Below are 57,671 nucleotides of genomic sequence, written 5' to 3' on the forward strand. Positions count from 1 at the left end.
AGGCTCGAAAAGCGTCTCGACGATCTGAACAAAGGGGTTCCCTACGTCAGTCTGGATTTACCTATGATTGCCCCTGACTTGCTCGAGGCATACAAGCAGGCGTGCATCTCCCAAAACCTTACTCCGTATCGACCCAGCGACATGGCGAATTCCTATTTGCTGAACAAGCACACCCTGCGGGATCGGCAGGACGTCATCGAAGAACGGATGCGCCAGTTAAAGCACCGGCAGGCGCAACGCAACAGCCAAGCCACGTAAGCGATCACAACTGCCATTCAGCAAGCACAAAAAAGCCGATATTCCCACGCACTGCGGGAAGTATCGGCTTTTCATACTGCCAAAGCTGCACCCTCGCTTGATGGCTTACGACAACTTTAACGGTAGACCCACAAAATCACGCCAGCCACGAGCCCAACATCCGCCAGCATATGACTGAGCCATGTCGGATATACAGAAGGAAACAGCCCTTTCATCCAGGACCAGAGGACACCTACTCCAAAGACCAGCAGCGTCATCAGGCTGCCCCATAGAACACCAAACAGCACGGAAGTAATGATCAGATGGTAGAGAGAAAAAAAGAAGCTGGTTAAAAGAATTGCAGCCGGAAAAGTCATCACGTGCAGCAAACGCTGCAGGACAAATCCTCTCCACAGTAATTCCTCCAGCAGAGAGTTGATCACCACCAGATAGATGGAGAACCACCAAATCCACTGAGCATCCAGCCCCCAGTGTTCGAGAACCGACCGGATGTCTTCCGCTCTGCCCGGTGTTTGCAGTAAAAGCCAAATCCCCGCTAGCCCACCGATCATGAGCATAGCCCCTAGAACAAGTCCAAAGCGGGTGCCTCTTCGCTCATAATGCCCCCAAGCCTGCTGCCAGCTGGACCGCAAGCTCCCTTCCCACCAGCCATGTAACAGCGGTATTCCCAGACAGACCAACAAGTGAAAAGAGACAAATGTCACAAACAGGCTTTGCCGCTCCACCAAACCATAAAAAATTGCCAAGGTAGCAGCAAAGCCGTACCCGATCAGCAACAGTAACGACCGTTTTCGCGACATCTGGATGAACTCCTTTATAGCGTTATGGTCGTGAATGTATAAAGCTAGCTTGTCCAAACTCCAGAGAATATAAGCTACTTCCGACGAGTATATAACCATCTGCCATGAATATACAAAATTTTGGGCAAGTGCTATACTTTACTCTACCATCTAGCAAAAAAATTTTGATTAGGAGTGGCCCTCTATGTTGTGGCGAAACCGAACGTTTCTTCTGCTGATGACCGGAGAAGTCATTGCAGGGGCGGGCATGTGGATTTTTATCATTGCCAATCTGCAGTTTATGTCGGCTCTGATTCCTTCTGATACGTTAAAAGCCTTGGTTCTCATGAGCGGACTCTCCGTCAGCATCCTGCTTTCCCCAAAGGCAGGCGTTGTGATTGACACTTACGACAAGCGAAAGGTACTGATCTTCTCCAGCTTGGTGCGCTGTATCAGCCCAATTCTGATGATGCCTGCGATCGCTTATGATTCGCTGGTCTGGATGATCGTCGCCCTGATCGTCATGCAAGGCTCTGCGGCCTTTTACTTCCCCACCCTGCAAGCATCCCTGCCTGCGATCCTGTCCAAGGATGAATTGCTGAAAGCCAACAGTGCTTACCTGAATATTTCTACACTCTCACGCATTTTTGGTACGGCTGCTGGCGGTATTCTGGTCGCAGCGCTGTCTTTGTCCCAGCTCTACCTGTTCTCCTTTGCGGCTTATGCTGCACTGGCTATCGTCACCCTGTTTGTGCAGATTCCTCATGTACAGTTGCATCAAAATAGGGAAAAAATCGAATTCCGCGAAGTACTGACAGCAAGTCGCAGAGATCCTGCCATCTTTGTAGGATTGATAAACAATGGCTTAATTACGCTATTCCTGGGCGGGGTTAATCTGATGATCCTGAACTTTAGCACCATCCAAGGCGAGCCGCAGCTTATGGGATGGGTTTTCGCCGCAGAAGGAATTAGCATTCTGATTGGCGGACTGCTGGCCAAACGCTGGATTGGCGGCCGCAACCTAGTGGCCTCGTCGACACTGATGCTGTTTTTCTTTGCCATCTCGCAGTTCGGCATGACCTTTGTAGCGAGCAAACTCATGGTGCTGGGATCCTTCGCTCTCTTTGGCTTCATCGTCGCCTTTTTCTTCCCGGTGACCACGACCATTTTCCAGAAGCGACTGCCGCAAAATCAGCACGGCCGGTTCTTCTCTTTTAAAAGCATGCTCGACCGCAGCTTTTTCTTTATCGCGCTGGCGATTACCGGTGCCTCACTCGATCTATTGGGGTTAAGCAATTACTTGATATGTCTCGGCACCCTTACCTTGCTCTCAGGCATCTTTACGTACTCCTACAGCAAAAAGCACAAGCTGGACGTACGTGCCAGCGATGAAAGCCCTGCAGCAGCGTAGCCAGCAAGATGTTACAAAGTGTAGACAACTGCAACGATTTCCGTACAAACTTTGTCTACCTTCCCCGTGATGGTGTACACTAAAATCATCATGTTTGCCTACTGGAGGAACACATCATGGAGACTTTATCATCATCTACACTCGGCCTGCTCATACCGATCATTTTGGCCGTCTTCGTGATCTTCTTACGGATGAAAAGAGCAAAGAGGCCTGTCTCTGCAAAAAGCATTATTTTGCCACCGTTTTTTATGGCTACCGGCTTTGCCATGTTCTTATTTCCGGGAACCTTGACGTCACCGGCTATCGATCTCACCGCGTTCTTGGCTGGAATTGTGCTGTCCATCCCCCTGATCCTGACCTCCCGCTTTGAGATCGTGGGGGAAGATATTTATCTCAAGCCATCGAAAGCCCTGTTCTTTATTCTTGGGGGCTTGCTGGTGGTGCGGCTCATCGTCAAGCTATTGATCAACGACTCCTTCACAGCTCTGCAAACCGCTGGACTGTTTTTTCTGTTGGCTTTTGGCATGCTGGCTACATGGCGGGTTGCGATGCTCTACATGTACCGCCAAGTTACCAAGAAAGCCCTCCGCACGTAAAACAATGATCGAACTGAAAAAAAGCAGGAGCCTTCTCTCGCAAGATGGCCCTGCTTTTTTCGTATAAGTGTCTTTATGCTTTTTTTGCTTTATGGTGTCCTGCTTCATTAATAGTGAAATAGCTTCCTCCATACAGGTACAGAGCCATGTTGTCCTTCATTCCCGCCATTCTCGCAAAGAATGGCCGCTCCCCTTTCGTTTCCAGAGCTTGCTTGGTTAGGCCCATTCCCTTCGGCTGGCACAAGGTCACATTCCCGCCAGAGAGTGTGAACGTTTGGCAATCAGCTGCTATTTGCCCGTCGGCGTAGGAAGCGCCTGCCTTCCACCCAAACCAGCGCTCCCATAGCTGTACCGTTTCTTCCAGATGACGGACAGCGTACCCGACCTCCAACAGTCTTTCGGCACCATTGGAATGCTCCGCAATGATTCCTCTCGATTGCAAATCGTGTAGACGCTCCTCGTCGCTTTGTTCCCATTGGATAAAAAAAGGCAGACGCAATCGACTGTCAGGATCTTTTGCAAACAGCATGCGCCAGGCGATTCTGGTTCCGTCTTCTCTCATACGACTTCCCGGCAAGGGTCCAATGACCTCCAGCCCCAGCACGCGAAAACGGTCTGCCCATTGTTCTATTTCGCTCGTGCGTATCGCGATTTGTCCCATTCCTTCACCCAAGGCATTTTCTTGGACGAGTTGAACAATCAAGGGATTGTCACATTGAACGGCGATCTCAGCGTCCTGAACAGCCAAAAATTCCATATACGAGAGTCCAAAGTAACAGACACTGTTCCACGTCCCCCAATGCGTATGACGCCCACCCGGCATCGTGTGAAAGCCTGCCTGACGAAAAGCGGACGTCGCTTCTTCAGGTGCGCGATGTAGAAAATGTACCAAGTGATCAAATGCAGCATGCATCTTTTTGCACCTCTTTTACTATCATGTATAGGTTGACTGAACTGGCTCCACGCCCTGCACTTTTGTTATAATGAATGGATGTTTCCATATCAATCAGAGAGTTCAAGGGAGGGTGGAATGAATCAGACGCGGACACACCGGGTAAAAACACAGCGCAGAAAAAAACGGAAAATGTGGATCAGGGCAACTGTGCAAACGTTTCTTTTCTGTTTGTTAGCCGTACTTGCAATCGGCGTGTATCAGTTTGCAAACTCCTTTTCATCTGATTCAGGCTCAGACAGCAGATTTCCCCTGACGCAGCCTGACAACCAACATACAGAGCAGGAGCCGCACCAGGAGCCCCATATACATCTCACATTCGCCGGCGATGTCATCATGGCAGGAAATGTAGAGAAGATGTTGATCGAAAAAGGCTATGATTACCCTTATACGGAGCTAAAAGATCTGTTCTTGCAAGACGATTACACCATCGCGAATCTGGAAACTCCCGTAACCACTCGCGGAACCCCGCCAATCAACAAAGCGTTTGTCTACAAGTCGCCTCCCGCAGCACTTCCCGCTCTCAAGGCTGCCGGAATCGATGCAGTCAATCTTGCGAATAATCACTCGATGGATCAAGGCGTCGAAGGTCTGCTCGACACCTTTGCCTCATTGGATGAGAACCAGATCGAATACGTGGGAGCGGGAGTCGATAGCGCTCGCGCCTATGCTCCGGTATACGTTGAAAAAAACGGCATCCGAGTCGCGATCTTCGGATTTAGCCGCGTTATTCCGGAGGTCAGCTGGTATGCGGGCAAAAACAAACCAGGTGTCGCAGCTACTTACGATCCTACGCAGGCGATACAAGCGATCCAGGAAGCGCGTCCGAAGGCGGATCTGATCGTGGTCATCCCTCACTGGGGCGAGGAGAGAAAAGACTTTCCTCTCGATAATCAGAAAGAACTGGCACGTGCTTACATAGACGCTGGCGCCGACCTGATCGTAGGCGGTCACCCTCATGTCATTCAAGGACTGGAGCAGTACAAGGATAAATGGATCGCCTATAGCCTCGGCAATTTCATATTCACCCGCTCCACGGAACCCCGAACGTGGGAAAGCATTGCCCTTCAAGCGAGCTGTACCAAAACGGGCAAATGCGAGCTTAGGGCCATTCCGTTTCATGCCGAGCTTGCACGTGCCGTACCCATGAATGAAGCGGATGGAGCTGCTCTGTTAAACCGTCTGCAATCGATATCTACGGATGTGCAGATCGATGCTGATGGCAACATTTCCAATGTGAAATAAATCGAAAATCTCGCCAAACCCACTGAGATGCATAGAGGGTTTGGCTTTTTTATTCGGAAAAAGCCATAGCCGCCCGTACCGCTCTTTTCCATCCAGCATAGAGATTGTCGCGCTGCTCCTCATCCATTTCAACCGAGAAGGATTTGTCGACCCTCCAATTATCAGCGATCTCTTGCTTATTTTGCCAGAACCCAACGGCCAGACCTGCGAGGTACGCCGCACCCAAAGCCGTCGTCTCGTTGACTTGTGGCCGATCAACGGACACACCCAAGAGATCGCTTTGAAATTGCATCAAAAAGTTGTTGCTTACTGCACCACCATCCACTCGGAGCTTTTTCAGCCGGATACCGGAATCGGCTTCCATCGCGGTCAGGACATCTTTAGTCTGATAAGCGAGAGACTCCAGGGTAGCGCGGATAAAGTGCTCCTTGGTGGTTCCTCGCGTCAGTCCGAAAACAGCTCCGCGCACATCACTGTCCCAATAAGGAGTGCCTAACCCGACAAAGGCAGGAACCACGTACACGCCTTGCGTAGAGGCGACTCTCGCAGCATACTGCTCACTGTCTGCGGACGATTTCAGCATGCGTAATCCGTCTCGCAGCCATTGAATAGCAGAGCCTGCAACAAAAATGCTGCCCTCCAGCGCGTATTCCACCTGTCCGCCCACTCCCCAAGCGATAGTGGTTAAAAGCCCATGCTCAGACTGAACGGCCTCGGTGCCCGTATTCATTAGCATGAAGCAGCCTGTTCCATACGTATTCTTTGCCATCCCCTGTTCAAAGCAAGCCTGACCAAACAACGCAGCCTGCTGATCGCCCGCCACACCGCTGATTGGCACCTCCACTCCGAAGAACAGATTTTTATCAGTGTAGGCGTAGACTTCCGAGCTGGATTTCACTTCTGGCAGGATGGCTGAAGGGACTTCGAGGTGCATGAGCAGCTCTTCGTCCCAGCACAAATCGTGAATATTGTACATCAACGTACGTGATGCATTGGTGTAATCGGTGACGTGAACTGCTCCTCCAGAGAGCTTCCAGATCAGCCAGGTGTCGATGGTCCCAAACAACAGCTCCCCCCGCTGTGCACGCTGGCGTGCTTGCGGGACATGATCCAGGATCCACTTTACCTTTGTCCCGGAAAAATAAGCGTCTATCAACAAACCGGTTTTGCTGCGAAACCGATTAGTCAGGCCTTGTTGCTTCAAGTCCTCACAAATGTCTGCCGTCTGCCGGGATTGCCAGACAATCGCAGGGTAAATGGGTATGCCCGTTTTCTTGTCCCATACGACCGTCGTCTCACGCTGATTGGTGATCCCGATGGCAGCGACATCCTGGGCTGCGACATTTTGGCTCGTCAACACTTCACCGATGACACTGACCACCGAGGACCAGATTTCGAGCCCATCATGCTCGACCCAGCCCGGATGCGGGAAGTGCTGTTTAAATTCCTTCTGCGCCATTCCGACGATCTTCCCTGTTCGATTAAACAAAATGGCCCTTGAGCTAGTCGTACCCTGATCAATGGCCAAGACATATTGTTTTTGCATGGATCTGATCCCCTGCCTCTCCAGCATTCCATTCTAATGAACCCGTGTTGAAAAATACGGTTCTCTACCTACTTATTTGTGATCGGGTAATTGATCCCTCTTTTTTAAACATGCTCAATCAAGCAGAAAAGGCATCGCCAACAATCGTGTCAAGATCGTCAATCATGCCTTCTTACGTCCAGCGTCTGGCTGAACATCTATCTACGAATCAGTAACTGCCAAGCCTTCAAAGAGCAATACCCGTGCAGGAGCCGCATCTGTTCCCAGCAGCTTCAACGGTGCCGCCACCAGAAAATACTCGCCTTGCTCGACCTCCTGCAAGCGCAGTCCCTCAATCACGATGATCTCAGCAGCGAACAGCGTCTTATGTGTGGGATGCCCTTCCTGGCTGCGTTCAATTCCGAGCGCATCCGTACCTACCCCGCGAACACCCAAAGAAGCAAGGTACTCTGCACCGTCATGGGCTAAGTACACAAATTCGAACGAGAATTCCTCCGAGAACGAATTTTTCGTTTTGAATAGCAAAAAATCGCCCTTTTCAATAGCGAACCGCTCGAGATCAGCTTGAGTGATCCTGTCGTCAACGTCTGTCAAGTCCAGCACCTTGCAGGCGCCTACCAGCTTTTCCAGTGGAATCGTCTCAAATGTCTCCCCATCTACGACCATATGCAATGGAGCATCGACGTGAGTACCCGTATGTACATCCAGCTCGATCCGAGATTCGGTCACATACCCGTTCGTCTGCGGTCTGATCTTGGGCTGCTTCTCCGGTTTATTCTTATACACCGTCATGCCTTCAAAAATCGCACCAGTGACATCATACATTCTCACTTGCCATACCTCCTGTTATTCGTCGCTCTGTTCATGAATCACGTGACTGATCGGCAGGAAAGCAAAGACCGATCTGTTTTCGCGCTTCGTCCATGATCTCCATCGCAATCATGGAATGAAGGTGAGAATTCGTAGGTGATTCCCGTTTCCCTGCTTGGCACAGTTCCATGAAGGCACGGATTTCATAATGCATGATCTGAGGCGTTTGTGGCACGGACAGATCTTCAACACGTCCGTCCCGATAGCGGATCTCTACCTTTTGCGGACGGTTGATTTTATCGATGATCATGGTGGCGTCCTCGCCCTGGATTTCGGCAGGCAAATAGGAGGTGGTTATTTTGGAGAACATGACTTGCGCTTCACAATCAGGATATCGCAGCAAGATGCTCCCCTGCCCGTCGACACCAGACTCAAGCAGGATGGCTTCTGCCTGGATACGCTCGGGCTTTCCCATCAATACGACGAGCGGATAAATACAGTAGATGCCAATATCCATCAAGGCACCATTCGAAAACTGTGGATCGAAGGCATTCGACATTTGACCTTCCTTGTACGCATCATAGCGGGAGGAATACTGGCAATTGCTGGCGAAGTAGCGGCGAATCCTGCCCAGCTTGTGCATGTTCGCTTGGATGACACCAAAGTTAGGTGCAAAGGTGGATTTTACAGCCTCCATTAGCAAAACGTCATTTCTCTTGGCTGCTTCCAGCATTTGCTTGACTTCCTCCGCATGGGACGCGAACGGCTTTTCACACAGGACGTGCATGCCTTGATTCATGCAGGTAATCGCTTCGGTTATCCAATTGGTGCCGACTACGCCAAACCTCACACTCGCAGCCCCCTTTTCGCCAATACGTTCTGCCTTATTCTATTCTTTCTTTTCTACGGCATGTCCTCCAAATTCATTGCGCAGCGCAGCTACAACCTTTCCGGAAAAGGTGTCGGTCTCAAGGGAACGGTAGCGCATCAGCAGAGACATCGCGATGACAGGAGTAGCCACTTGCATGTCCAACGCTGTTTCCAGGGTCCATTTGCCCTCTCCGGATGAGTGCATGACTCCTTTGATCTCATCCAGATTGGCATCCTTGGAAAAAGCTCTTTCGGTCAGCTCCATCAGCCAGGAGCGGATGACGGAACCATTGTTCCACACTGCTGCTACCTTCTCAAAATCGTAATCAAATTCGCTTTTTTCAAGGACTTCAAAGCCCTCACCGATGGCTGCCATCATGCCGTACTCGATGCCGTTATGGATCATTTTCAAAAAGTGGCCACTGCCCGATTGGCCCGTATACAAGTATCCGTTTTCCACTGCTGTATCGCGAATGATCGGTTCCACAACGCGCCAAGCCTGGGGATCGCCCCCCACCATATAGCACGCGCCATGACGAGCGCCTTCCATTCCGCCTGAGGTGCCTGCATCCAGGTAGAGGATACCGTATTCCTTAAACCGGTTGGCCCTGCGTATCGATTCCTTGTAGTGGGAATTCCCTGCCTCTACGACGATATCGCCGCTAGCCAGAAGCGGCAGCAGCTCTTCTAAGACCGTATCCACGTGCGTATGCGGAACCATCAACCAGAGAACCCGTGGAGATTGTAGCATCGATACCAGCTCCACCAAGCTTTCAGCCTTCTTTGCACCACAGCCTGCAATCACCTCAATCGCGTCAGGGTTCACATCGTATGCAGTGACCTCGTGGCCTTTCTCCAGCATTTGCTGCCCCAGACTCAAACCCATTTTTCCCAGACCGATTAATCCAACCTTCATTTCTTCCGCCTTCCTTTCTCGTTCTCCCGATTTGGTTTATGAAATGGTCATTGGTGTTCTCTCTTCTGAAATGACGGGATCTAGCCACCATTGAAAGCCGTCTTGCTCCAGCAAGGCATCTGCTGCTTTTGGACCATTGGACCCTGCCTCGTACATGTGGAGTGGCACGGCATTTTGCTCAAAAGCCTGAATGATCGGCTCTACCCATTGCCAGGACAGCTCGACTTCCCTCCAATGAGCAAAGTGAGCCGCGTTGCCCTTCATGGCATCGGCCAGCAATAGCTCATACGCTTCCGGCAGCTTATTGGGATCAGGCATGTAGTGAAGACTGACAGCCTCCAGCTTGCCATCCTTCCCCGGACTCTTCTGATTGACCTGCCAGGTAATCCCCTCATCTGGGAAAATGCGAATGACCAGCAAATTCGGTTCCAGCGTATCTCCTTGTGAATCCTGTTGTTTCGGACTTTTACATTCCACGACGATTCGAGTGGATTTCTCCTTCATCCGCTTTCCCGTCCGAATGTAAAACGGTACTCCTTGCCAGCGCGGAGTATCAATGAAAAGACGTGCCGCAACAAAAGTATCCGTCGTAGCACCCTTCGCCACTCCAATCTCATCCCGATAGGCAGCTACTTCCTGACCATCCACATATCCGGTCTCGTACTGAGCGCGAATGACATGCTGCCCTACATCCTCCTGGCGCAAAGGGCGTATCGCTTCCATCACTTTTCGTTTCTCATCCCGTATTTCTTCGGGAGTCATGTGCCTTGGCAAATGCATGGCTGTCATCATGACCAGCTGCAGCAAGTGGTTTTGAATCATATCCCGAATCGCACCGGTATGGTCGTAATAGCCTGCCCGTTCCTCCACCCCGACCGTTTCACTGGCCGTAATCTGCACATTGGCGATATACTCGTTGTTCCAGATGGCCTGAATCATGGGATTGGCGTATTCGAGTGACTCCAGATTTTGCACCATTGGTTTCCCCAGGTAGTGGTCGATCCGGTAAATCTCTTCCTCCAAAAACGTTTCCGCAAGTGTCTGATTCAGTTCTCTCGCGGACTGCAGATCGCGTCCGAACGGTTTTTCGATCATCAGACGCTTCCAGCCAGTGCTATTGCACAATCCGCTTTTCTTCAGATTCACACTGATCCCTTCAAAAAACTCGGGTGCAACGGATAAATAAAAAAGGCGATTGCCACTAATCTGTAGCTCTTCTTCCTTCCTTTGCACATGGTGGTGTAATTCCGAGTAGGCTCGTCCATCCTTCAGATTCATTTCAAAGTAATCGATCATTTGCAGGAAAGGCTGCATGTGTTGAGATTGTGTAGTGCAATCCTGACCGTACATGTGTAAGGCATGGGCGACGTGATCCTGAAATTGGCGTGCCGACCACTTCCTCCTGCCCACCGCAATTATCGAAAAAGGCTGGGGCAATTGTTTATTCACATACATCCGAAACAAGGCGGGGAATATCTTTCGAGCAGCCAAGTCCCCAGTAGCTCCAAACAACAGCAATGTCATCGATTCCAACCGCTATTCCTCCCCCTGCCTGATAGTACGTTCATGCTAGACCGTTTTTTTGCGACAGGTACCATCGTTATTATTAGGCAAATGGTTGTTTTCATCAAGTAGTTACCCTTCCTTCCCTGATGGAAGTGATGTTTTTTTTCTTCAAGAAAGGAGAATGGTCTGTTCATCGTGAAACTATATAACCAGGGTAGAATATGTGAATGTGTCATTATCTGAAAAATCTGCATTTTAACACCTCAGAGCACTCCCTTTGTCATGAGACGCAATAGCTGTTTCATAACATAAGTTATGAAGGAAGCTACCCTGGAGAGGAGGTGACCCTTTTTCTCTCAACCCAAATCTGGAACATTGAAGGAGGTTTCCATTCATGAGACTTCGTCCTCGTGAACCAATTGACGCCGTACCGATCGTATCCACATGCTTTACCAATCAAGATTGGCATTTGCAAAAATGGCTGTTTCGAATGCGAAGATAGTTCGTACAATCAGGGAGGAGGACTCTATGCGAGTCGCGATATTAGGCGTTGGCGGAGTAGGACAAGTAAGTGCGTGTGAGCTGGTGAAATCCCAGTATTTGACCAAGCTGGTTTTGGCTGATATTTCCACCGGTCCAGCCGAGGAGCTGGCTGCGGAGCTAAGGCGTGAAACAGATGTAGAGATACAGGTAAAACGCGTGGATGCACGGGATGTCTTGAGCGTGCAAGCGATTTTGGATGACATCGATGTGTTGCTTCACATCGGTTTGCCAGAAAATAATTTTGAAGTGATGAAAGCTTGCCTGAATACCAAAACTCATTATATTGATACGGCTTCATCGGGGCCTCAATGGCTTCGCAAACAGCTTGCATGGAATGACAAGTTCCGTGCTGCCGGGATTCTTGGCATTATGGGCTTGGGCTGCGACCCTGGCTTTTCGAATATCGCTGCACGCTACGCCGTCGATCAACTGGACGAGGTAGACGCGATTCTGATCCGAGATGGTGATAATTCCATTGTTGATTACGATGGCTTCTGCTCTTATTTCAGCCCACAAACGGCTATTCAGGAGTGTCTGGCGAAGCCCAATTACTGGACGGCCGACAAAGGCGAGCAATATCTGCCCACTCCCTTTGCCAACAAGGAAGAGTTCGAATTCCCAGAGCCAATCGGCTGGCTGGACTGCTACAATGTCGAGCATGAGGAAGCGACCACACTGGGTGAAACCATCGGCAGGGCAAAAGGGTGCAAGTACGTCGATTTCAAATACGCGCTGCATCCCGATTTTGTCAATACGCTGAAGGTGCTGAGCTACCTGGGGCTTGACAGTGACGAGGAGATCGATGTTAAAGGCGTCAAAGTGGTGCCTCGCGATGTCGTGGTAACCACTATGCCCAAACCGGTAGATCTCGCGGGTAAAATTCACGGCTATTCCAGCGTGGGCGCACTCGTCAAGGGCAAACAAAATAACAAACGCAAGGAAGTTTACGTCTACACCATTGCAAATCATGACGAGGTTTTCTACAAAACCGAGTTTCAGGCAACGATCTGGCAGACAGGAATTCCGCCAGTCGTAGCCGTCGACATGATCGCAGAGGGGCTCTTGCAAACAACAGGATGCATTCCACCAGAGCTGATCGACCCGATCCCCTTTCTGGAAAGGCTGAAGGCTCGTGGTATGGCATGGGATGTAATCGAGAAGACATCCCCTCTCTTGCAAAGTACGTAGCACGTAAGTTGAGATAGATGCAAATGCAAAAAACCGTTCTCCCGAGATGAAGGGAACGGTTTTTTCGTGTTCATGGCTACAGGGTGCGCAAAACGGCTCGAACCGGGCTGCCGTCTGCCTCAGCAAGTGGCAAGGGCAGCGCCATCAACTCATAATCGCCTGGCTCTACATGGTCGAGCAGCAAGCCCTCCAAAATATGGATGTCTTGTTCATGCAAACTATGATGAGCAGCCAATTCCTTGCTCTCCAGCGGATCGACGGAAGGGACATCAACGCCGATTAAGCGAATGCCTTTTTCAGCGAGAAAGGGAGCCAGGTCTGCACGAAGAAAGCAAATCTCAGTGGGAAAGCTCCCTGGGTCTGTCCAAGAGCCGGTGCGGATCAAAAGTCTGGATACACCAGTCAAATCCAGCTCTTCCAGATCCGAAGCACCAATGCTTGGCCTGCTTGTCAGTTCTACGACTCTTGCCTTTCCAACATACAGGTTGATATCCAATTGCAGCATTTTCCGACCGTCGTCATCAAAGTGAAAGGGGGCATCTACGTGCGTGCCTGTGTGGATGCTCATGGTCAGCTTCCCCACATTGACGGAACCGCTCGCTGATTTGGGCCAGTTTACCTCATAGCAAAAAGGTGTATCCCCTGGCCATGTTGGCGTCCCCTGGGCGAGTGGACGGGAGATATCGAGCAATTTCGAACTCATCGCTTACTTTCCTCCTTTTCTTGGGCAAAACGAATCATGACGTGCTTTCCCAAAGATTACTGAAAAGTTGATAGCATGTCAATATTCGGTCTATTACGACTTTCTCTCGTGGATTACCTTCCCTTTTCCGCAATTTCCCTGTATTGTAGGTAGCAGAAGGGGGACGTGGCAAGTGGAACAGAGTCATTCAGTAACCGACGGACGCCATCTCAGAGCGCAGCAGACCCGGCAAAAGCTGCTGGAAGCTGCACGAGAAGTATTTCTAGAAGAAGGTTTTCACAAAGCAACCATTTCTCAAATCATCAAACGTGCCAAAACCGGGTACGGAACTGCATACGTTCATTTTACAGGCAAAGATGATTTTCTCATCGTCTTGATGGAAGATGTGATGGCTGCGTTCTATTCGATCGCGGAGCTGCCATTCCATCCCCAGTCTCGCGGGGACGCTGAACGGCTCATCCTCCATCAGACAACGTCATTCCTGAACATGGCGGAATCAGAGCGAGACATGCTCAAGCTGTTTTCCGAAGCGATCGGCGCGTTTCCCACGGTTCAGAAAAAATGGGAGGACATTCGCGAGCAGTTCGTCTTGCGGATCGCCCAGGACATCAAGTACTCTCAGGAGCAGGGGCTGGCGCGGAAAGAAGTAAACCCCGAGCTGGTCGCCCGGGGTTGGTTTTACTCACATGAAATGTATTTGTGGGACATTGTAAAGTGTCAGCATAAAGCTTCACTCGATGAGATCGCCAAAACGCTCGCATCCATTTATACGGGTGGTTTGTACGAATAAGCCCATTACTGCTTCGATGCTATTGAACACCGTAGCCAATCGCAAGTTGCTTGATGGCTTCCTTGGACTCATCACCCAATTTTTTAGCCGCTTCCAGCTTTTCTCTGGCAGCGGTTAGTTCCGCTTGGTCTTTGTTTTTGATTGCGGAGACAACCGTCTTGAACGCCTCTAGTTGAGCGAGGGCAGCTGTCACATGCTTTTCATGAGCCTGTTGCACTTCTTCGGTGGCTGGCTTGATCTTTTCGAGTTCCTGTACGAACGTCTCGTACTTGGACAAAACCTTGTCATTCAATTCTTTGTGCAAAGCCTCTGCATCAAGCTGGCGGTTTCCCGAAATCGCTGCAAATTGGGTGAGGATGTCTTGTTCCAGCGTTGACATCTTCGGCAGCTCATTTTTTAAATAGTTGTTGACGTCTTCTTCTACCGGATCGGAGCTGCACCCTGCCAAAAGAAAAGCAACAGACAGGAAGACGATCCATAGTGCGTGTAGTTTCTTCATCTTTTTCTCCTTCCACAACGGCTGTGTACAAGTTAGCGTAACATAACTTCCGCAAAAAAGAACTGGGAAGTTACAACCGTTTTTGACGGCGGAGATAACACTCCACATCGTCGTAGAGCCCATCCTCATTCGCGTATTTTATATAGCTTTTCATGGTGCGCAGCCATTCGATGGTCGTGGAGCGCGTCGCAGCGATCGACTCTCTCAGGTCACTCATTTGGATCGGCCGCTCTATGCCCTTCGTCAAAATGTCATGAAGAACCTGCTCGGTAGCCAATTCTACTACATATTCAATATCCGAAGCGGAATAGAGGTTGGTCCACGCAGCCAATTGGGAGAAGTCGAGTGGCTCCGATGGACGCCCAGCCAGCTTGGAACGAAAAATAGCTTCACGCGCTTCCTTATCAGGCGGACTTACGAAAATCATTTTGTCAAAACGGCCTGGCCGTTGGCAAGAAGGGTCGACATCCCAAGGCATGCTGGTCGCGCCAACGATCAAGATTTTATCTGCGTTTGCCTTGATTTGATCGATTTCCCAAAGAATCTGGTCGATGACCCTTCGCAGCATCAACGAAGACGATTTTCCTCGATTATTGCTAAGCGCATCGAGCTCATCGAAGAACAGCAAGGCGGGCATTTGTTCACGGGCGCTATCAAAAAGCTCCTTGATGTGTGCATCGTTGACACCCTGATACGGCGACAAGCTCTCTGTTATGGGCAAATGCAAAAAGCGAGCCTGGCACTCCCCTGCGATCGCCTTTGCAAATAAGGACTTTCCACAACCAGGCGGCCCGTACAGAAGCACACTGCTCCCGCCTCCTTTTTTGCGAAAAATACCAGAATGGCCCATCGTTTGGAAGGGCTGAATGATTTTGTTCTGGATCGCTTTCTTCACAGCATCCATACCACCTATATCTGATAAGTAAACAGGACTTACCTCCTGATCCTCCCCCTTTTCCTCAACGGAAGCACTGCTACCCTCAGTTACGAGCGTCGGGATCGATTCATAGGCAAGAAAAAAATCTGTATCTTCTATTGCTTTTTTGAGTGGAGTCTCTTCCAGAACTTGACTTCGTTCATTGACGATTTTTTGCCTGATTTCTTCGTCACCATGTGTCAATGCCTGTGTAAAAGCATGCAAGGCCTCGTTGCGCTTTCCTCTTTCCGCGTACTCCAAGCCTAAGAGGAACCAAGCAAGCGCATTGGTCTGGTCCCGGGCAATCATTGCTTTCAATATATCAATCTTCGTCATTTGATTCTCCCCTGCAATCGGTAATGAGCAATTAGCATTATCCTATTATAATGCATATGAACTACAAGAAGAATATGGAAATGGGAAGAAAGAATGAGGCGGTTCTGTGTAGAGGTAGAACAAGCCACCTCTCTCAATTGAGAGAAGGTGGCTTGCACAAGCATTTTCCATGGAACGCTCTAGTAGAACTTATTCTTTAGCCAGCACGCGTGCAATGAAGCCCTCCAGGTTGCTCACATCGGTGATCTGCTTATTGCACTGATGAGTATCCACACACATATAGTTACCTACTGCTTTGTAGTAATCAGGTGAAATGGAGGATTTCGCTTTGGAGATGGCGGATACGAGCGCGACTTCCTCATATCCGTGACAGAACGAGCAAAGATTTTTCTTGCTTCCAGGCGTAAATTTGCCTTCTACTCCCACGAACTTCCCTTGATCCTGATAGACGTAGTAAATCTTGTTCGTCGCGATGTCAAGCCAGCCAAGGTAGGTCAATTTGGATACATCCATCGCAGAGAGATTCGGCAGCTTCAGCTTTTTATTTTTCGGAAATAATCGCTTGATCTGCGCTTCCGAGATCGCTGGAAAATCAATCGTATGCTCGCAGACCTTTTGCAGGTAATCGCTGAAATCCTGGGCGCTCTTGCAGGTTGTAATCGGCTCCAGTACTTTTCTTTGATCCTCGTTCAGCTCAGGAAACAGTTCCATGATTTTTGCTTCGCTTTGGAAAATAACAGCTTGCAGTACTTTTGGATCAGACACTGTATGATGAGCACGCTGTACGTGATCAGATTGTTTTTTAATGAAATTAAACTGATGGTTGCGGATAAATCGCTCGGTCATATCGGACACACCTTTAACATGGGATTTGTCTGGGCACCAACAATCATTTGCCCCGGATAGAATGGTTTTGTCCATTCCTCCCATTCAGTATAGGTGCGAAATTACAACTGCTAAATAGACAGTTCTACCAAATCAGGGAGGACAATCCCGGCATTTGCCGCGGTCATGCGTTCCAAACATAGTGTCTGAACGGTTCTGATTCATTCTGGTCATGATCAGTGGTGACAAAAAGAAAGTGATTTTTTTCCAAGACTTTTTGAGAAGCCAGATTGTTCATTGTTGTTTTTGCGTACAAAAGGGTGATGTCGTACTCTTCGACGGCTTTTTGTACCAGCAACCGCACGGCGTCTGAAGCTATTCCCCTGCCCCTGTGAGATTCGCCGATTCGGTAGCCAATATGTCCCGACTTCACACTATCTATCACTTGAATGTCCACGATATTGATTCTTCCCAGAATGGTTCCATGCTCATCCCGGATGAGATGAAAATAATCCTTCCCCTCTGCTTGATCCTGCAGAAGGTTAGAAAGAATATGACAAAAAGAATCAAACTCGTAATACGCTTCACCACGGGTTGGTACCCATTTTTCAAAAAAGACTCGGTTTTGACATTCAAACTCAAACAATTTTGTAGCGTCATCCTGCGCTACAAGCTCTATCTTAATCTGCACACGCGCAACCACCCTCAATCGAGCAGGGAAATAATTACATACTTTACACTCCCTTTTACGATAATGCAAGATTCTTCGTTTCAATTTATTGCTGGAAAATGAAAAAGAGAGTGAAAGCGGCTTTTGTTCGCCACCTTCACTCTCGTATGTGCCTCAAGCAAAAAATGTCTTCGGAGCTTTGCGCCACTCAGCCAGCAGTGTTTCTTGTTCCGCGCTGATGACACCCTGCTCCTTCGCAGCTTCCAGCAATGCCGTGTAGTTGGAAATGGTCGTGCATGGTACACCTGCGTCAGCGAAAAGAGCTTCTGCGTCCGGGAATTGGTAGCTGAAGATCGCAACCACGCCGAGTACTTCTCCACCCTCCGCTTGCACGGCCTGAGCCGCTTTCAATGAGCTGCCGCCTGTGGAAATCAGATCCTCGATGACGACTACTTTCTGGCCAGCTGCCAATGCGCCTTCGATCTGGTTCTGACGCCCATGTCCCTTTGCTTTGTCACGCACGTAGATCATGGGCAAATCCAGCAGCTCCGCTACCCATGCAGCGTGAGGAATACCTGCTGTAGCTGTGCCCGCTACCACTTGTGCTTGCGGATACGTTTCGCGGATCAGCTCAGCAAATGCCTGGGCGATCTGTCTGCGAACGGAAGGATAGGACATGGTGATTCGGTTATCACAATAGATCGGCGACTTGATGCCGGAAGTCCATGTAAAAGGTTGATCCGGACGCAGATGGACTGCGCCGATCTCAAGCAAGCTGCTCGCTATTTCTTTCGCCGTTGTCATAGGTATCATGTCCTCTCTATTCCAGGTGGGATTCGAATGCTTCGTCATTGCATCGATTACTTTTGGTCAGCATAGACGGCATTCACGATGCTTTCCCATGCAGCCGCAGGGTCTTTCGCCCCCGTAATGGCTCGGCCGATCACCAAATAATCGCTGCCCAATCGAAATGCCTGCTCTGGCGTCGTGATGCGAGTCTGATCACCCTGATCCGTACCCAATGGCCGAATTCCGGGAGTGACGGTGACGAAGGAATCACCCAACGCCTTTTTGATCACTGGCACTTCCAGTGGAGAGGCGACGACGCCATCCAATCCGGCTTCCTTCGTCATTTTCGCATAGTGCAGAACCACATCTTCGACATCACCTGAAATCGCCAGTTCTTCGTTCATCGTCTTTTTGCCAGTAGAAGTCAGCATGGTGACTCCGATCAAGAGAGGGGAGACAGCGCCAGCGGCTGTCCCCTGCTCCAATCCCTCTCGTGCAGCTTGCATCATCGCTACACCACCAGCTGCATGGACATTCACCATGTCGACCCCGTGACGAGCGAGGCTGCGCATTGCGCCTTTAGCTGTATTCGGGATGTCGTGTACCTTCAAGTCGACGAATACCTTCAGTCCCTTTTCCTTGAGGTATTGAAAGACTGCTGGTCCTTCTGCATAGGTCAACTCCATGCCGACTTTTACGTAGCGTATATGTCCTTCAAGGGAAGCCAGCCACTGCTTGACCTGCGACAGTGTAGAAAAGTCGAGTGCAACAATCATACGCTCACGAATATCGATGGTTTCCGGTTTCACACTGCCTCTCTCCTTTGTCCCCAGTCTGGTATCTCTTTGTTTCAGGTCTTGCTTTTATACGGTCACAGCTACTTTCGCACCTGCGCGTTGTATTGGCATCGCTTCGGTAGAGAAAGTTATCGTCTCAAGCACGTGCAGGAGCGCTGTAGCTGTATCCAGTGAAGTCAGGCAAACAGCACCGTTCTCTACCGCTTCCCGGCGGATGCGGAACCCATCGCGCTGAGGTGTTTTGCCTTTTGTCAGGGTATTAAGCACAATGTTGGCTTCTCCAGTGTGAATCATGTCCAAGAGATTTGGCGTGCCTTCCGACAATTTGTTGACGCGAGTGACTGGCAATCCTGCCTCTTCCAGATAATCAGCCGTACCGGAAGTAGCAAGCAGCTTGAAGCCCAGCTTACGGAAGCGCTTGACGATTTCCAGCGCCTCTTCCTTGTCCTTGTCGGCTACAGTCACCAGCAGGGCACCTTGTGTCGGGATGTTCATGCCCGCAGCGACCAGACCTTTGTACAGCGCCTTTGCGAGTGTTGTTTCACGGCCCATGACCTCACCTGTCGATTTCATTTCCGGTCCGAGGGTGATATCTACCCGGCGCAGCTTGGCGAAGGAGAAGACCGGCACTTTGACCGAAACCATTTTCTCTTCCGGATGGTAGCCTGGCGTGAAGCCTTGCTCGACGATCGAGTGACCCAGAATCGCTTTGGTCGCAATGTTTGCCATCGGAATGCCTGTCACCTTCGAGAGGAAAGGCACGGTCCGGGAAGAGCGCGGATTCACTTCGATTACATAGGGACGATTTTTGTAGATGACGAACTGGATGTTGAGCAGTCCCTTGATTTGCAGAGCACGCGCGAGCTTGGTCGTCATCTCGATCAGTTCATCCTTGATCGCTTGAGACAGCGATTGTGGCGGATACACGGCGATAGAGTCACCAGAGTGGACACCTGCGCGCTCGATGTGCTCCATGATTCCTGGAATCAGGACGTTTTCACCATCGCAGATCGCGTCTACCTCAGCCTCGATACCCACCATGTAGCGGTCTACCAGAACCGGATGGTCCGGGTTGATCTTCACTGCTTTTTCCATATACTCCAAGAGCTCAGACTCGTTATAGACAATCTCCATCGCACGTCCACCCAAGACATAGGATGGGCGTACCAACACCGGGAATCCGAGGCCTTCTGCTGCTACGACCGCTTCCTCTACGGACGTCACTGTTTTTCCTGGCGGCTGCGCGATTTCCAGACTGCGCAGGAGTGCTTCGAACTTCTCGCGGTTTTCTGCCGCATCGATGTTCTCGAGACTGGTTCCGAGAATTTTGATGCCGCGAGCAGCCAGCTTGTCAGCCAGGTTGATGGCCGTTTGTCCTCCGAATTGGACGATAACCCCTTCCGGCTTCTCGACATCCAGAATGTTCATGACGTCTTCAATGTACAGTGGTTCAAAGTACAGACGGTCAGAAGTATTGAAGTCGGTCGAAACTGTCTCCGGGTTGTTGTTGATAATTACCGCTTCGTACCCCGCTTCTTTCAATGCCCAGACGGCGTGTACAGTTGCGTAGTCGAACTCGATCCCTTGACCGATGCGGATCGGACCGGAGCCCAGCACGACAACGCGTTTTTTGCCTGTTTCAATGCGCTCGTCCTCTACTTCATAGCTGGAGTAGTAATAAGGGGTCTGTGCCTCGAATTCTGCTGCACATGTATCTACCATTTTGAATACAGGGACAAATCCTTGCTGATTACGCTGCTCGCGAACTTCTTCTTCGGTTTTTCCACTTAGCTCGGCAATTTTGCGGTCTGTGAAGCCCAGTCGTTTTGCCTCGAACAGCTTTTCATGGGTTAAGCCTTCAGCCAGTACGGCTTCAAATGCAACCATCTTGTGGAACTTGTGCAGGAAGAACAGATCAATTTTGGTCAGCTCATGCAGTTGTTCGATAGTCCAGCCGCGGCGAAGCGCTTCGGCTAGCAAGAACAGGCGCTCGTCATCGGCTGCGATCAGGCGTGCTGTCAGCTCTTCTGTGGAAATCTTGTTTGCACCTTTGATTTCGATATGGTAGCTGCCAATCTCCAGGGAGCGGATGGCTTTCATGATCGACTCTTCAAACGTGCGGCCGATCGCCATGACTTCCCCTGTTGCTTTCATCTGTGTGCCCAGCTTGCGATTGGCAGACTGGAACTTGTCAAATGGCCAGCGTGGAATTTTGCTTACCACGTAGTCGAGGGTTGGTTCAAAGCATGCGTAGGTTTGGCCGGTCACCGGATTTTTCAACTCGTCCAGCGTGTAGCCAATCGCGATCTTAGCTGCCATTTTGGCAATTGGATAGCCTGTCGCTTTGGAAGCCAGCGCAGACGAGCGGCTAACACGTGGATTTACCTCGATGACGTAGTATTGGAAGCTGTATGGATCGAGTGCATACTGCACGTTGCAACCGCCCTCGATACCCAGCGCGCGGATAATGTTCAGCGCGGAGGAGCGAAGCATCTGATACTCACGGTCGGACAAGGTCTGGCTCGGCGCCACAACGATCGAGTCACCAGTGTGTACCCCTACCGGATCGATGTTTTCCATGTTGCAGACAACAATGCAGTTGTCATTCGCATCGCGCATGACTTCATACTCGATTTCTTTCATTCCAGCGATGCTTTTCTCGATCAGGCACTGCGTAATCGGGGAGTATTTCAGACCACTCGCCACGATTTCACGCAGATTCTCTTCGTCATCGCAAATTCCGCCGCCCGTACCACCCAGTGTGTAAGCAGGGCGCACGATGATCGGGTAGCCAATCTCGTTGGCAAAGTTAACGGCTTCTTCTACAGTGCTTACAATCACAGACTCAGGGACAGGCTCACCCAGTTCGTTCATCAGGGCGCGGAACAGCTCACGATCTTCCGCTTGCTTGATGGATTCGAGCCTGGTACCGAGCAGCTTGACGTTTTCCTGCTCCAGAACGCCCGCTTCAGCCAGTGCAACCGCCATGTTCAGACCGGTTTGTCCGCCCAATGTCGGCAAAAGTCCATCCGGTTTTTCCTGACGGATGACACGCGCGACAAACTCAGGGGTGATCGGTTCGATGTATACTTTGTCGGCCATGTTCGTGTCCGTCATGATGGTTGCTGGGTTGGAGTTGATCAGAACAACCTCCATCCCCTCTTCCTTCAAAGCTTCGCAGGCCTGTGTTCCTGCATAGTCAAATTCAGCGGCTTGCCCGATCACGATAGGACCGGAACCGATCACGAGGATTTTTTTCAGATCAGCGTGTTTTGGCATGTTTTTTCTCCTCCTTGGCGGTATCCATCATCGCTAGAAACTGGTCGAACAGGTAGCCGGAATCATAAGGCCCCGGTGCTGCTTCTGGATGGTACTGGACGGAAAAGGCGTTCTTCGCCGTGTTGCGTACACCCTCGATGGTTCCGTCGTTCAATGCTATATGGGTAATCTCCAGCTCGGTGCCCTGAAGCGATTCTTCCATGACAGCGTAGCTGTGGTTTTGGGAGGTGATGTAAGTCCGTCCGGTAGTCAGTTCCTTTACCGGATGGTTGCCGCCTCGATGTCCGAATTTGAGCTTCATGGAGTCTGCACCGGATGCAAGAGCGAACAGCTGATGTCCCAGGCAGATCCCGAACAGCGGGTACTCGCCTAAAATATTGCGGATCATCTCAACAGCTTGTGGGACATCTTTCGGGTCTCCAGGGCCATTGGACAAAAGGATGCCATCAGGCTGAATGCGGCGGATCTCTTCAGCCGTCACGTTGTACGGAACCACGACGACGTCGCAGTTGCGCTTGGTCAGCTCGCGCAGGATGCCGTGCTTGGAGCCGAAGTCCACCAGCACGACCCGATGTCCAGTACCCGGGCAGCTGAATACGCTTTTGGTCGAGACACGTGATACCTGATCTGTCATCAAAGAAGTTTGGTTGAGGGAAGCAACCAGTTCCGCCAGCGGGGCTTCACTTGTGGTAATCATCCCTTTCATGGTGCCGTGGTAACGGATCTTTCTAGTCAGCATCCGCGTATCGACGCCGGAGATTCCGGGAATGTCGTAGGTTTTGAGCAGCTCATCCAGGGTGTTGGTGTTGCGCCAGTTGCTTGGCATGTCGCAATGCTCGCGAACCACAAAACCGTGGATATACGGGCGAACGGCTTCAAAGTCATCCCGATTGATTCCATAGTTGCCGATCAGTGGGTAGGTCATGGTTACGATCTGCCCGCAGTAGGACGGGTCAGAAAGCACCTCCTGATAGCCCGTCAGCCCGGTGTTGAACACCACCTCGCCGCTCTTCTCCTTCGTCGCTCCAAACGCGTTGCCGATAAGTTCTGTTCCGTCTTCCAAGATCAGTCTTGCACGCATCTTTCGTTCCTCCTCCGTAGTCGCTCCTTGCGCATGGGGATGGTTTCCTCATAGAAGACGCCGATCCCCAAGCTTTTACAGCTTTATCTTTTCTCTCTTATACCTCTTGATAAACAATCTTCCCGTTTACCAGTGTCAGGATTGGCCAGCCCTTGCAAGCCCATCCGCTAAAGGGTGTATTGATTCCTTTGCTTGCAAAGGTGGTCGGATCAATCGCCTTTTCTGTCTCCAGATCGATGACAGTCAAATCAGCAGGTGCTCCTACTTCCAGGCGGCCGTACGGAAGGCCAAATGCCTGTGCTGGTTTGACAGTGAGCAGCTCCACCAGCTTTTGCAGCGTCAGCTCTCCTGTCTCTACCAGATGTGTGTAGAGAAGCGGGAAGGCGGTCTCCAGACCTACAATGCCGAACGGGGCGCGATCCATGCCATTTGCCTTCTCTTCTGCCGTATGTGGAGCGTGGTCAGTTGCGATCATATCGATCGTGCCGTCCTTCAATCCGGCGATCAGTGCTGCTCGGTCTTCACGAGAGCGGAGCGGCGGGTTCATTTTCCAGTTGGTATCCAGGTTTTCCGGAATGTCCTCGTCGCACAGCAGCAGGTGATGAGGCGTTACCTCGCAGGTCACATGGACACCCGCTCTTTTGCCGTCTCGCACCAGGCGAACCGATTCCTTCGCACTGATATGGCAGACATGATAGTGTACGCCTGTCTGTTCCGCCAGCAAAATGTCGCGTCCTACGTGAATCGATTCGGATTCGGATGGGATACCCGGAAGGCCGTGACGTGCCGCTACGACACCATCGTGCAAAGCCGCGCCCGGGATGAGCAGGTCGTCGTCCTCGCAGTGAGCCACGATGGAGATACCCAGCTCCTGTGCTGCCCTCATCGCTTTTTTCATCATGGCTGTCGATTGGACACCAACCCCGTCATCCGTCAGAGCGAAGATTCCTGCTTCCTTCAGAGCCGCAAAATCTGTCAGCTCTTTCCCCAGCTGGCGCACCGTAATGGCGCCATACGGGATCACTCTGGCCAATCCTGCTTCTTTTGCTTTGTCTAGGATGTAGGTAACGGTCTCAACGCTGTCGATCGAAGGACGTGTGTTGGGCATGCACGCGATCGTGGTAAAGCCGCCTCGGACTGCTGCCGCTGCTCCTGTCGCAACGGTTTCCTTCTGTTCAAATCCTGGTTCGCGCAAATGCACGTGTACATCGACCAGACCTGCGCTGATCATGCTGCCCTTGCAATCCACCCACTCATGACCTTCACGCGAGATCGACTCCCCGATTGCTGTGATGCGGCCGTCCTCCACCAAAATCTCAGCCGGAGTCAGTTTTCCCTCCTGATTGATCAGTTTGCCGTTGCCAAGGATGATACCCATGCCATTTCGCTCCCTTTCAGCAATGTTTCCAGTACGGCCATGCGCACTGCTACTCCATTGGTTACTTGTTTTTGAATCAGTGATGTCTTGCTTTCTACCAGATCTGTATGAATTTCAACCCCGCGATTGACTGGTGCAGGATGCATGATGAAAGAGCCAGGCTTCATCATCTTCGCTCGTTCCAGGGTCAGACCGTGTCTCTGATGGTACTCTTCTTTGGAAATGTAGAGGGATTCCGCATGTCTTTCCAGTTGGACGCGCAGCATCATTACGACATCTGCTGTCTGGATGGCTTCGTCGATCTCGACGATTCGCACACCCTCCGGAACCATAGTGGGCTGCGGCATCATCGAGCCAGGACCGGAGAGAAGCAGGTTGACCCCCATCTTCGGCAAAGCGTGCAGATGCGACCCGAGCACTCGACTGTGACGCAGGTCACCGATGATGGCGACTTTCAGTCCTTCGAGGCTGCCAAACTGCTGCTTCATCGTCAGCATGTCTAGCAGGCATTGGGTAGGGTGCTCGTTGGTCCCATCCCCCGCATTGATCAGGTGCAGATCGACGCTCGCTGCCAGCTCCTGCAGCAGCCCTTCTTTTTTGGTGCGAATGACCGCCGCCTCTACCCCCATGGCTTCAAGTGTTCGCAATGTATCGTAGACGGTCTCTCCTTTTACCGAAGAGGAGGTTTCCGGAATAAAGTTCAACACGTGAGCCCCTAGACGCTTTTGCGCCACTTCAAAAGAAAAGCGGGTTCTGGTGCTAGCCTCAAAAAACAGGTTGGCTACAAAGCGTCCGTGAAGGATCTGCGCTTGCTCTGTCGGTCGCTTTGCCCAGTGCTCTCCGCGTTCCAGAAGTTGCGTGATCTGTTCCTTGCTCAAATCCGAAAGGCCAATCAAATGCGTCATCTTGTTCATCGTGTATCCCTCCGTTTTTGTCTATTGCTTAGAAAAAAAGCTTCTCGTCACGGTGCCATGCAGGCAGGCGTAGACAAGAAGCTGCGGTTCTGTCGGTATTCAGACAGGAGGAAACAGCGTTCATCTACCTTGCCAGCCTCACGGGACCGGGTTAAAGGATTCTGAAACGTGTCAGATATTAGGACTCTTGCGTCGTGTTTGCTTCACCCATCGCCGATTCTTTGCCCGGCAGGATCAGGTGGAGGAAGATACCCAAGAAGGTAGAGAGTGCAATATTGTCGATCGCAACGTTGCTCAGGAAATCGATACCTTCAAAGGTGATTTTGTAGCCGCCAATCCCCGTTACGAGGATGACTGCCGCGATAATCATGTTGCGTTTGTTTTCAAAGCTGATCTTGTTGTCTACATACATCCGCAAGCCTTGAGCAGCGATAATCCCGAATAGGATGATGGATACGCCACCGAGAACCGGCGTTGGAATGCTCATCAGCAGCATATTGACTTTGCCGATGAAGGCGAACAGGATGGCGAATACGGCTGCAAGTCCGATCACCCATTTGCTGAAGACGCGTGTGATCGCCAGAACTCCGATGTTTTCTCCGTACGTAGTCGCAGGAGGTCCACCTAGCAAAGCGCCAAGGGAAGTCGCTACCCCGTCACCGAATAGGCTGCGATGCAAACCAGGATCTTTCATCAGGTCGCGATCCATGACTTTGCTTGTTACCAGCAAGTGGCCCAGATGCTCAGCCAGGGTAACGAATGCAACCGGCGCGATGATCAATGCTGAAATCCATGCTCCAGGGTTGCCCATGACCGCTGCTACTTCAAAGAACTTGAAGTGCTCGGTAAACAATTTGTCTGGTCTGATGAACCATTCTGCTTGCGCGATGGGTTGAAAATCGATCAGGCCAGGGTGACGCAGCAAGGTGTATAGATAACCTGCGATGATACCGATCAAGATAGGAATGAGAGCGAAAAATCCGCGAAGTACGACTGCCGCTATTACTGTTAAGAGAACCGTGACAAGAGAAATCTCGACAGAAGTAAGGGAGATGACGGATACGTTGTCTACCGTTACCTTCGTTGCCATATCGACTGCTACACCCGCAAGGCTAAGGCCGATAACCACGATGACCGAAGCGATCACGACTGGCGGCAGAACACGGTCCAACCATTTGACTCCCGCCTTTTTCACGATGCCAGCCACGAGCATGTAGATGATCCCGGAGAGGAAGCATCCGAGCAAGGCAGTACCGATTCCATACGCCTGACTGACTGTGATGATAGGACCGATGAAGGCAAAGGATGATCCCAGGTAGTTTGGCAATTTTCCTTTTGTAATCCAGAGGAAGATCAGAGTACCAATCCCGCTGGTAAAAAGAGCCGTGGCAGGATCAAGTCCGGTCAGGATCGGTACCAGCACAGTCGCGCCAAACATGGCGAACAAGTGTTGGATACTCAGTGGCAGCAGCTTTGTGATTTTCGGCGTCTCGTGTACGTCGATGTAGTTCTTTTCGTTCATTTTCTTGACTCTCCCCTGTTTTTTCTTGTTTTTATCATTCACGAACTTTGCATTGGCAAACAAAAAACCTCTTTGTGAGCGCACAAAGAGGCCAGCCTTTCCATATTACGAGGGAAGGTAGTCTGCCTCTTGCCGATCTCACGGGATCGTTTTTAAAGAGGATTATTCCATTTTTACAGCAGCTGTCGGATGGACACAATGTCCATGACGTCTACTTCCGACAATTGCACATCAACGATTTCTGTGCGCGAAGTAGGAACGTTTTTTCCGACAAAATCGGGTCGGATCGGCAGCTCGCGGTGTCCACGGTCAACCAGCACCGCCAGTTGAATCATCCTTGGGCGCCCGTTGTCGATCAGGGCATCCAGGGCAGCTCGTACCGTTCGTCCTGTGTAAAGCACATCATCCACGAGAATCACGGTTTTGCCCGTAATCTGATCCGGCAATTGCGAGCCTTGCAGGACGGCATCTTCTGACTTGTGCTGCAAATCATCGCGGTAGAAGGTAATGTCGAGCTCGCCGACAGGCACCTTTACATTCTCGATCAGCTCAATGCGCTCGACCAGTCGTTGTGCGAGATAGATTCCGCGTGTCTTGATGCCGACGATGATGCAGTCTTCCACACCTTTGTTGCGTTCGATGATTTCGTGGGCAATCCGGGTCAATGCTCGGCGGATCGCCGCTTCGTCCATGATCACGCTTTTGTTAATCATCTGCATTTCCCTCCTCGACGGGAACAGGTCACTAGTTCTTTCATAATAAACGACGGAATCTGCGTTTACCAAAAAAAAGCTTCTTGTCAGGGACAAGAAGCAGGTTGACAGGCAGAAGGCGAGCAGGAAAGTACAGATCTTCCCTTTTTCCATTCTTCAGCTTGTCATTTCCGTGCCCTTGCCAGCCTCACTGGACTGGATTTAAAGGTTCCATTCGTCATGTAGGATTATGTCACAGATAGGATACGGTGTCAACGAAAATTCGACATTTCCTTTTGTCACTCTTTCCAATAGACCTGGATCCATTCAGGCAAATAATTGGCATAGTAACCGATATTTCCGGTTACGTGCCGGACCAACTCCGTTTCCTTATCGCCTGCCTTCACGTAGATGGAGCCGTGCTGGGCTTCATCCAGCCTCACGAACAGGAGCTGTTTGCCATCAACTGAAGGGTTCGGGTACAGATCGGCCGTCTCTTGGGTTCCTTTGGTTACCTGCATATCCTCCCCTGCTGCCGTATGTACCCAAATACGCTGTCCTGGTACCATGACTTTTTGGGGATCAAAATGATACTCCGTTCCCTGTCCATTTGTATAGGTCAAGCGATATGGCGCCTGTTTCGTCCATACCGGGAAGGACTGCACTTTATCTTCCTCCCCCTCAAAGCGCACTTTTCCCGTCAAGTCGATGATACGCACGTATTTATGATACGTAGCCATGCGATCCGTTCCATGAATAAATGCGAGCTCTTTGCCGTCGGGTGACCAGGAGAGCCATTGCGGGTAGGCGAGGCCCATGCCGATCTCCATAGGCTTCTTGTTCGGTTGACTCAGGTCATACCATTGGATCGGTACACCATCAGCAGACAAAGAGGCAGAGTTGTATGGTACAAAGTAGGCCACATGCTTTCCATCTGGAGACACCTTCATGCCCTTGGCTGACCAGGCATAGATCTCCTCCCCTGGCTTTGGCGGTTCCGAGATGGCGTATGTCTTCAGCGTCTTCCCTCCGAGGTCACGCAGCTCAAGCGTAATAGGTTTGCTTTTCCCTGCTTCCTTCGAAACAAGAATTTGCTTGTCATCAGGCATCCAGGAGAAATCGACAAAGTCGGCTTTGCTCGTATGAACGATAGCCGCATCTTTCCCTTCCTCAATCGACGCAATGACAAAGGTCTTCTCTTCCTCTACGTCTCCGTTCGCCTTCCCAACCACATAGGCAAACTGGTTAGCTGCATGGGACCATTTCGGTTTTTCTCTGATTGGTCTTTGATCCACCTGAAACGATCGGCTACCATCCTTGTTCACAGCCCAAAGATAACCCGACGTATAGTACGAATCGTCGTCTGGATACTTCATAAACAGGAGCCAACTCCCATCAGTCGACCATTGGACGATTTCCGCAATTCCATCCTTGGTCACCTGAATCGGCTGACTCCCTTGATCCTCGCCCTGCAACAGCCAGAGCTGCTGATTGCTGGTGAAAGCGATCTGTGCCGGAACGGCGGTCTCACTCACTCGTACCGGCGCAGGTTGTGTTTGCTCCGCACCATGCGCAACGACACTTCCTCCTGTCATCATCATCGCGACCAAGGTAATGCCGGAAACTACCCTCCAGAACCTACGCAATACTTCCTCCTCCTTCAGACTTTTTCTCGGATATTATTCGCCATCCGCATGAAAATATTAGGAAACTGAGTTAAACGACTTCACCTGGCCTCCTTTTCCCCTGTGTTACAATGATGAGATAACCTCCATCATTTAGCTTGACGCTTACATGTTCTCCTGCGTTTCACTTTCTGTATTCCAACAATCTGAATAGAGGGAAAAAAGATGAGAAAAAGACTTGGTTGCCTGCATGCCCATCATTCGAACATTTCCTATATCGATAACGCCTTAAAACCATATGACGTCGAGACCGTTCATTTCGTTGACCCGGCGCTGTACTTGCGCATTGCAAATGATGAACATTTCCTTCCCTCTGACGCTTTTGCCAAAGTGAAGGAGCAATTAAGCTGGATGGCCGAATGCGAGCTAGATGCTATTCTGGTTACATGCACCAACTATATTGCCGTCTTGCAGGATGAGACTCACACCGGAAGCATTCCTATCCTCAAGATCGATGAACCGTACTTTGATAAGCTGTGCCAGTTCACCTCGCCGCAGATCGTGGTCTTTACCAATCCAGATACAGTAGCAGGAACCGTACAGCGATTGAAAAGGCATACCACTAAGTTAGGCCGAGCACTGGAGCTACAGGTGCAGGTGCTGGATGGAACCTTCCCTCTCATCATGCAAGGGAAGACGGAGGAATACTTGCTAGAGGTTGCGGATGGCCTGGAAAGGCTCATGAAAGATGAACCAGGGAAAAGGATATCTGTGGCACAGCTATCGATGGTTGAGGCAGCGGTTCAGGTCCAGCAGAGAACCTCTCAAGAGATCGTCAATCCCCTGACATCTTTGGTAGCCAGCATCGTGGACCGGCTGGAGTTAGGGAGAATACAGCAGGAGTAGGATCCGAAAACTTGGCTGCTCCAAGCTTTTGGTATGGCCATAGTCGTACAAAAAAGGGACTTCCATCCAGGAAGATCCCTTTTTTTCTTTACTGTTGTCTGAGATATGCAATTGTTTGCTCCAAATCCTCAGGAAGTGGCGCTTCAAACTCCAGACGCTCTCCTGTACGCGGATGCACAAACCCCAAGGTTTTGGCATGCAACGCTTGACCATTTATCTCAAGCGTTTGCTTTGGCCCATATTTCGGATCGCCAGCCAATGGATGCTCGATGTACTTCATATGCACGCGAATTTGATGAGTGCGGCCTGTCTCCAGCTTCAACTCGACGAGCGTGTAATCCTTGAAGCGCTCCTGCACGATAAAATGTGTTACAGCGTGCTTGCTATTCTCGAATACAACCGCCATCTGCTGCCGATTCTTCGGATCCCGTCCAATCGGAGCCTCAATGGTGCCCATCTCATGCTGGATCACTCCATGAACAATCGCTACATAAGTACGATTTACACTATGCTCTTTCAATTGTTCCGCCAGACCCATGTGAGCCTTGTCGTTTTTGGCAACCATCAGAAGACCAGAGGTATCCTTGTCAATCCGATGGACGACGCCAGGTCTCAGCACTCCATTGATGCCGGACAAATCCTTGCAATGCGCCAATAATCCATTTACCAAGGTACCACTGTAATGACCAGGCGCTGGATGTACGACCAGTCCACGCGGCTTGTTCACCACGACCACGTCGCTATCTTCATACACGATGTCAAGGGGCATTGGTTCAGGCAAAATCGCCATCTCGCGAGGAGGGGGCACGCGCAAGGTTAGCTCATCCTCAGCCTGCAGCTTATAGTTGCTCTTCACTGGCTCTCCGTCGACCGTAACGCGCCCTTCCTTGATCCAGGCCTGCACTTGGGATCTGGACCAATCTTCATTTTGCAAGGAAATATATTTGTCAATCCGCTCACCTGCGTCTGACTGTTCAATCGTCCAATCATAACGTTCAAAAAGCTGTGTATCCGTCATGTTTGTCTCCCTTATGCCTTCCTTTGTTACTCACAGTATCCACCAAAAGATAGCTTCCCATTAAGCGCTTTTCTTTCTTCCCTCCAGAAACATATCCAGCAGCAACACGCCTACCCCAATGGTAATCGCCATGTCTGCTACGTTGAAGATCGGAAAGTTGATCAAGGTAAAGTCAAGGAAGTCTACCACTTGTCCTGTCATTACACGATCAATAAAGTTGCCGATGGCGCCGCCCAAGACCATGGACAGGGCCAAAGATACGCGAGGCTGTTTTTTACCGATCCGAATCAGAGAGACTATGATACCGATGACAACGACCGTGGTGATGACAATAAACAACCAACGCTGATTCTGCAAAATTCCGAATGCCGCTCCCATATTGCGATGGGAAGTCAAATGAAACACATCCCCGATCAGCGGGATGGACTCCCCAAGCTCCATGTACTTCACCACAAGAAACTTGGTCAATTGATCAAGCGCAATGATTCCTGCTGCCAAGAGATAGTACAACAATAGTAGATCCTCCTTCGTCCGACTCGATCCGTTCATCGATCACAATTTCAAATCTGCATTATACCATAAAGAACGAGTGGATCAAAACGCTCATGACCATTTACGCCTGAGACGCTTTATTTTCTGGTAAAGGCGATATCCTTTGCGAACACCGTTCATCACCCACAAGGGAATCTTCCAGCCCCGGTCCTTCAGAAAAGGTAGATAAATGCGATAGTAGGCCTTCCGCAAATCCTTCCACTTGCGATCAGGAATGTTCTTCAAATAATCTGAGACGTCTATCAAATACCCCCGCCCCTGATCCATCAGGACATTCTTTCCGTGTACGTCGTGAGGAAACAAGCCTCTTTGGCGAGCAACAGCCAATGCTTCCTCGACATCCTCGATGACCTGCGGCGGGATCGGGATGCCGTAACGAAGACAATCGAACAACGAAATACCATTCATTCTCTTCATTACAATGTAGCCTGGAGAAGCCTGGTAACAGATCGGGAACCAGCGTGTGTCACCCAAGCGCTCGTAGACCTGCACCTCCTGCTCCCAGCCCGGTCGCCCTGGCGCATACAGCTTGAGTACCACTTGCGGATAATCGGGATGAATAAAAACAGCGGCGTAATTACCGGTGCCGATCAACTCCCAGGGTGGCGGGATACGATGGACCACGACAGGATCGATCGGCGATTGGCTTTCCAATCTGACTTCTTGCATAAACAGTTCGATTACGTTCTGGTCCATATGCATGCATTCTCATCTCTTTTGCTGTTACCGACTTCAATTTAGATTCTAGCAAAACACCCTCCCGTTGGAAACCAAAATCGAAGCTGGTTTACGACACGAAAAAAGTGCGCCTGTCATGACGCACTTTCTCAGCTAAGCCCTTTTCCATTTCTCTTTCCACTGCCGAAGCATCCCCACGACCCCCTGCGGGAAAAACATGACCGCCAGGATATAGAGCGCCCCGAAAAAAATCATCCATCTTTCAAATATCCAATGAATTTTGGCCAGATCCGTCAACCCGGCGTGCACGAGTAATATCAGAGCCGAACCGACGATGCTGCCAAACAATGTGCCGACCCCGCCGACAATCGTCATGAGCAAGGCGTCTAGTGTGACGTTGGTTCCAAACACTGCTGTATTGACAAACCGCAGTGTAATGGCGTACATCGAACCGCTCATACCAGCTGCCAGACCGGCAACCACACTGGCGATGATCTTGTAGTGCAGGATCTGGTAGCCTAAAGATTCCGTACGCTGTTCATTTTCGCGGATGGCCTGCAGGACTTTGCCCGTCGGGGAATCCGTGAAGCGCTTAAGCAAAAAGAACATGATGATCATGAAAAAGAAGGAAGCGAAATACAGCGTAGTGCGGTCCTTTAGCACATCCGGAATGTAAAAAGTAAAGCCGTCGCTTCCTTTTGTCAGGTCGCGCCACTTTTCCGCCAAAACCAGAAAGAGTCCTGCGACGGCCAGTGTCAGCATGGCGTAAAAATGGCTTTTCAAGCGCAGTGTCATGACACCGATCAAATAGCTGACAATTCCGGTCAAAACCAGGACTACCAGCAGGGAAACGAGAAAAGCGAGCATGGTATGATCCCATCGATGAAGAAAAATGGCCGTCGTATAGGCTCCTATCCCAAAAAACATGGCATGGCCAAAGGAAATAATGCCTGTATACCCCAAGAGAATATCGTAGCTCATCGCAAATACGGCATAGATAAAGATCTGTGTCAGCAAAATCAGAGCACTACGCGAGTCGCTGACAAACGGAAAACCGATGAGCAGGATCGCTGCCATCCCCATCCAGAGTCGTGAAGAAACCAGCCAATTCGTTTTCATGATCATCATCTCCCAAACAAGCCTGCCGGTCGGAACATCAGCACTCCAAACATCAGCAGCATATTGACGGCCAGCGCAACACTAGGAACAAAATAGGTCATAAAAGCGCCCAATACCCCTACCAGCAGGGCGGCCATCGCCGATCCGACTATGCTGCCCATGCCTCCGATGACCACGACAATGAAAGCCAGGATCCCGTAATCCATTCCGATTCCAGCGTGAATCACACCGGAGTAAGGCGCAAACAGCATACCGCCAAGAGCTGCCATGCTGCTGCCCAGAATAAAGACATACAGAAACACTTTTTTGATGTTGATACCGAGGGCCTGCACCATTTCCTTGTTCATGACACCGGCTCGCACGATCAGTCCCAGCCTGGTGCGCTTGAGCATGTACTGCACACCTAGAAAAACCAAAATCCCGATGGCTATCACGAACAAGCGATACTTGATCAGAATCACACCGCCGAGCAGCCAGCTCTGGTCCAAATAGTCCGGAAGTCTCACACTGACCTGATTGGGCCCAAAAAACACCTTGAGACATTCATTCATGACCAGCAGCAAACCCATCGTGACCTGAATTTGCGACATGGTATTCGTATAGACCGGCTGGATGATCCATCGTTCCAGCAACCATCCAAGCAGGCCACCGATCACGATAGCTCCGAGAATTCCGACCAGGAAGCTGTCTGTCTGCGTGTAAATCCATACACCGAAGTACGCCCCCCAGGCAAACAGTGCTCCATGCGCAAAGTTGAGCACATGCATCAACCCAAAAATCAGCGTCAGGCCTGCAGCCAACAAAAAGATCAGACTGCCTGTCGCAATTCCGTTTATCGTCAAATTCAACAGTACATCCAAGCTGCAAACCTCCTTACGCGATGCCGAGGTATTCTTTTTTCAGTGATTCGTTTACTTTTAGCTCCGCCATCTGCCCCGAGTGAACCGTCCTGCCATCGTCAATGATGTAATAGCCATCCCCGATCGTGCTCGCCATATAAAAATTTTGCTCCACCAGCACAACCGTGACCCGGTCCTTCATTTCCTGCAGTACGTTCATGACCTTTTCCACCATGATTGGAGCCAGGCCTTTGCTCGGCTCGTCGATGAGAAGCAGCTCGTTGTCGTTGACACAGGCTCGCGCGATTGCCAGCATTTGTTTTTGACCGCCAGAGAGCAGCCCAGACGGCTTTTTCCAGAAGGTCTTCAAGTCGGGAAACAGATTCAAGATCCAGTCGCGACGCTCAAGGGTGGCATCATCCGACTTCTGCATTGCCAGCCGGATGTTCTCCTCTATTGTCAAATCGGGAAAAACGCCCTGATCCTCCGGCACATAGCCGATTCCCTTCCGTGCGATCTCGTAGGTGGGCAAGTGATGGATGGACTCTCCCTTGAAGGTAATGCTTCCAGTAGAGATCGGGTTCAAACCCATCAATGAGCGCAAGGTGGTTGTCTTGCCCGCACCATTGCGTCCGAGCAAGACCGTCACCTCCCCCTGCTTTACTTCAAAGGAAACACCTTGCAGGATGTGGTACTGTCCGATGTACGTTTCGATCCTGTCGACTTTAAGAAGCGTCATCGTATAGCCCTCCCAGATACGCTTTTTGCACCAGCTCGCTTCGCATGATGTTCTCCGGGGTATCCTCTGCAAGCAGCTTGCCGTTGAAGAGGACCATCAAACGCTCCGAAAAGCTGAGGACCATATCCATCTTGTGCTCGATCAAAAGGATGGTGCGGTTTCCCTGATTCTTGATCTGCCGGATCACTTCCAGAATCGAAGGCACCTCCTCGAGCGACATTCCCGCTGTCGGTTCGTCCAGCAGCAGCACTTCCGTTTCCAGGGCTAGCAACATGGCGATTTCCAGCTTGCGTTTTTCACCATGTGCCAGATTCTTCGCGAGCGAATCCCCTTTTTGCCCCAGCAGGACGGTTTCCAACAGCTCCTGAGCCCGTTTTTCAAAGTGCGCATGCTTCTTGGGAGTAGCGAACAGATTGTAGTAGACGCCTGCCTGAGCCTGAACGGCGAGACGGACGTTTTCTTGCACCGTTAATGAAGGAAATACGTTTGTAATTTGAAAGGAACGTCCCATACCGAGACGCGTGCGCTTGGCCGGGGAAAGATGGGTGATCTCTTTCCCCTTCATCAGCACTCTGCCGCTAGTAGGCTTCAGCTGACCACTCAGCAGGTTGAACAGTGTGGTTTTGCCAGCGCCGTTTGGTCCGATGATCGAGGTAAAGGTATTGGGCATGATTTTCAAACTTACCTCATTCACAGGCTTGTGACCGCCAAAGGCGATCGTCAGCTTATCCGTTTCCAGAATCGGCTGCATTTCCCATCCTCCTTTCTTTGTCACCGCCCTACCTGTTATTTCGAATCGGAGGTGCTGTTTCTTCCGGCGGCAGCTCGCCCATCAACACAGGAACCGGCCATTCTACGCCGTCCTTCTGCTCCAGTCTGATCGCATACATCACTTGCAGAGCCTGATGGTCTTCCGGTCGGAACGTCATCTTTCCTTTTGGTGAGTCAAACGACATGCCCTCCATCAGTGGAATCAGATTGTCTGCGTTGGTATCTCCGTTGGATTTTTTCAGTGCTTCTACGATCGCCATCGCCGCTGTCATGCCGCCAGGTACGAACAAATCAGGCGCCTCTCCGTTGTAGCGCTTCTTGTGCTCTTCGGTCAGCCAGTCATTGACCTCGTTCTTGGGAAGCTCATAATAGTAGAGCGTGAAGCCTTCCATACCGACCATGCTTTTCATGGTTTTCAGTGTGGCGAAATCTGCTGTTCCGGTCGAGATTTTGATTCCTTGCTCCTGCAGCTTCATATCCGATATTTGACTCCAGGGCGTATTGGCTCCGGACCAGATCACAAACAAGTAGTCAGGCTTGGCTTGAATAATTTTTTGCAGGTTTGGCGTAAAGTCGGTCGTCTTCTGGTCGGCATACTCCTCCAGCACGAGCTGGGCACCTTGCTTTTCTGCCACTTCCTTGAAGGCGGCTACACCATCCCGACCAAATGCGTAATCGGGGGCTAGAGTTGCAATCTTCGTACCCTGCTTGGCGATCGCCAGCGCCCCTGCAATCGCATCCTGCGAAGAATTGCGGGCCGTGCGGAAGATGTACGGATTCCAGTTGTCAGCGGTGATACTGTCGGCAGCTGCTGGCTCGACCACCATGATCTTCTTGTGCTCCTCAGCCAACGGGACGACTGCCAGCGTATCTCCTGAGCTCGATGAGCCTACGAGAAAATCCACCTGCTCATCCTCGATCAATTTCGTCGCTTTTTTCACTGCGACATCCGATTTCGTTTCTGTATCCTCGACGATCACTTCGATCGGACGGCCCCCCACCTCGTTCGTGCCTCCTGTCGCGTAGGCGATCCCTAGTTCGAAGCCGCGCGTGGTCTGCTTTCCATAATCCTCCAATGCTCCTGTCAGTGAAGCGAGCACGCCAATTCGAATAGGTGCTTTCGCCTCTGATGCTGCAGGTGTCGCTGCCCCAGGCTGAGCTGGATTTGATGGTGGTGCGGATTGCTGAGTCGAGCAAGCTGATGCCAGGAGTGTGGTCGCAACCAGCCATGTGGTAAGTCCACGCTTTAAACCTTGCTTTCTCATTCTCATCTTTGATCCCCCGCTCTATTTATGATTCAAGCCACTCCAGCACCGTAGCGGCCCAGGTGTAGCCCGTACCCGCACTTACTGTGACGATCTTGTCGCCTTTACGAAACAGCCTGCGCTCCTGACCCACGTGAAGCCCAATGCACGGATCAAGCGCGGACAAATGGCCGTAATGATCCAGGTAAATCGCCCGGTCTTCGTTCAGCTCCAGTCGGCTGAGCAGCTCCAGAAACATGGAGCGCTTGGTATGCAGCGGAATCAGCCAATTGATGTCCCGAACCGAGTGCCCGCTTTTTTCTAAAGCATGCTGCACCACGTGCACGAAATGATTCACGGATACCGGGTCCAGACGCTTTTTCATGTCCTTGGGATCTTTCACATCCAGATAATGTAGCCGCTGCTGTACGCTCTCCAGACTGGCAGGATGCTTGGAGCCTCCGCCGACCACGCGAACATCATCATGGAAGGATCCGTCGGTTAAAATGCTTGAGCCCAGCACTCGACTCCGCGCTGAACCGCGCTGTACCAAAGCGGCGGCACCTCCATCGGCAAAGTTGAACATAAAACGTGAGCGAACATTTTGATAATCGACCAGCTCCGCCTCCTTGCAGCCCCCGACCAGCAGGATGTTGTGGATCGTCGGATCGGAGACGAGCATATCTTTGGCAACCTTCAATGCGATCGGGAAACAGGAGCTGACGTTCATGATTTCGAAGGCGTAGGCATTTTTCAGCCCGAGCTCATGCACGATTTTCGTCCCGCACGTCCAGACCATGTAATCCTTGTAGGAGCTGCCAAAGTAAATCAGCACATCGATCGACAGCGGATCTATCTTTTCAAGGATCGATCTGGCAGCCTCGATTGCCATGTCAGATGCATGAATACGGTTGTCGGATATGTGTTTTTGCACCAGACCGAACTTTTCCACGATCACTTCCTCGGGGATTTCTGCTCGGGCAGCGATCTCCTTTGCTGTTTCGATACGCGGCGGGAAATATACCCCTGTCTCTGTGATGCCAATCATGCTCCAACCCCCTGTTCCTCGCGTGGCACACGCATTTTCGCCTCTCCCTCCAGGACGAGCTCACCATTCTGATTGCGACATTCCGTCTTGAGCAGAATGTTTCCTTTTACAGGGTCATACTGGAGTACTTCAGCTGTTGCCGTAATCGTATCGTTGATGAATACTGGACGGACGAACCGCAGCGTCTGTCCGATGTAAACAGAGCCAGGTCCGGGCAAATGCATGCCAAGCACGCCAGACAAGAGACTGGTCGTCAATAGTCCGTGTGCAATCCGCTGTTCGAAGCGAGTCGTTTGGGCGAACTGCCGATCTACGTGTATCGGGTTGAAATCTCCACTCAAGCCCGCATACGAAACGACGTCCGTCTCTGTGATCGTCTTGCCGAAAGAAGCTTTCTGACCAATCTCGAATCTAGCCATGCTGTTCCTCCTTCATAAAATCTGTTTTGATCATTTTTTTGTCGATCTTGCCGGTTGCATTTTTCGGTAAATCGCTTACAAACCTCACCATTACTGGCACCTTGTATTTAGCCAAGCGCTTGAAACAGTGATTTTTTACATCGTCCATGGTCAACTCGTGTCCTGCTTTTACGGAAATGACCGCTACGGGCACTTCCCCCCACTTCGGATCTGCCATACCGATCACAGCGACCTCGTCTACAGCAGACAGCTGGCCGATTACTTGCTCTACCTCCAGCGGGTAAATATTTTCACCGCCAGAGATCATCATGTCTTTCTTGCGTCCCACGATGTAGACAAAGCCTTCCTCGTCTTGTGTCACAAGATCACCGGTCAACAGCCACCCATCGCGAAACGTCGCTGCTGTCGCTTCCGGACGATTCCAGTAGCCCTGCATGATGTTGCCGCCTTTGATCAGCAGCTCGCCAATCTCACCGCAGGAAACATCTCTGCCGCCTTCATCGACAACCCGAATCTCGCTGAACATCACAGGCTTTCCGATCGAACCGATCTTGCGCGTGTAATCCTCCCGGGAAGTCATAAATACAGTCGGGCTTGCCTCGGTCATGCCGAATCCCTGTGCGAAAGTGAGCCCGCGCTCCAAGTAAATGTGGATCAGTTCATGTGAACATGGCGCACCTCCACAGTAAAACCAGCGGATGGATTGTAGATTAGCAGTTTCAAAATTCGGACTTTTCTGGATGTAATCATAGATCGTGGGCACGCCCATCACAATCGTCACCGCATGCTCCTCGATCAGCTGGAGCGCTTTTTCCGGATCAAAGCGGTTGGGAACGATGACGGCTCCTCCTGCAAAGAGCGTCGGCAAGGCAAAGAGTCCGATCCCGCCGATATGAAAGAGTGGAAGCAGTGTCAGCGATTTGTCGTGTGAGGTGAGATCCAGCGCCAATACGTTGTTGACCGCATTCCAGAACATATTTTCTTGGGTCAGTACGGCACCTTTGGGGCGTCCTGTCGTTCCGGATGTATAGCAGATGATAAAGGGGCTGTTCCCATCTGCTTCCTTTCTGGTCAACAATTCGGCAGGATAAGCTGCTGATAGGTTGCATAGCTGCATAGGGGATTCTTCGCGATGGTCGTACCAAAGAATGTCTTGAATACCGGTCGTTTCCAGAAGCCCTTCTCCTTCGATGCGATAAGCTGTTTCCGCGATCAGAATACGCGTCCCGCTGTCATTGAGCTGATACTCCAGCTCGTCTGGTGTTAGCCGTATGTTGAGCACTACCGCGATACACCCCAGCTTGGCTATCGCGAACAGCGTCAAAAGATATTCGATGCTATTCGCAGCCAGGATGCCCACCCTTTCACCGGGCTGTAATCCGTATCTGTCATCAAGCATGCGGGCAAGACGGTTGACCTCTGCGCTCATCTCCAGGTAGGAAAGCTGTCGCCTTTCATCCATCAGTGCAGTTCGCTCCGGTGTAATGAAGGCACGCTTGTCAATCCAATCCGCAATCCCTTTCATCCTACTCCCCCTTCTGATTTTTCCTTTCCTGGCTGACCAGCCCTTCAAAAATAAAGGTGATGGCGTCCTGTACCACTTCTTCGGGAACCTCTTTGTTTTCCCAGTACACCCAGCGCATGCCGATGAAAGAAGTGACACCCATCAGGCAGTAAGCTACTGTTTCTGCGTTCAGTGCTTTGAACTCGCCACTGCCGATCGCTTCCTCCAGACCTTTCAGATAGCCTTGGGCCAAACGCTCGTAGTACGCGCGGTACAGCTGCTCATCCACGAGAACGGATTGCTGGACAATACTGTACAGATTGCGGTGATTTTTCACCCATTTGAGAAAGACGTGGATACCGATCTCCAGGGCTTCACGCTGGCTTTTGGCACGCGCGACCTCCTGCTTGATCTCGATGCGGAAATCCCGGCTCAGCTGTTTGATCAGCTCTGCATAAATCTCGTACTTGGATTCAAAGTAGTTGTAAAAAGTTCCCTGCGCTACGTTGGCCTGCTGGGTTATATCAATGATGGAGGCTGCGAAATACCCCTTCGCTCCGAAAACCTCTTCGGCCACGTTCAGTAGCTTTTGCCTCGTCTTGGCTCCTTTTGTGGTTGCGGGTATCTTGCTTTGCTGCTGCTTGGTTTCGGAAGTATGCTCAGTCATGTTCATCACCTTTTGTCCATTCGAGAAAGTATGGGTTGTCATAAAACTGAAATATGAATCAGTTGTCAGTTTTTCTGATTATTATGATAACGTTTTCAAAATTGTTTGGCAATTGTTTATTTGTAAATTTTTGTTCGTTCTAATAGGTCTTTAAAAACAAAAAAGGACAGCCCCGATGGCTATCCTTCGTTCTTCTCCCTCAAGCTACACTCGTATTTCCATAAACCAATCCCGGATTGCTTCCTTGATTTTTTCCAGTGCGAGGAGATTGGTTGCTTCACAATAGATACGAACGAGCGGCTCTGTTCCTGAAGGTCGAATCAACACCCAATGTCCTTCCTCCAGAAGCAGCTTGCGACCATCCAACTGATTGATGTCCTGTACCGCATACGGCCCTACCTGCAGAGGCGGCTGTTCGAGCAATTTTTGCAGCAGACCTTCTTTGCGAGTCAACGAAATATCGATTCGGGTACTGAACAGCTCACCGAACTGATCCTGCACGTCACGCAGGATCTTGCCGAGCGGTTTTCCTTCCCACGCGCATAATTCCGCTATCAGAAGATTGATCAAAACGCCGTCTTTTTCGGGGATATGACCGAGTATGCTGGCACCTCCGCTCTCCTCGCCGCCTAGCAGCACATCTCCTAGCAGCATTTGCTCGCCAATGTACTTGAAGCCGACGGGAGTCTCCACCAGCTCCAGACCATAGGCAGCGGCAACCCTGTCCAATAAATGGGTCGTTGCTACTGTCCGTACGATTTTGCCAGAAAGCTTCCGGTTATTCACCAAATGGTAAACCAACAGCACCAGCACTTCATTGGGTGGAATAAACCGACCAGCTTCATCCACGACGCCAAAACGATCCGCATCGCCATCATTGGCCAAGCCCATCGTTGCTTGACGGCTCACGACTTCCTGCCTCAATAGAGTCAGATGCTTTTCGTTTGGCTCAGGAAGATTCCCACCGAAGGCTGCGTCCACCGTCTCTCTAAGCCCTACCGTTCGAATCCCGGTCTCACGCAGCAATCCACTCACGTAACCCATTCCTGCACCATGCATGGCATCAACGACGACATGCATAGAGGATCGTTTCAGCACATCGAGCTTCACCATCCTGCGCAAATGGGCTTCGTAATGAGGGCGCAGGACGATGATTTGCATCCGCTTTTGTGCGATCGCTTCATCGATGCTGGTTCGATGCACCTCGCCGGACTGCACAATCTGCGCGATCCATTCTTCCAAACGTTTCGTTATCGCGGGTGAAGCCGGTCCCGCATAATCGGGAATATACTTGATTCCATTGTACTCGGGCGGATTGTGACTGGCGGTAATCATGATCGCCCCACTGGCAGCGAAATGCTTGACTCCGAAAGCAACTGCTGGTGTCGGAGCAGCCTCGCTCAGCAAATAGGTGCGTATGCCATTTCCCGTGAGTACCTGGACGACCTCCTCTGCGAAGCGTCGACCCAAAAACCGCGTATCATGTCCGACCAAAAGGGGTTGCTCCTGTTGGCCTCTCTCCTTGGTATAGCTGGCAATCGCCTGTGCGACAATGCGTACGTTTGCCGTTGTAAATTCATCTGCTACTATCGCTCGCCAGCCATCCGTACCGAAACGGATCGCATGCATCACGACCTCTCCTTTCTTCCCTGTAGCTCTTGTACCTTTTCCAAATATCGCAGCACCGTGCCCACGTATGTAGCGTGTGACCAGGTTAGTGGCGCTACAGAAACAGGCGCACCTGAATACGGGTCCAGCTGCTCCGGCAGCACACCGCTCTGCAGGGCTTTCCGAACGACCCACTGCAGCCTTTCCTTCGGCTCCTGCAATTCGGACCATGACGTGGCTTTGGCAATCTCCCAGTCCGCGATCCAAAGCGTGCAAATAATCCAGGGATTTCCTGGAACCAACGATCGATCGTGTGCTTTTTGAAAATACGCATCCCCCTGATAACGGGAGAACCCACCGACTGGGGTTTGTACCAGCAAGCTTCGTTTGACTGCTTCCATCGTGTTTACCACTCGCGGATCGTCTGCAGGCAGCACATCGAAAGCAAAGAGGGCAAACAGACTGCTCTCCATGGTGAAATCCTTTTCCAAGCGCCCTTCTGGCCCAGCAGAATACCCGCGCAGGAAGCGCCCTAGCTGCGGATCGTACAGATGCTTCAACATAGCTTCTCGTATACGCTCGGCACCTTGGTCATAGCGCTGGAATCGATGATCATCGCCGAACAGCAAGGCAAATCTGGCGGCCGCCTTCAATCCCGCAAAAACAGCAGCGCTGGTAAAGGTGTATATGCCGCGCCGCTCTTCCCAAAGGTCGTAGCTGGGCATCGGCAGATCCCATTCTGGATGCATGTAATCCAGCAAAAAGCGGGCGGCAGGCCTGATCAGGGTAGGATAAAGAGCCTGACAATCTTCCAGTTGTTTGCCGCTCTTGTATTGCTCCCACAAGGCGTACAGCACCAGAGCTGTCTCGTCTTCCTGGATCGGCAGCTGAATCTCGTCATCCACGATGTATGGATGCCAGCTCGAACCAACGGAACCGTCAGGATTGTACTTGTGCTGCAGGTACCCTTCGTCTGTCAAAGCCTCTGCACAAAAGCGAAAAAAGGGGGCTACCACCCCTGTATAGCCAGCCTTTGCCATGGCGCAGGCGATCAAAGCGCCGTCACGCGGCCACATGTAGCTGTAATGATCGCGATTATACTGGAGAATGTCAGAGTCGTTGGCTGCCAGTATCGCGCCATGCTGATCGATCTGCGTGCGAACAATCAATAAGCTGGTTTTGTACAGATCAATCACTTCAGCAGGCAGATCGGCAAAATCACGCTCTTCTTTGTTGACCCATCGCTGCCAGTACACGGATACTCTCGACAAAAGGCGCTCCGGATCACTTTCCAGCACGTATTGATTCCTTTTTTTTACATCAGAATAGGAGTCTCCAATGCACATCCAGTAGGTCATGACTTGTTTCTCATCCGGCCCTAGCATCATGCGCAAGGCAATGGTACTGTCGACAGAGCCTTGTGCAATCGGATTGCCGGCGAGCAAGCCGTCTTCTGCATCACGCCAGGTTCCCTCGGCGTAATGGAAGCGTTTGATTCCTACGCTGTATTGGTCAATTCCACCGATATTCGTTTTGCCGTTCACTAGGATGTACACGTTTCGCTTATAGTGATAAATGGTGCGAAGCAGAGGATCGTACACAGCCGTATCCCCTACTTCGCTCTCATTCAGGCTGAAATCATGGTTAAAAAACAAACGGACTTCTCTTGCTTCGCTGGAACGATTGTGGACGCGTACCTTCTTCAAATAGATCGGGTCTCGTTGGTGCACGCCATCCGATAGGTGCAGCGAAATTTGCATGGATTCATGCTCGCAATGTACATCCGTGACCAGCGATTCCTTTTCGTAGCCGAGCTTTCGTTGCCATCCGTCTTCATCCAGCCAGGAAAACTGACCCGAAACCCAGATTCCCATCTTGCTGAAATGACCGCCTACATGATTGAGCTGTCCCACATAGGGATAATAGAGATCACGCATGTGCAGTCTGTCGTCAAAATTGATCAGCAATTTTCCATTGCCGACGACGAGCGGTCTTGGCATACTACACCTCCTGATCGATATAAAGAACGTGGCAATACCCTTGCTACTGGTATTCGGCAATCCGTCGGGCATAGGAGGAAGCGAGTGTTGCAGCCGTCTCCGCCGTCGCCCCTTGAGAAATCACTTTGAAGTGGGAATCTTCATTATCAGGCAGAATCAATACCCAGCCGTTTGCATCGTATACCTTGATGCCATCCACTAGCTCCAGCAGCTTTCCTTTACTTTCTTCCAGCACTTTCCGCATGACTCGACCTTTTTGCGACCACGGGCAAAACACAATCTGCTTTTCCATGTAGCAGGCCGGAATATTTTCAAGCAAGCTTCCAAGAGGCTTCTCCTCCCGTGCGAGATACGAAAGAATTTGCATCAGGCTGTATACAGCATCAAATAACGGATGGAAGGGTTCCCCGACAGAAACCTCCATCATGGAGCGCGGCGAAACCTTTGTGCGCACGACCTCTATTTGCAGCAGCTGAGCCAAATGTTCCAGCTCTATCGGTGCACTGACAGGCAGACCGATACGCTTGTGCAGAGGACTGCATGCCAGTATTTGAATAGCCAGGAGCTGTTCCGTGGATAGAGGGATTCCCTGCTCTGTGTACAGAGAAAGATGTTCTCCGTCACGATCCAAGCACACGCCCAGATCGGCTCCTTGTCTGCAAACACCTTCTTGGATCGAACCGTAAATCGCAACCACACCAAGGGTATGAAACAGTGGAGTGAGAAAGGTGGGATAGAAGCGTGGCTCACAATCTATTAGCAATCGGAATCGCTTGCGTTGGATACTCACCAGATCAAGCCGGTCGACAAGTCCACGCATATACGCATCCTGCACCTGATGCTCGATGTGCAATTGTCCAAGCTGATGAAGACTGCGTACGTACGTTTCTTGCCAATACGCATTCTCGATCTTGCGCTCCGCGTCACGCGTGATCGGCAACCCACTCTGATCGACAAATTGAAGAATCATTTGTTTCTCATCAAGCGGATCTGTCATCTGCAAGTGGATGCCTCCTTGGCACCCCAGGCTGCGTATCCCGTAACGAAGCAGTGGTACATTTCCCACGCCAAGATCAACCGTGTCGATCCCTGATGAACAAAGACTGGTCATCAAACTGTGCTTGAGCAACTGGGCAAAGGGATGCGGGCATGCTGACAGGGCGATACGACTGCCAAATGGCAGGCCATAAGCATATGCTGCCGCCAAACGCGTCACGAATTCGGGCGTGATCTCCACGTTGCCGATCCCTTTAATGCCAGATGTGCCAAACAGATTTTTACTTTGCTTTGTACCGTAGATCAAGGATGTCGTGACAGTAGCACTTTCGCCGATTTCCTTATCCGGCCAAATTTTCACGCCTGCCTTGATTGAAGATTTCGAACCGATCTGACAACGGTCTCCAATCACGGCTCCTTCACCCAGAATCACGGAATCGCCGATCTGGATATTACGTCCGAGCGTGGTACCCGTAATCTCTGTTTTTTTGCCAACCACTGTATTTTCCCACAGCACCGCTCGCGTCAGCTTCGATCCGGAAGCGACGACGGAGTGGTTTCCGATAATGCTGTACGGGCCTACTGACACCCCTGCCTGCAAATGCACCTGCTCACCGATGTACACAGGACCTTCCAATCGTACGGAGGAATCAATCTTCACCTGATACTCCAGAAAGATGCGCGGAGCAATCTCCTGCGCTTTGATTTCCACTTGGACAAGCCCGTCCAGGAGGTCAAATTGCGCTTGCCGGTATACCTCCAAAGAGCCGATGTCTGACCAGTACCCAGTGGCAGCATAGCCAAAGAGCGGTTTTTGTTCTTGTAAGAAAAATGGAAACACTTCTTTGCTGAAATCCACTTCCTTGTCATTCTCTATATAAGCAAGCACCTCAGGTTCACACACATACATCCCGGTATTCACGGTATCGCTAAACACTTCTGCCCAGCTCGGCTTTTCCAAAAACCGGACAATCCGACCACTCTCATCCGTCATCACCACCCCGAATTCGAGGGGTGTCTCCACCTGGGTCAAAATCAAGGTGGCAAGTGCCTGCTTCTCTTCGTGAAAACGGATGGCTTGTGTCAAATCGAAGTCAGTCAAGGTGTCTCCGCTGATGACGATAAACCGTTCATCCAAGAAATCGGCGCAATTTTTCACACTTCCTGCTGTACCTAGAGGCGTTGTCTCTTCAAAATAAGTGAGGGAAACCCCATACTGTGAGCCATCACCAAAAGCGTTGCGAATCACGTCAGGAAGAAATTGAAGCGTGACCGCAATATCTTTGATGCCATGTCGTTTCAACAGCTCGATCGTGTACTCCATGCAAGGCCGATTCAACAACGGGACCATCGGCTTTGGTGTATGAGACGTTAAGGGACGCAGACGTGTACCTTTGCCGCCAGCCATGATTACTGCCTTCATCCTCAAGCTCCTCCTTCATACTGGCAATCTTCCATCGGGTCTGTCACGGAACTTTCGATGACACAAGATCAACTTCCTCATCAGGTCTTACTGCAGGGAGAAGCATACGATACTGCTCAACCGTTTTTTGGGCCAAATGTGTCCATGCATATCGGCTTTGCACCTCAGATTGCGCGACCTTGGACATGAAAATCCTATCTTCAGGATGGTTCAACAGCCAGCGCAACTGATTGACAAGCGAATCCACATCACCTGCGTACATCGTGACCCCGTTCTCCTGATGGCGGACAATCTCGCGAAGACCTCCTGTATCTGCTGCCAATAATGGCGTGCCAAACGACATCGCCTCCAATGCGACGATTCCGAATGGCTCATACAAGCTGGGGAATACGGCTACGTCTGCCAAACGAAACAACACATTTCTACGTTCATCCTCTACAAATCCCAAGAAACGTACTTCACTAGCAATGCCATACCGGTGTGCCAAATCTTGCAGTTCTTCACGCATCGGACCTTTTCCGGCGATGACGAGCGTCAGATCCGGATGCTCGTGCCGCAAGCGTGAGACTGCATGAAGCAGGAGATGAACGCCTTTCTCTTTGACAAGTCTACCAACGAAAAACAGCATGGGTCCCTGCCCCAGACCTAGCTCCCGTCGAACCTCCTCCATATGCCGACTCATTTCTTCACTCAGGTCAGGGGGTGATTCTACACCGTTGTAAATCAGGCACATCTTTTCTTCAGCCATTCCAAACAAGCGTTTCACTTCTTCCATCATGTACTGGCTGCAAACAAAGATGCGGTCAGATACCTTGCACAGCTCCCTTTCACAATCGTGGATTCGCTGCTGTAGTGGCGAATGAATTCCCTGATGACGGCCATGTTCCAAAGCATGAATCGTGGAAATCAAGGGAAGGTTCCAGCGGTGTTTCATTTCCACGGCTGCCCAACCAACCAGCCAGTCATGGGCATGAATCAGATCAGGATAAAAGCCTTCTCTCCTCATCTGTTCGACCGTGTCTACGATCGCCAAATTCAGCTGAAATACCCACTGCAGGAAATCCTCTTGCTCTGCCGTAGAGAAGGTGTTGACACGATGGACATGGATGCCCTCCAACCATTCACTCCCTGCTACCCTGTCAGCAGAGCCAGTCAGGACATGCACCTCCACACCCAAGCGAACCAGATGGATGGCCAAATCGTAGACCGCCCGTCCCAGTCCGCCAACCACATACGGAGGGAATTCCCAGCTGAGCATCAGGATTCGGGGCTGCGTTCCGTGCGCCTGGCTGACCGCAACCATTTGCTGCGATACGTTCACTTTATGCATGGAAGCAGGCAAATAATACCTTTCCCTCACATCAGGAAAAAGCGGATAAGCCATTTCCATGCTTTGGATTTTCACCGGTTCATACTGGTCGCTTCGAACCATCTCGATCAGTTCAAAAAAACGTGTCAGATGATCATGAACGCGACGTACCGCGTACTCCACGACAGTCTGCCCATCCATGATGAATGACCAGTCACTGCTCTGCGCAAGCATCAGTTCCCGTGCAGCCTGACGCAAACAGCGGACCCCGAATTCGGCCTTCTCTCCATGATCCTGCTGCCTGTGAACCTGTATCACAGCCTCAACCATTTCCCGCTCTGCCTGATGCAGGTGGCGATACAGCCAATCGTTTCGTTCATTCAGCCAGACCTCGCCATAGCCATTGCGTCCCCAGGAGGACATCGGCAGTCGTGCGCGATCATTTTCAGGATAACGCTCAAGATAGGCGGCGGGAGTGATCAGGCGAACCTCATCGGAAGCCATCGCGGTTTTGCGAAGCAGATGATCGAGAAATTGTGGGCCTTCATACCACCAGTGGCCAAACAGCTCAGCATCATAGGTGGCGACCACCAGCGGCTCCCGGTCCATCCAGACTGCTGTTTCCCGCACCTGACGCTCGCGATGCTCGAGAAAGTGCTGTGCATGAGCTTCTGCTTTCTCACGAGCCAGTTGGGGATCATACCAATCCTTTTCTACATTCTTGCCCGTAATCCGATGGTATTTGAGTCCCGTATGTACGCGAATCCCCGCCGGATGGATATAGGGCTCAATGTACGTCATCTCCCGATCAAATCCGATATCGCGATAGTATTCACGGTAATCAAAATCGCCCGGGTAACCGTCATAGGAACTCCATACCTGTCGGGAGGCGACCTCGTCACGCGCAAAGGCAGCGACATCATAAGGAGTCAAGAGCGGAGCGTACAAGCCACGTCGCGGATGGGGAGTCGCGTGCTGGATCGTGTGACTGTCCACGAAGAAATAACGGATGCCTGCTTCTTTCAACAACCGATCCAAGCCTAGCGTATACCCGCACTCCGGTAGCCAGATTCCGGTAGGGCGTTTGCCCAGGATGCGTGTGTGCGTCTCGATCCCTGTCAGAAGCTGTGCACGGATCGCCTCTTCCGTCTCCACATACGGAAGAAAAGCGTGGGTTGCCGCGCAAGTAATCACCTCGACGCATCCGCTATCCTGAAGCTTTTTCAAAGCAGGTATCAATGAATACTGGTGCTTGGTGCAGTACGTGACGATCTCTCGAAAGCGTTCGAGATACATTTTGGCGAGGCGATGCTCTTTTGGATGCTCGACTGACCGCCTAACCTCACGTCCCGCCAGCTCCACCGTTTTTCGCAGATGAATACGGAATCGAGACTGGACCAATTCATCTTCAAGCATGGACAACAAGGTTGGCGATACCGCCACAGTCAGGCGAAAATCAATTCGATCCTCCAGCAGCTTTTCGCAAACCAGCAGAATAGGCAGATACGATTCCAGCATCGCTTCATAGATCCAACGCTCCTCTAAACAATCGTCCCTGTCCCCGTGACGCACATAGGGTAGATGGGCATGCAGCACAAGGGCGAGATATCCGTGATGCACCGACAGCACCTCACTTATGGAGTGGATTTGGTATATAGGGAATAGGAAGAAAAGTTCTCGAACCAAGACGGAACAGATGTCTGTGTCACAGGTTCTATCAGTGGCTCTCCCCAGACAGCCCTTGTATTTCGCGGTGTGACCACCGATTCAGAACGTAATATGGGACAAAAACGATTTTGATCAAAGAGTCCAAAATCAACGATATACGTTCGATCAGGTTGAAGATCGTTCACGTACCATCCGTTTGCCTCTTCTTGAATTTGGAAATCTCTATGCCAATGTGCGTTATGACCATCAAACAAACGGTCGGTCACATCATAAATCCGAATTCCTTTTTGGATTTGACGATAATCGCTTTGCAGATAAGAAGCGACCATTCTCATGCGCGGCCAGGTGATTTCCCAATAGACGAAAAGTACAGTAGGCCCTTGTGCCATTGCCTTGATGATATCCCGACCGTAATAACTGGCTAAGCGCCAGCCTTGGTTGTCATCTGGTTCGGCTTTTTGGGGCAGCTGGTGGTTCGGCTGGTGGCTTTCTTGTTCAGATTTGGACTTCCCTTTTTGCAACCGGTACTTGACCTGACCGATCGTCAAACCACATTCTTCGGCAATTTGGGAAATCGTCATCGATTGGGATTTAAGCTGTAGAATTTTTTCTAGCACAGGTGAGCGCTCCTTTCCTTTCTGTGAAAAACGTCCCCTCTCAACGAGAGATCCACACTTTTCGGAGTTTTTCCTATGAAGAGATGTAACAACTTGCAGTCAAACCAGACGGATTCGACTGTTTTTGTGATCATCAGCCAACACTGTCATCATAGCCAATGCAAGGTAGAAAAACTGTCGAACGCTGGTTGAGGTTCCCTTCTTCTTTTGTCGATAAAGAATGATGTTTTCGTCATGTCCGAGCAAAAGTTGAGTTGCTATGCGCAGCAAACGCTTTCACACGTCGAATTTTCGTTCATTTTTTGCGCGAAACTCCTTTCTTCATAAGCAGAAATAGAACACATACCCCTTTCGCTTATGCCGACGGATGTTGATGTATGTATACTCGCGATCAGGAAAAAGAAAAAAAGCCGACGCCAAAAGGCATCGACTCTTACCGTAGTGTTCTGTACCATTTCGAAGCTAACTAATTAACCCGTTTTCCTTTCTCCTGCCAAAACGGTTGGCGAAGCTCCACCTTGCGAATTTTGCCTGAGGCGGTCTTTGGCAATTCGTCGACAATCTGAAAGCCCTTGGGACATTTAAAGGCAGCCATTCGCTCTCGGCAAAAATGGTTCAATGCTTCCTCGTCGATCTGCATGCCAGGACGAGGAACGATGATCGCGTATGGCACCTCACCCCATTTTTCATGCGGAACGGAAACGACTGCGGCTTCCAATACAGCAGGATGCTCATAAAGCAAGCCTTCCACTTCGATCGATGAGATATTTTCACCGCCGCTGATGATAATGTCTTTCTTACGATCTACGATGTCGATATATCCTTCAGCATCGACCGTTGCCATATCACCCGTCCGGTACCAGCCATCCATAATAGCGGCTGCAGTGGCTTCCGGCTGCTTCCAGTAGCCCTCCATCACCATATTGCCGCGAGCGATCACCTCGCCAATGCTTTTTCCGTCCCGCGGCACGTCGCTATTTTCGTCGTCCACGACTCGAATTTCTACATTCAGCATCGGGATTCCCGCCTTGGCTTTCCGGCGAAAACGAGTTTCCTCCTCTTCATTTCTCAGATGATGCTTGATGGGTGATACCGTGATCAGTGGTGCGCATTCCGTCATCCCGTATACCTGTATAAATTCCCAGCCCAGCTGCTGTTCCACGGTTCGGACAAACGCTGTAGGCGGTGCTGACCCAGCGATGACGACTCGGATCGAGCTGTCCACCTTGTCACTATGAAAAAGAGGCTCATTTATCAGCATATTCAGTACCGTAGGGGCCATACATGCGACTGTGATCCCTTCGTTTTGGATCAAGGAGTGAATGAGTGGCGGATCGATCTTTCGTAGCATGACGTGCCTGGCACCTACTGCTGTAAAGGAGAATGGGGTTCCCCAGCCATTGACGTGAAACATCGGTAAGGTATGTAAGAGGACATCGTGATCCGAAGCGCGGAGATGGAACATCGTATTTTGCATGTTGAAGTAAAGGGTGCGGTGGGAGTGCATGACGCCTTTGGGTTTGCCAGTCGTGCCGCTGGTGTAGAGGATGGTTGCCAAATCCGTCTCCTCGATCTCGACGACCAACGGATCACAGCTTTCTTGTGCCAGAAGGGAATGAAATGTTGCCCATCCGCCATGCGGTTCTGAGGAGACGTCCAGTGCGATCATGATACGCTTGGATACGGTCGGAAGCTCATCGACAATCGGCTGTACCAATGGAATTAATTCCTCGTCCACGAAAAACAGCTTCGCCTCAGCATGATCGACGATGTATTGATAATCATGCGGCAACAGTCGTGTATTGAGGGGGACAACCACCGCTCCCAGCTGGAAGCAGGCATAGAATAGCTGCAGCATGGCTGCCGTATTGGGCGAGAGGACGGCTACCCGATCTCCTTTTTCAATTCCCAGCCGCTGCATGGCTCGAGCCAGCTGATGCACTTCACTCTGAAATTCCCTGTAGGTCCAACGCCGTTCGTTTTCCAAAACAGCCTCCACATCCGGATAGAGCAAGACTGCACGGCGCAAGGTATCGTCGATTCGCAAGGCTACATGCATAGGTTCCATCTCCTTCTATTGGTGCTTTATCCATAGACTAGCAATTCAGGAGTTTGGCGTCAATTTTGTTATCGGAAAATACTGAAAAAATTCACAATTCCACAACTAAGTCCAAGAATAGACGAAAACCCGCCTCAAACCTGCTGGCGGGTCAACGTCGTTTGGTTATTCTGCCTGAACCTCCGACTTTCGTCTTTGGAGGAGATTTTTTCGATGGTGAGAAAATGGATGAGCTTTTGCTCGACGAGGATTCCTTGGACGATGAAGAATTGCGGATGATTTTTCCTGAGCTTTTGGTCGTTGAATCCGACTGTTTGTCAAACAAGCTGCCTCCGGATCCTACCGTTGCGGTTTGATCGGGTTTTTGGCTGCTCCGTTTAATGATGCTCCCCGTACCTTCCTTGGTGACAGGCGGGCTTGCTTTGTCCGGCGTACTGTACGTTCCGCCTGGCTTGTTCACTTCCTTGCTGGAATATCCGCGATAGCTGCCTCCACTGCTGCTCATCCCATCGAGGACATCCTCCAGGACGGAGGCGACAAAGTACGCTTTCAGAAAGGAAGACTCGTAGTTTTTCTCAACGAATTCCTTCGTATCTTTCTGCACGATGGTATCCGCCGGATTTTGCGGGTCCTGCTGCAGATGATACCAGGCATCTGTATAGACGAGGAACATGCGCTCGGTATTTTCCGCAGACATTTCCTCCGGCTCTTCAATAGCGACCAGCTCTTCGGCAACCTCTGGCACGGTCTTATTGACAGCCCGATATACGCGTGAGGATTGCCCTCCATCTACGGAACTGACGGATTCCAAGGCATACGTGTCACTGATATCCGGCGCTGCATGGCCGCCACCGCCAGCCATAGCCATCAGGAAGATGGCAGGTATCAAAAAGAGCTTGATCAATTTTACCCATTCACGGGGCATATGCCTCTCCTCCTAGCTACCGCGTAACACCTGCACATCAGCCGGAAGTACCGTCTCTCCCTCGTAGAGCATGAATCTACCATCCTGCCATTCAATCCGCAACAGCTGGCGCTGGTCAGACTGGAATTGCCAAATATACTGCTCTCCAGATGCTGAAAAAGGAGCTTTTCCGACCACGCTGATCCGTCCGGAATACTGCTCCTCCAGATGGTACGTCACATCATCCATCTCGATGGTGGTCGGCACCTCATCCACCGAATCCAGTCGTCCATCGATCACATGATAGAGGTGAAACACCGTGCGCTCACGATCTTCGATGTAGAGATAGCGAATATCATTGCCGTCCTGCAGCGTCAGCATGGTTGCATGGCGGCTCGCATTGCTGGCTTTGCCCGTCACCTGATACGTGACCATCGACACTTCTACCACGTCACCTGCCCCTACGGTCAGGATGCTTTTCTCCGGCTCCGGCGGTTCGTGCTTGGAAAACAAGTTCGTTATTCGCTTAAACAGGCTCATTGCATACTCCCTCCTGCTGCGCTTACAGGCACGCCGCGATGATCATGGCTCCAACGATATGAAAGGAACCTGCCAAAATCGCATGCGTAACCTTTCCTTGCTGTGTGCCTTCTTCCAGATTGAGTCCTCCGATCATGCGGAACACCAATTCCACGATTCTTTCCAGAATGAATAAAATCACAAATGAGATCACGGAAACGAACAATGCCGTCCACAAGTCTTGAGAATGAGCGATAGACTGGGACAAAATGTAGCCTTGTGCAAACAGCTTCATGACGAATCGAGCCGTCACAGCCATGTTTCCGTTTTTCATTTCCGTCATATCCTTGTACTTGGTAAACAAGGAGTCAATCCACATCAATACGAATAATAAAAGGCCTCCAGCACCGGTCCATACCAGCATGGCGAGAACTTCGATCCAATCCAAGCACATCACCCCGTACGATTCAAATGATTAGAGAGTTAGCCTTGCACTTGCACACACCACAAGGCCGAAAAAAAGGGGGACCGCCAAATGCGGTTTACCCCTCGTATTTTTTCATCAATGCCGCAAGCTCGTCTTCAACCTGTTGATCCTTGCTCAGCTTGGCGATTTCTTCGTCCAGATTGGTTTCTTTCTTGTAAAGCTCTCCGCTCGCTTCGGCTTCCGCCTCCATTTGCAGGGCTTTTTCTTCCATCCGCTTCAGACCGGACATCGCGGAGCTGGAACCGAGGCCGGACATCGCTTGATTGATGGTCTTTTGTGCTTTCGCTGCATTTACGCGTGCGACCAGCGTCTCGCGTTTGTTCTTCAACTCGGTGATCTGCTTTTTCATCTCAGCGAGTTGATCACGCAGGTTGTCGGCAGCCAGTTTGTTTTTATCGTAACCGGCCTTGTACTCCGCCACTTTTTGCTCAGCAGCTTTTTTCTCTTCCAATGCTCTGCGAGCCAGGTCGATATTTTTCGCTTGTGCAGCCACATGTGCCTGCTCTTCACGTTTTTTCGCCAACGCTTCCTGTTCTTCATACAGCACCTTGAATTTCTTTTCCAGTGCGATTTGGGCAGCTACCGCTTTTTCTGCTTCCTCCAGATCATCCTGCATGTCACGCAGGTATTGATCCGTCAGTTTGATGGGATCTTCTGCTTTTTCGATCAGCGCATTCAGGTTGGACATGGTCAAATCACGAAGTCTTTTAAAAATGGACATGGATTTTTCCTCCTTAGATACCTTTGTGAAAGGGCGAAAATTGGCTTCCCTCTTGTTACTATGTATCTACGTGAAAGGGAGAAAGAAGTTTCGATATCGTGATGGAGTTTTTTAGGGGAGAATTCCCAGCTCGCCTGTCTCCTTGCTTTGGAGCATGAGGCGCCCCTCCGTCGGGGTTCCATCTGCAAGCATCAGCTTCATTTTCCCTGTCTTGCCTTTTTCAATCAGTCCTCTTACCTGGGCATCTGTCAGCATCCGCCCATAGCTCTCCTTCCAGATGACGAAGCGGCAGCCTACATTGTAATTGGAACATCCGTAGCCTTTTCGCCCCATGAAGATCGAACCGCCGCATCCGGGTCGCGGGCATTGGGCAATGATGCTAGAAGCTGCGGAAGAGGTGGAAGTGACTGCTTTCGCTCGACTCCGTGTTGCACCAGCTTCTCTCGTCGTTTTGCGCGTTTTGGCTGCTGCTGATCTGCCTGTCGCTTTTCCACTTGCTCTTTTGCCCGGAGCCCCCTTGCCATCCGCACTTTCGAATGAGGTCTTGTCTGCACGCGCCTGTACACGAACCTTGTCTACGATCATGGTTGCAAATTTCTTCACGTTTTCCATGAAACGCTCGTCAGAAGCAGCTCCCCTGGAGATTTCATTCAGGCGGCGCTCCCAGTGACCTGTCATTTCAGGCGAGGTTAGCAGCTCGACCCCTGCTCCCCGAATCAGTTCGATCACGGTTCGTCCTTTTTGCGTCAAGAGGATTTTCTTCCCCTGCATTTCCACGTAACCGACTTTCTTCAGTCGCTCGATGGTGGCTGCCCGGGTCGCGGGTGTACCCAGACCGGATTCCTTCATCGCGTCGCGCAGCTCCTCGTCCTCGATCTGCTTGCCCGCACTTTCCATCGCCTTGAGCAGAGTGCCCTCGGTATAGTGCTTGGGCGGCTGCGTCTCCTTCTCTTTTACCTGAGCGTTCTGACAATGGACGGCTGCATCGGCAAGCAGGGAAAAAGGTTCGTTGACTTCGATTTCCTCTTGCTCTTCTTCATTCTTGTTCTGATTCTTGTGGCCTCTGGGCTTTTCCTTCTTCTGGTCTGCATAGATGACCTTCCAGCCAATGCTGCGCAGCTCTTTGACGGTTGTCTTGAACCTTTCCTTTTCCACTTCTGTCATAACCGAATGAATCTTGTATTCGGCCGCCGGGTAAAATTGGGAAAGGAAGCGGCGTACAATCAGATCGTAGAGCTTTTGTTCATCCGAAGATAGGCCCTTCGCGGTGCGATTGGTTGGCAGGATCGCATGATGATCTTCGACCTTTGCCGGATTGCAAACGAAGCGGTTTCCCTTGTGTACGAGACTGCGGTTTGCTCCCTTCACCCACTCGTCGTAGGACGTGCCTTGCAAAGCGTTCAGCGTTTTGTGCATCTCCGGAATGTTCTGCTCGGTCACGTAGTTGGAATTCGTACGCGGATAGGAAATCACCTTGTGCTTTTCATAAAGCGCCTGCGCGAGATCGAGTGTCTTTTTGGCTGAAAAACCGTACCTGCTGTTGGCTTCGCGCTGCAGCAAGGTCAGATCGTAGAGCTTAAAAGGATACTCTTTGGTGTCCTTCACTTCATAGGAGGCAATGCGCGCCGGCTTGCCTTTCACTTTTCGTGCCAGCTGCTCGGCTTTCGCAGGATCGGTCATGCGCTCGCCTTGCCAGATTCCCTTGTAGCTGATTTCATTCTGCGTAAAGTGACCTTCCACTTCAAAATACTTCAAAGAGGAAAAAGCTTCGATCTGTTTTTGCCGGTCGTAGATCAGAGCGAGTACGGGGGTCTGTACTCTGCCTACTGAGATCAGGACATTGTGCTTGGTGGTAAAGGCGCGCGAACCGTTCATCCCGATCAGCCAATCGGCTTCGCTGCGGGCTCTGGCTGCTTTTGTCAGATTTTCATATTCGGATCCGTCCTTGAGTTCGGAAAAGCCCTTGCGGATCGTTTCCGGCGTCAGGTCTGATATCCAGAGCCTTTTCACAGGCTGTCTCAGCTTGAGATGTCGCTGGATCAGCGAAAAGATATGCTGCCCCTCCCGCCCGGCATCGCATGAATTGATCAGAAGATTGCTTCGCTTCGCCAAATCTGCAATGACCTTCAGCTGATCCCTGGTTTTGCGGTTGGGTACCAGCTTAAATGTATTCGGGATAATCGGGAGATCATGGATGTTCCACTTCTTGTATTTCACATCATAGGCGTCCGGTTCTGCCAATTCGACCAAGTGACCGATCGCCCAGGTAATGATGTATCGCTCGCCTTCAAGGTATGTACGGTGATTTTTGGCTTTGGGCTCTATTGCGGCCGCTATATTTCGTCCCATGTCAGGTTTTTCCGCAATAATGAGTGTTTTCAAAACGGGTTCTCTCCTTACTAAGCTTCTGGCTGATTCCG

Annotated in this window: 51 protein-coding genes (1 of these 51 only partly in view); 7 read left to right on the plus strand and 44 right to left on the minus strand. The window is 50.9% G+C overall.

Going from position 1 to position 57,671, the window contains the following annotated elements:
* Positions 1–258, plus strand: partial view of a DUF309 domain-containing protein gene (locus EDM52_RS14015; RefSeq protein ID WP_122909601.1) — the end only. Its footprint begins 279 nt before the window's first position; 258 of the gene's 537 nt are visible here — the last part of the coding sequence; its start codon lies beyond the left edge, outside the window; its stop codon occupies positions 256–258.
* Positions 259–374: 116 nt separating this feature from the next.
* Here EDM52_RS14015 and EDM52_RS14020 read toward each other — a convergent pair whose 3' ends face one another.
* Entirely contained in the window at positions 375–1,058 is a 684-nt protein-coding gene (locus EDM52_RS14020) for a CPBP family intramembrane glutamic endopeptidase (protein WP_122909602.1), read from the minus strand.
* A gap of 184 nt (positions 1,059–1,242) precedes the next feature.
* Between EDM52_RS14020 and EDM52_RS14025 the strand changes: the two genes are divergently transcribed.
* Positions 1,243–2,448, plus strand: coding sequence for an MFS transporter (locus tag EDM52_RS14025; protein WP_122909603.1), 1,206 nt, complete (start codon positions 1,243–1,245; stop codon positions 2,446–2,448).
* 116 nt (positions 2,449–2,564) lie between these two features.
* Positions 2,565–3,044 (plus strand): CcdC family protein, encoded by a 480-nt coding sequence (locus EDM52_RS14030; protein WP_122909604.1) that lies wholly within the window; start codon positions 2,565–2,567, stop codon positions 3,042–3,044.
* A 73-nt stretch (positions 3,045–3,117) separates the two neighbouring features.
* Here EDM52_RS14030 and EDM52_RS14035 read toward each other — a convergent pair whose 3' ends face one another.
* A complete protein-coding gene (locus tag EDM52_RS14035; RefSeq protein ID WP_245996917.1) occupies positions 3,118–3,936 on the minus strand; it encodes a VOC family protein in 819 nt (272 codons plus the stop codon).
* A 138-nt stretch (positions 3,937–4,074) separates the two neighbouring features.
* Here EDM52_RS14035 and EDM52_RS14040 point away from each other — a divergent pair, with 138 nt between their 5' ends.
* Positions 4,075–5,241 (plus strand): CapA family protein, encoded by a 1,167-nt coding sequence (locus EDM52_RS14040; protein WP_122909606.1) that lies wholly within the window; start codon positions 4,075–4,077, stop codon positions 5,239–5,241.
* Between the two features lie 49 nt (positions 5,242–5,290).
* Here EDM52_RS14040 and glpK read toward each other — a convergent pair whose 3' ends face one another.
* The 5 genes from glpK to zwf form a co-directional block, all read right to left on the minus strand.
* Complete coding sequence (gene glpK, locus EDM52_RS14045) at positions 5,291–6,787, minus strand: glycerol kinase GlpK (protein ID WP_122909607.1); 1,497 nt, start codon at positions 6,785–6,787, stop codon at positions 5,291–5,293.
* 201 nt (positions 6,788–6,988) lie between these two features.
* Positions 6,989–7,618, minus strand: a complete 630-nt coding sequence (locus tag EDM52_RS14050; protein ID WP_122909608.1) for a cyclase family protein — start codon at positions 7,616–7,618, stop codon at positions 6,989–6,991.
* Positions 7,619–7,649: 31 nt separating this feature from the next.
* Positions 7,650–8,396: a Gfo/Idh/MocA family protein gene (locus EDM52_RS14055; protein ID WP_122909661.1), complete on the minus strand. Its 747-nt coding sequence runs from the start codon at positions 8,394–8,396 to the stop codon at positions 7,650–7,652.
* A 90-nt stretch (positions 8,397–8,486) separates the two neighbouring features.
* Positions 8,487–9,383: a phosphogluconate dehydrogenase (NAD(+)-dependent, decarboxylating) gene (gene gnd / locus EDM52_RS14060; RefSeq protein ID WP_122909609.1), complete on the minus strand. Its 897-nt coding sequence runs from the start codon at positions 9,381–9,383 to the stop codon at positions 8,487–8,489.
* 36 nt (positions 9,384–9,419) lie between these two features.
* A complete protein-coding gene (gene zwf / locus EDM52_RS14065) occupies positions 9,420–10,916 on the minus strand; it encodes a glucose-6-phosphate dehydrogenase (protein ID WP_122909610.1) in 1,497 nt (498 codons plus the stop codon).
* A 501-nt stretch (positions 10,917–11,417) separates the two neighbouring features.
* Here zwf and EDM52_RS14070 point away from each other — a divergent pair.
* Positions 11,418–12,620, plus strand: a complete 1,203-nt coding sequence (locus EDM52_RS14070) for a saccharopine dehydrogenase family protein (RefSeq protein WP_122909611.1) — start codon at positions 11,418–11,420, stop codon at positions 12,618–12,620.
* A 76-nt stretch (positions 12,621–12,696) separates the two neighbouring features.
* Here EDM52_RS14070 and kynB read toward each other — a convergent pair whose 3' ends face one another.
* Positions 12,697–13,323 carry an arylformamidase gene (gene kynB, locus EDM52_RS14075; protein WP_122909612.1) on the minus strand — a complete coding sequence of 209 codons (627 nt, stop codon included), beginning with the start codon at positions 13,321–13,323 and terminating at the stop codon, positions 12,697–12,699.
* Between the two features lie 172 nt (positions 13,324–13,495).
* Between kynB and EDM52_RS14080 the strand changes: the two genes are divergently transcribed.
* Positions 13,496–14,113: a TetR/AcrR family transcriptional regulator gene (locus tag EDM52_RS14080; protein ID WP_122909613.1), complete on the plus strand. Its 618-nt coding sequence runs from the start codon at positions 13,496–13,498 to the stop codon at positions 14,111–14,113.
* Between the two features lie 19 nt (positions 14,114–14,132).
* Here EDM52_RS14080 and EDM52_RS14085 read toward each other — a convergent pair whose 3' ends face one another.
* The 13 genes from EDM52_RS14085 to EDM52_RS14145 form a co-directional block, all read right to left on the minus strand.
* Entirely contained in the window at positions 14,133–14,612 is a 480-nt protein-coding gene (locus EDM52_RS14085; protein ID WP_122909614.1) for a hypothetical protein, read from the minus strand.
* A 70-nt stretch (positions 14,613–14,682) separates the two neighbouring features.
* On the minus strand, positions 14,683–15,864 hold the full coding sequence (locus EDM52_RS14090) for an AAA family ATPase (RefSeq protein WP_122909615.1): 1,182 nt from the start codon (positions 15,862–15,864) through the stop codon (positions 14,683–14,685).
* 189 nt (positions 15,865–16,053) lie between these two features.
* Positions 16,054–16,785 carry a FusB/FusC family EF-G-binding protein gene (locus EDM52_RS14095; RefSeq protein WP_338068316.1) on the minus strand — a complete coding sequence of 244 codons (732 nt, stop codon included), beginning with the start codon at positions 16,783–16,785 and terminating at the stop codon, positions 16,054–16,056.
* Positions 16,786–16,873: 88 nt separating this feature from the next.
* On the minus strand, positions 16,874–17,449 hold the full coding sequence (locus tag EDM52_RS14100; RefSeq protein ID WP_245996919.1) for a GNAT family N-acetyltransferase: 576 nt from the start codon (positions 17,447–17,449) through the stop codon (positions 16,874–16,876).
* An 84-nt stretch (positions 17,450–17,533) separates the two neighbouring features.
* Positions 17,534–18,172, minus strand: coding sequence for an orotate phosphoribosyltransferase (gene pyrE / locus EDM52_RS14105; RefSeq protein WP_122909618.1), 639 nt, complete (start codon positions 18,170–18,172; stop codon positions 17,534–17,536).
* A gap of 47 nt (positions 18,173–18,219) precedes the next feature.
* Positions 18,220–18,924 (minus strand): orotidine-5'-phosphate decarboxylase, encoded by a 705-nt coding sequence (gene pyrF, locus EDM52_RS14110; protein ID WP_415783029.1) that lies wholly within the window; start codon positions 18,922–18,924, stop codon positions 18,220–18,222.
* Between the two features lie 87 nt (positions 18,925–19,011).
* Positions 19,012–22,224, minus strand: a complete 3,213-nt coding sequence (gene carB, locus EDM52_RS14115) for a carbamoyl-phosphate synthase large subunit (RefSeq protein WP_122909620.1) — start codon at positions 22,222–22,224, stop codon at positions 19,012–19,014.
* Positions 22,208–23,305 carry a carbamoyl phosphate synthase small subunit gene (locus EDM52_RS14120; protein ID WP_122909621.1) on the minus strand — a complete coding sequence of 366 codons (1,098 nt, stop codon included), beginning with the start codon at positions 23,303–23,305 and terminating at the stop codon, positions 22,208–22,210. Before EDM52_RS14120 ends, carB begins: the two co-directional genes overlap by 17 nt.
* Before the next feature lie 97 nt (positions 23,306–23,402).
* Positions 23,403–24,683, minus strand: a complete 1,281-nt coding sequence (locus tag EDM52_RS14125) for a dihydroorotase (protein ID WP_122909622.1) — start codon at positions 24,681–24,683, stop codon at positions 23,403–23,405.
* Complete coding sequence (locus tag EDM52_RS14130; RefSeq protein WP_122909623.1) at positions 24,653–25,597, minus strand: aspartate carbamoyltransferase catalytic subunit; 945 nt, start codon at positions 25,595–25,597, stop codon at positions 24,653–24,655. Before EDM52_RS14130 ends, EDM52_RS14125 begins: the two co-directional genes overlap by 31 nt.
* Before the next feature lie 178 nt (positions 25,598–25,775).
* Entirely contained in the window at positions 25,776–27,119 is a 1,344-nt protein-coding gene (locus EDM52_RS14135) for a solute carrier family 23 protein (protein WP_122909662.1), read from the minus strand.
* A 173-nt stretch (positions 27,120–27,292) separates the two neighbouring features.
* A complete protein-coding gene (pyrR, locus tag EDM52_RS14140; protein WP_122909624.1) occupies positions 27,293–27,832 on the minus strand; it encodes a bifunctional pyr operon transcriptional regulator/uracil phosphoribosyltransferase PyrR in 540 nt (179 codons plus the stop codon).
* Positions 27,833–28,110: 278 nt separating this feature from the next.
* A complete protein-coding gene (locus EDM52_RS14145; RefSeq protein ID WP_122909625.1) occupies positions 28,111–29,457 on the minus strand; it encodes a TolB-like translocation protein in 1,347 nt (448 codons plus the stop codon).
* Between the two features lie 204 nt (positions 29,458–29,661).
* Between EDM52_RS14145 and EDM52_RS14150 the strand changes: the two genes are divergently transcribed.
* The gene (locus tag EDM52_RS14150) at positions 29,662–30,342 is read left to right on the plus strand and encodes a hypothetical protein (protein ID WP_122909626.1); all 681 of its coding nucleotides are present in this window, start codon (positions 29,662–29,664) and stop codon (positions 30,340–30,342) included.
* An 88-nt stretch (positions 30,343–30,430) separates the two neighbouring features.
* Here the strand turns inward: EDM52_RS14150 and EDM52_RS14155 are convergent, their stop codons facing one another.
* The 23 genes from EDM52_RS14155 to EDM52_RS14265 form a co-directional block, all read right to left on the minus strand.
* Positions 30,431–31,360: an RluA family pseudouridine synthase gene (locus EDM52_RS14155; RefSeq protein ID WP_122909627.1), complete on the minus strand. Its 930-nt coding sequence runs from the start codon at positions 31,358–31,360 to the stop codon at positions 30,431–30,433.
* 60 nt (positions 31,361–31,420) lie between these two features.
* Complete coding sequence (lspA, locus tag EDM52_RS14160; protein WP_122909628.1) at positions 31,421–31,873, minus strand: signal peptidase II; 453 nt, start codon at positions 31,871–31,873, stop codon at positions 31,421–31,423.
* 90 nt (positions 31,874–31,963) lie between these two features.
* A complete protein-coding gene (locus EDM52_RS14165; RefSeq protein WP_122909629.1) occupies positions 31,964–32,614 on the minus strand; it encodes a serine/threonine protein kinase in 651 nt (216 codons plus the stop codon).
* 129 nt (positions 32,615–32,743) lie between these two features.
* Positions 32,744–33,709, minus strand: coding sequence for a branched-chain amino acid ABC transporter permease (locus tag EDM52_RS14170; protein ID WP_122909630.1), 966 nt, complete (start codon positions 33,707–33,709; stop codon positions 32,744–32,746).
* A 5-nt stretch (positions 33,710–33,714) separates the two neighbouring features.
* On the minus strand, positions 33,715–34,569 hold the full coding sequence (locus tag EDM52_RS14175) for a branched-chain amino acid ABC transporter permease (protein WP_122909631.1): 855 nt from the start codon (positions 34,567–34,569) through the stop codon (positions 33,715–33,717).
* Between the two features lie 13 nt (positions 34,570–34,582).
* A complete protein-coding gene (locus EDM52_RS14180; RefSeq protein ID WP_122909632.1) occupies positions 34,583–35,287 on the minus strand; it encodes an ABC transporter ATP-binding protein in 705 nt (234 codons plus the stop codon).
* The gene (locus tag EDM52_RS14185; RefSeq protein WP_122909633.1) at positions 35,274–36,038 is read right to left on the minus strand and encodes an ABC transporter ATP-binding protein; all 765 of its coding nucleotides are present in this window, start codon (positions 36,036–36,038) and stop codon (positions 35,274–35,276) included. Before EDM52_RS14185 ends, EDM52_RS14180 begins: the two co-directional genes overlap by 14 nt.
* A 28-nt stretch (positions 36,039–36,066) precedes the next feature.
* The gene (locus EDM52_RS14190) at positions 36,067–37,323 is read right to left on the minus strand and encodes a substrate-binding domain-containing protein (RefSeq protein WP_122909663.1); all 1,257 of its coding nucleotides are present in this window, start codon (positions 37,321–37,323) and stop codon (positions 36,067–36,069) included.
* A 25-nt stretch (positions 37,324–37,348) separates the two neighbouring features.
* Positions 37,349–38,350 carry a 3-oxoacyl-ACP synthase gene (locus EDM52_RS14195; protein ID WP_122909634.1) on the minus strand — a complete coding sequence of 334 codons (1,002 nt, stop codon included), beginning with the start codon at positions 38,348–38,350 and terminating at the stop codon, positions 37,349–37,351.
* The gene (locus EDM52_RS14200; RefSeq protein WP_122909635.1) at positions 38,347–38,769 is read right to left on the minus strand and encodes a MaoC family dehydratase; all 423 of its coding nucleotides are present in this window, start codon (positions 38,767–38,769) and stop codon (positions 38,347–38,349) included. The genes EDM52_RS14195 and EDM52_RS14200 overlap by 4 nt, the downstream gene beginning before the upstream one ends.
* Positions 38,762–40,294, minus strand: a complete 1,533-nt coding sequence (menE, locus tag EDM52_RS14205; RefSeq protein ID WP_122909636.1) for an o-succinylbenzoate--CoA ligase — start codon at positions 40,292–40,294, stop codon at positions 38,762–38,764. The genes EDM52_RS14200 and menE overlap by 8 nt, the downstream gene beginning before the upstream one ends.
* Before the next feature lies 1 nt (position 40,295).
* Positions 40,296–40,940, minus strand: coding sequence for a TetR/AcrR family transcriptional regulator (locus EDM52_RS14210; protein WP_122909637.1), 645 nt, complete (start codon positions 40,938–40,940; stop codon positions 40,296–40,298).
* Between the two features lie 204 nt (positions 40,941–41,144).
* Entirely contained in the window at positions 41,145–42,569 is a 1,425-nt protein-coding gene (locus tag EDM52_RS14215) for a phosphoglucomutase/phosphomannomutase family protein (protein ID WP_122909638.1), read from the minus strand.
* The gene (locus tag EDM52_RS14220; protein ID WP_122909639.1) at positions 42,569–44,548 is read right to left on the minus strand and encodes a glycoside hydrolase family 15 protein; all 1,980 of its coding nucleotides are present in this window, start codon (positions 44,546–44,548) and stop codon (positions 42,569–42,571) included. Before EDM52_RS14220 ends, EDM52_RS14215 begins: the two co-directional genes overlap by 1 nt.
* A 43-nt stretch (positions 44,549–44,591) precedes the next feature.
* Positions 44,592–46,967, minus strand: coding sequence for a sugar phosphate nucleotidyltransferase (locus EDM52_RS14225; RefSeq protein WP_122909640.1), 2,376 nt, complete (start codon positions 46,965–46,967; stop codon positions 44,592–44,594).
* Positions 46,968–47,010: 43 nt separating this feature from the next.
* A complete protein-coding gene (locus EDM52_RS14230) occupies positions 47,011–49,896 on the minus strand; it encodes a 1,4-alpha-glucan branching protein domain-containing protein (protein WP_122909641.1) in 2,886 nt (961 codons plus the stop codon).
* Between the two features lie 14 nt (positions 49,897–49,910).
* Positions 49,911–50,561: a DUF4912 domain-containing protein gene (locus EDM52_RS14235; RefSeq protein ID WP_122909642.1), complete on the minus strand. Its 651-nt coding sequence runs from the start codon at positions 50,559–50,561 to the stop codon at positions 49,911–49,913.
* 466 nt (positions 50,562–51,027) lie between these two features.
* Positions 51,028–52,620, minus strand: a complete 1,593-nt coding sequence (locus tag EDM52_RS14240) for a long-chain-fatty-acid--CoA ligase (RefSeq protein WP_122909643.1) — start codon at positions 52,618–52,620, stop codon at positions 51,028–51,030.
* A 151-nt stretch (positions 52,621–52,771) separates the two neighbouring features.
* A complete protein-coding gene (locus EDM52_RS14245; RefSeq protein WP_122909644.1) occupies positions 52,772–53,545 on the minus strand; it encodes a DUF4247 domain-containing protein in 774 nt (257 codons plus the stop codon).
* A gap of 12 nt (positions 53,546–53,557) precedes the next feature.
* A complete protein-coding gene (locus EDM52_RS14250) occupies positions 53,558–54,064 on the minus strand; it encodes a DUF4178 domain-containing protein (RefSeq protein ID WP_122909645.1) in 507 nt (168 codons plus the stop codon).
* Between the two features lie 22 nt (positions 54,065–54,086).
* Positions 54,087–54,491, minus strand: a complete 405-nt coding sequence (locus EDM52_RS14255; RefSeq protein WP_122909646.1) for a DUF350 domain-containing protein — start codon at positions 54,489–54,491, stop codon at positions 54,087–54,089.
* A 94-nt stretch (positions 54,492–54,585) separates the two neighbouring features.
* Positions 54,586–55,251, minus strand: a complete 666-nt coding sequence (locus tag EDM52_RS14260; protein ID WP_122909647.1) for a PspA/IM30 family protein — start codon at positions 55,249–55,251, stop codon at positions 54,586–54,588.
* A gap of 111 nt (positions 55,252–55,362) precedes the next feature.
* Positions 55,363–57,633 carry a type IA DNA topoisomerase gene (locus EDM52_RS14265; protein WP_122909648.1) on the minus strand — a complete coding sequence of 757 codons (2,271 nt, stop codon included), beginning with the start codon at positions 57,631–57,633 and terminating at the stop codon, positions 55,363–55,365.
* Between the last annotated feature and the right edge of the window lie 38 nt (positions 57,634–57,671).

This window comes from Brevibacillus invocatus (assembly GCF_003710915.1).
GTDB classification, from domain to species: domain Bacteria; phylum Bacillota; class Bacilli; order Brevibacillales; family Brevibacillaceae; genus Brevibacillus; species Brevibacillus invocatus.

What these genes read in the sequence shown, in the direction of transcription:
- EDM52_RS14020 (WP_122909602.1), bottom strand. Translation starts at nt 1,058, where the DNA reads ATGTCGCGAAAACGGTCGTTACTGTTGCTGATCGGGTACGGCTTTGCT.
- EDM52_RS14025 (WP_122909603.1), top strand. Translation starts at nt 1,243, where the DNA reads ATGTTGTGGCGAAACCGAACGTTTCTTCTGCTGATGACCGGAGAAGTC.
- EDM52_RS14030 (WP_122909604.1), top strand. Translation starts at nt 2,565, where the DNA reads ATGGAGACTTTATCATCATCTACACTCGGCCTGCTCATACCGATCATT.
- EDM52_RS14040 (WP_122909606.1), top strand. Translation starts at nt 4,075, where the DNA reads ATGAATCAGACGCGGACACACCGGGTAAAAACACAGCGCAGAAAAAAA.
- glpK (WP_122909607.1), bottom strand. Translation starts at nt 6,787, where the DNA reads ATGCAAAAACAATATGTCTTGGCCATTGATCAGGGTACGACTAGCTCA.
- EDM52_RS14055 (WP_122909661.1), bottom strand. Translation starts at nt 8,396, where the DNA reads ATGAATCAAGGCATGCACGTCCTGTGTGAAAAGCCGTTCGCGTCCCAT.
- gnd (WP_122909609.1), bottom strand. Translation starts at nt 9,383, where the DNA reads ATGAAGGTTGGATTAATCGGTCTGGGAAAAATGGGTTTGAGTCTGGGG.
- EDM52_RS14070 (WP_122909611.1), top strand. Translation starts at nt 11,418, where the DNA reads ATGCGAGTCGCGATATTAGGCGTTGGCGGAGTAGGACAAGTAAGTGCG.
- kynB (WP_122909612.1), bottom strand. Translation starts at nt 13,323, where the DNA reads ATGAGTTCGAAATTGCTCGATATCTCCCGTCCACTCGCCCAGGGGACG.
- EDM52_RS14085 (WP_122909614.1), bottom strand. Translation starts at nt 14,612, where the DNA reads ATGAAGAAACTACACGCACTATGGATCGTCTTCCTGTCTGTTGCTTTT.
- EDM52_RS14090 (WP_122909615.1), bottom strand. Translation starts at nt 15,864, where the DNA reads ATGACGAAGATTGATATATTGAAAGCAATGATTGCCCGGGACCAGACC.
- EDM52_RS14095 (WP_338068316.1), bottom strand. Translation starts at nt 16,785, where the DNA reads ATGGACAAAACCATTCTATCCGGGGCAAATGATTGTTGGTGCCCAGAC.
- pyrE (WP_122909618.1), bottom strand. Translation starts at nt 18,172, where the DNA reads ATGATACCTATGACAACGGCGAAAGAAATAGCGAGCAGCTTGCTTGAG.
- pyrF (WP_415783029.1), bottom strand. Translation starts at nt 18,924, where the DNA reads ATGATTGTTGCACTCGACTTTTCTACACTGTCGCAGGTCAAGCAGTGG.
- carB (WP_122909620.1), bottom strand. Translation starts at nt 22,224, where the DNA reads ATGCCAAAACACGCTGATCTGAAAAAAATCCTCGTGATCGGTTCCGGT.
- EDM52_RS14120 (WP_122909621.1), bottom strand. Translation starts at nt 23,305, where the DNA reads ATGCGTGCAAGACTGATCTTGGAAGACGGAACAGAACTTATCGGCAAC.
- EDM52_RS14125 (WP_122909622.1), bottom strand. Translation starts at nt 24,683, where the DNA reads ATGGGTATCATCCTTGGCAACGGCAAACTGATCAATCAGGAGGGAAAA.
- EDM52_RS14130 (WP_122909623.1), bottom strand. Translation starts at nt 25,597, where the DNA reads ATGAACAAGATGACGCATTTGATTGGCCTTTCGGATTTGAGCAAGGAA.
- EDM52_RS14135 (WP_122909662.1), bottom strand. Translation starts at nt 27,119, where the DNA reads ATGAACGAAAAGAACTACATCGACGTACACGAGACGCCGAAAATCACA.
- pyrR (WP_122909624.1), bottom strand. Translation starts at nt 27,832, where the DNA reads ATGATTAACAAAAGCGTGATCATGGACGAAGCGGCGATCCGCCGAGCA.
- EDM52_RS14150 (WP_122909626.1), top strand. Translation starts at nt 29,662, where the DNA reads ATGAGAAAAAGACTTGGTTGCCTGCATGCCCATCATTCGAACATTTCC.
- EDM52_RS14155 (WP_122909627.1), bottom strand. Translation starts at nt 31,360, where the DNA reads ATGACGGATACACAGCTTTTTGAACGTTATGATTGGACGATTGAACAG.
- EDM52_RS14165 (WP_122909629.1), bottom strand. Translation starts at nt 32,614, where the DNA reads ATGCATATGGACCAGAACGTAATCGAACTGTTTATGCAAGAAGTCAGA.
- EDM52_RS14170 (WP_122909630.1), bottom strand. Translation starts at nt 33,709, where the DNA reads ATGAAAACGAATTGGCTGGTTTCTTCACGACTCTGGATGGGGATGGCA.
- EDM52_RS14180 (WP_122909632.1), bottom strand. Translation starts at nt 35,287, where the DNA reads ATGACGCTTCTTAAAGTCGACAGGATCGAAACGTACATCGGACAGTAC.
- EDM52_RS14185 (WP_122909633.1), bottom strand. Translation starts at nt 36,038, where the DNA reads ATGCAGCCGATTCTGGAAACGGATAAGCTGACGATCGCCTTTGGCGGT.
- EDM52_RS14190 (WP_122909663.1), bottom strand. Translation starts at nt 37,323, where the DNA reads ATGAGAAAGCAAGGTTTAAAGCGTGGACTTACCACATGGCTGGTTGCG.
- EDM52_RS14195 (WP_122909634.1), bottom strand. Translation starts at nt 38,350, where the DNA reads ATGATTGGCATCACAGAGACAGGGGTATATTTCCCGCCGCGTATCGAA.
- EDM52_RS14200 (WP_122909635.1), bottom strand. Translation starts at nt 38,769, where the DNA reads ATGGCTAGATTCGAGATTGGTCAGAAAGCTTCTTTCGGCAAGACGATC.
- menE (WP_122909636.1), bottom strand. Translation starts at nt 40,294, where the DNA reads ATGAAAGGGATTGCGGATTGGATTGACAAGCGTGCCTTCATTACACCG.
- EDM52_RS14210 (WP_122909637.1), bottom strand. Translation starts at nt 40,940, where the DNA reads ATGACTGAGCATACTTCCGAAACCAAGCAGCAGCAAAGCAAGATACCC.
- EDM52_RS14215 (WP_122909638.1), bottom strand. Translation starts at nt 42,569, where the DNA reads ATGCATGCGATCCGTTTCGGTACGGATGGCTGGCGAGCGATAGTAGCA.
- EDM52_RS14220 (WP_122909639.1), bottom strand. Translation starts at nt 44,548, where the DNA reads ATGCCAAGACCGCTCGTCGTCGGCAATGGAAAATTGCTGATCAATTTT.
- EDM52_RS14225 (WP_122909640.1), bottom strand. Translation starts at nt 46,967, where the DNA reads ATGAAGGCAGTAATCATGGCTGGCGGCAAAGGTACACGTCTGCGTCCC.
- EDM52_RS14240 (WP_122909643.1), bottom strand. Translation starts at nt 52,620, where the DNA reads ATGCATGTAGCCTTGCGAATCGACGATACCTTGCGCCGTGCAGTCTTG.
- EDM52_RS14245 (WP_122909644.1), bottom strand. Translation starts at nt 53,545, where the DNA reads ATGCCCCGTGAATGGGTAAAATTGATCAAGCTCTTTTTGATACCTGCC.
- EDM52_RS14250 (WP_122909645.1), bottom strand. Translation starts at nt 54,064, where the DNA reads ATGAGCCTGTTTAAGCGAATAACGAACTTGTTTTCCAAGCACGAACCG.
- EDM52_RS14260 (WP_122909647.1), bottom strand. Translation starts at nt 55,251, where the DNA reads ATGTCCATTTTTAAAAGACTTCGTGATTTGACCATGTCCAACCTGAAT.